We start from the raw sequence: 57,671 nt of genomic DNA on the forward strand, positions 1-57,671 counted from the left end.
CAATTCAATGGTGGGTTGGCACCAGCTCGCGCCGAAGAAAAACTTAAAGTCGTGTCCGGGATTAGTTGACCACTACAACATGCAGCGGCATGCCGTATTCATAGGAAGCAGCCTTGGAGGTGTCATTGGCCTGGGCCAGCCCGGCAAACGCGGTACAGGCGAGGGCGGTGGTGAGCAGGAACGGACGAATGTTCATGATGGACTCCGGTGCGACGGAAATGGAGTTCGGCATGTTGCAAGCCAAACCTGCCGCACTGGGCGTCAGCCAGGGGCTGAGGGCGTGCGGTTCAGTAGAGTTTTTGACCGCGGCGTTAAGCGATGGTTAACCGGGCTGAATGCCGGCTGTCTGGGCGGGGATTGTTTCGTGGGGGAGTCTCGGCGGATTCCTACAAGGGTGGATGCCTTGTCTGCTTTCGAGGGCTGGAGTGGGGCGGTTATGGTTTGGCGTCGCTGCAAAATCAGCGGCTTAGGTTTGGTCACCTAACGTAATCACCTGTGCATGTGTGCCATTATTCGCCCCGACGGACATTCGTGTCCGTGGAGTGCATTGCTGTGGCGGCTGTGTGCAGGGTCGCCTTCGGGCGAGCCGAGTCAGGTGGTTCTCGGTTGACCAAGCCTGTACACAGTCCGCCTCCCCATCGTTTGGTCACGGTGCTGGCGGTTACTTTCAAGCTGCCTTGAGTAATTCCAATGCCAATCCTGAAATTAAGCTCCGCCCGCTACCTCCCGCTCAACAGCGGCGTCACCGACAGCGCACCGCTGGTCATCGACACCCAAGCCAACCCGAAAGACCTCTTCGAAGCCGCCGTGCAACGCATCCGCGCCGCCAGCGACCTGCTCGAAACCCTGCACTGCCTGTGCTTCAAACACGCTGACGTCCAGGACATTCCCCACATCACCCATGCGCTGTACCTGCTGACGCAGGATGGCAGTGATTTGCTGCAGGTCGCGCAGCAGAAAATGTTGAACTGGCAGGCGCCGGTTTGATGATTTGAAAAACAGCGTGGTTTTCACGGGCAGAAGCATTATCTGCCCGTGATGCTGCTGGAGGTTTTCGGTGATTTAAAGGCGAGGCGCTTCCTCCGGGACTGGATCATTTATCAAATCAAAGATATCCGAACTACCTCGTATCAAGGGTCGTGGTAGACCACATGAGTTCGATCTTGTTTCCGGGGAGAAAATAGACATGCAATGTATCTTCTCCGGGCTTACGTTTTGGCAGGGACAACAGTGCTCGATGTTTCTCTATTTTCATGCCCTGGTCCTCCTGAGCTTTTGACATGCTCAAGATCCAAACCAATTTGGCATTTTCTCCAGAGATGTCCCAGCAGCAGGTGACGCCTCCGTTTCCACCCCAGTTATCATTTACCCAGTAGCTACCGACAGGCCTGTCCATGTAATTATGAGACGTCAACGCTGCGCCCGGCACTCGGGTTTTGCTATAAATGAAAAATATTAAAAATGGGACAGCAATGATAAAGATGCCGATTGCTAAGGCTCGGTTCTTCCATCTGCGTTGATTCAAACTATTCAGGCTTAACGACATTGAAAATTTCCAAGACTCTTTTTCACGAATCGGCTTTTAGGCATATTTGCTGATTCATTCAGACAGCGCCCTCATCACAACCCCAAGCGGCAACTTTTCCTCGACATACCGCTCTTTCGCGTTGTCCACATCGACCAATTCGCCGGGAGCACGAGATCCATCAATTGCAGGCTGGCAAACAGGCTGAAGTCTGCCGGGCCGACTAGCCTTCTGCGCTCACTGCGTCCAAAAACCTAATTTTTCTGGAAAGAAGGAAAGAGGTGGGTGTGTAGCTTTCCATTCAGTGGCGTATTTTATTGCTTCTTCAATTTGGGTGGGAGTCATCTTTTCTGCAATTGCAGGAAGCTTTCCTTCAACATAGGATTGGATATTTCCTCCCCCCATCAAGTTCTTGAAGTTGCGATATCAACGCATAACCTTTTATTAGGTCAATTGGATATCCAACTTTGTCAGGAGTGTGAGCAACGTACGCCCCATAACTACTGATCCCATTTACATATCCGGTTTTCGCTGCAGCCTCCAACCAGTACCGAACGCCTTCAAGATCATTTCGCTCAGAAAGAATAGTGCTGTACTCCATCATCGCCTTGGGGAATCCACCCTCGGAGGCACTTTTCAATAATTCCTCTTCTGCGTCTTTACGCTTCCATGGCAATAAAAATGTGTCTTCGCCATCAGCGTAACGAGTGGCGAGTAGCCATTGTCCAGGAGCATAACCTGCTTTGGCTGCCTTCTTCAGCCACTCTAAGTTGGCTGTCGCATCATACAAGACCACCATTGCTTCGCCGCTACCGTTCAACGCCAGTGGCTCTACTGTTTTTATCAGCAGTTCATGCCAGTCAGTGGGTTTTTTAATACCTGCAGGACACTGACTTATAACGGAGCATAGATCTCCAGTGGTGGTAGCAAGTTTGAACATCGCATAATAGTTACCTTGGGATGCTGAGGCTTCGTACCATTTTTGCGACTCCGTTGCCATTCGCTGCTTTTGTAGATGTAGCTCTTCGCCTAAATAAAATTGAGCTTCCGCATCTCCAGCTTCTGCTGCAATACGTAATTCGGGTTCGGCTGTTTTATATTGATTGAATAGTGTAATTCCGCGCTTTTTCGCGGCTTCTTGTTCAGGAGTGAGCTGAGCGAAAGCGTAGCTTGAAAATATTAATGCAAACAACGCCATGGCTTTTATTGGTGTGCGGAACATCTTGCTTCGTCCTTCTGCGTATTGCATCCTATTAACTGTTTTTTCACATATGACAAAAGTCTTTCTTGAAATTTAGCGCGATGACGTGAGTGGTTCAATTTTGTGTAGTTCCCCACGCCAGTAAATATAGTAGTTCCAAGCGCTGTCTTTAAACGTAATTAAGGGGGTGCGACCGTATTAGTCACCTAACTTGTCAGGAAAAAAAGAGAGCGGCGGGTGTGTGGCTTTCCACTTTTGTGCGAATACTTTTGCTTCCGCTATTTGCGTTTGTGTCATTTTTGCAGCGATTTTAGGAAGCTTATCATTGACGTTGGCATCCATGCCGCCTCCGCCATCAAGTTCTTTCAATAAATAAATCAAGGCGTACCCTTTGATGATGTCATAAGGGAAGCCATACGTATCAGGCTCATGGGCCAGGTCTGATCCATACCCGTACACCGTAGTGGCGAAGCCAATTGAGGCAGCCTGTTCGTTCCAATATCGAAAACTTTCCATGTCACCCTTCTCGAAAAGAATGGCAGCGTACTCCATCATTCCCTTGGGATTGCCTCCAAGAGCAGACGCCTTTGCCCAGTTCTCGACAGCTTCCGACCGTTTCCAAGGCAACAAAAAGGATCCATTACCTTCCTTATATCGAATAGCAAGCAGCCATTGACCTTGAGCAAAACCAGACTCTGCGGATTTTTTTAACCACTCCAACTGGCCAGTCGCCAAATACATGACATAAGCGGATTCGGCGTCACCCTTTTCAGCTTTAGATGTAGCCAACTCTTTAACTATATTCATCCACTCTGCCGAAGTTTTTTGCCCGGGAGGGCAGTTTTTCATCGTCGTACAGAGATCATTATCCGAGCGGGCGAGCCTAAGCATGGCGTACAGATCACCCTGTGCACTTGCTGCTTCCAACCATTTTTTTGCCTCAGGCGTAATGTATTGGCTTCTTTGTCGGATTTCTTCAGCTAGGTAGAACTGTGCTTCAGCGTCACCTGCTTCTGCAGCAATCCGAAGTTCCGCTTCAGCAGATTTATATTGATTAAAAAGCGTAATTCCTTTTTCTTTAGCAATCGCCTGATCGCTTGTAAGCGCCATCGCGGAATGAGATGCAAAGGCTAGGAACACAAAAAAAACTTGGGCTATTGATTTGTAGTGCTTATTTTTAATCATTTTACGCTATCGTCCGGTCCGGTATAGGTTGCTTTTCCACCTGGCAAATATGTTCTTCCGTAGTGTGTAATCCGAGAGCAATAGCCGTCTAGCCGCTCGCCAAGAGTTTTTACGTGCGCTTTGTATCGGGCTCGGGTGTCGTCACTTGTTCGATCTTGAAGTCGCATAACTGCTTCTGACATGAAGTTATCCATGTGAAGGCGGTTCTCGCAGTACTTCTGGTTTTGGTTCTGCTCTTTTGCCCCAAACCTGTTCATGCACATACAGGCTTCTTCAAATTGGCTTTTCGCCTTTGAAATAGTTCCATCTTTTTCGGCGCGCTTTAATATCCAACCAAGAATGCGCTCAATTGCTTTTTGCTGAAGAAGGTGAGCTTGGTCATGACTATATTCGGAAGCCTGGCTGCTGTCGGATAGCTTTATTGGAATTTTGAATGCTTCCGCTGCACTGGTAAGTGTCATTAGCATTGGGCCCAGCGCTCCCGGCGTAGCTGCTATGAACCACTCTTCCAGCTCTGCTTGGTTTCGATATGTCATGATGGTATGAGCAACGGTACCACCTCGACCGCCCCCCGTTAACGCCTCATACAACGACATCACCATATCAACACCCTGCATATAAGACATCGCCACTTCCATGCCGGCAGCACCTAGGAAGTTGAGCTTGTCGATGTAATCAGCCGCATCATCCGTCACAAAAATCAGCGATTTGTCCTGATTTTTGTGCATCTCACGGCGCAGCAGGTTAATCAAGTCAGTAACGCCGTCATACCCGACTTCAAACTGGAATTCGCCGCCGGCACCTGTGCCGACAATGAGAGAGGCCTTGAACCGCATGATGAAGCGGCCTTCGTGCAAGGAAATGCCAATGTCTGCGTTTGCACCGAGGCCGTAAGCGGCAGTAAATCCAGCTGTCAGTCTCGCTAGACTCGACCATTGGCTGGCTTTCGTGCTGTTGACGCTGTTACTCATTCCCGGTGTTGGCGCTGCGCGCAGGGCTGCTATGTCTTTTGGTGGTGCCCAGTTCAAGGCACCGGTCAGCAGAATCCCGGCTTGCACCCCAGCAAAAAGATTGAATTGGGCTTTAGCGCCGTCTTCCACCCGAACCTTGGCAGCGTCGCCCTCAAGTACAGGTTCACTTCGCGCGGTTGCGGCAGTCGCATTGGTGGTATCCGCGCGTTTTGCATCGGTGATTTCCGGAAGGTTGAGCCCGCCTTGCACGTTCGCGCGGCCCAACTGAACGCTGGAAGAAAGGAGGAGGGTTGCACCCGTATACCCCCAGGCTCTAGCGCCCAAGTGAATCGAGAACCGACCCAGGTTCAGATTTTTGCGGTTTTTCTCATAATCCAGGTAAGGCACCAGGATGTCTTTCGCTTGATCTCTCCCCGGAAGATCCATTTTCATCAATTCAACCTCACCGCGAGCGAGGTCGATTCCCAGACTTGCTTCGGCTTTGGCGGAGGCTTTGAAATTATCCGCAACGCTGAAGCTTGGGCCGCTGACTTTGGTAGCGGTGTGAATTGATGACTGCGGTGGGGTGAGGCAGCGAACCAGTTGAGCTTGAGGGCTGTTGTCGAACAGACGCAACGAGCTTCTGACTTCTTCCTTAAAAAGCAACTGACGAAGACGGAGCCCCCAATCTTTGCGCGCCCCCGCATCCTCAAACGTTTCGACCTTGTAGTTCTTTGACTTCAAGTAAGAGTGGAACATCTCAACGTCAAACCAGCCTTTTTCATCAAACCAGTCGCTCTGTTGGTCCTTGATGGCCAAAGCGCCTTGTTCACGAAGCCATTCATGGAAGGGGTTGTCGTCAGAGTCCGACTCTGCCTTTCCGTTGCTGTTACCTGGAAGTTTCTGCAAGTCCTTGCTTGCAGCGGCACCGATTTCGCTTGCGTCTTTCTTCAGCACCTTTGTGATGCCTTCAAGATTGAGCAGGCTCAGGTGTTTGACTGGACTGTTGGGGCTATTGAAAAGCGCGACTTCGCGCAAAGGAAATCCTGCCTTGACCAAGCGCTCTTCCGGTTTTGGTTGAAACTGCTCGGGCTCCCATAACAGGTGACGTAATGGCAAGGCAGCAGCCACTGCTGCCTCGGCGTCGTCACGAAGCTTCAGACGAGCTTGCTGGATACGCTGCCATTCTGCTTGCTCCGCTTCAACGATACCTGTCGGTGCCGCGACGTTCTGCCCGCTAGCGTCAATCCAGGCTTTATATTTCGAACGGATCTGCTCGGTGAGCTTGATCTGTTGCTGTTCCATCTCAAGGTAAGCCTTGAATTTCTCGATGCCTGCGCTGATATCGCCAGTGTCGGGAATGAGTGCAAACTCCGGCAGGGCCAAACCGTAGTCAGCAACTTTCAAGATCGAATCAATATACGCGGCGAAGTCTTTTTCGACTTTCTTGCGCTCGTTGGCGACTTCCTTCAAATAGCCACACATCCGGGCTTTGCCATCAATTACGCAGTTAGTCGCGTCCAGATAGGCTTTTTTGTTTTTTTGAAAGTCTTCTTCTTTCAGAGTCGTCAGCTTGCCACTGGAGGTGAGTGCCGAGCGCGCCTTCAGATAGGTCTGTACACGACTTCTCGCTTCGAGTGCTCCCGGAGAAAACAGGTTGCCGCTTTCGTAGGTGTAGCCTGCTACTTTGGCTTGCGCGACAGCGATGTTTTTCAGCTTCTTCCATTCGCTGTAGAGCCGCTGCAGTTTCTGCCCATCAGCGTTGGCTTCAAGCAGACTCGCTTGTTGTTGATTGGCAAGTTCCCGATTGCGAGCGTATTCGCTCTGGTCCGGTTGCTTGTCCAGCGCCGCACTGTTGCGGGCTTCTCGGCTGACAGCCTTCAAGCGCATAGCCATCGTGGGTTGCGCGATATCCGGCTCCTGAGCTTCGATTTCCAGCATTCGGCTTTTTTGCTCGCCTTGCAGGAAATTAGTCAGCTTTGGCTCAAGGAAGTATTCCAGCAGCCCTGCGGTGTTCATCCCCTTGAGCCGTTCTTCTGGAGACTTGCTTACGCTGATATGTTGTTCAAGTTCATTCATCGCTTCTTTGATCGAGCTGGCAGCACGTTCTGGCAATAGATAGAACATTTTTTCCTTGGTGGCGTAAATCACCTCACCATAGGACGTCGAGCAAGGTGTCTTTACCTTGTCGAACGCGTTGGAACAACTGTCAGGCGCTTTGGGCTGCGGATCAAGTTCCAGCGCTGGCTTGCTTTCAACCGGTGCTGTTTGGGTCGATGCATTTGCAGTTGGACCGTTGAGATTTTCCTTGGGGGCTTTCGAAATACCAGTTTCCATTTCGCTTCCATTCATTCTTTACGCGGACGGGGTCATCAGGCAGCGCTGGTGGAGAGTTGCTGCAGCTGCTGAACCTTGATGAACGACTCTTCCCTGGATTGCAGGATAGTCATTGCCTGAGGCTGCGTTTCGAGCAGAGGACCGTTGGTGATCTGGCCCAGCTGCAGTAAATGACGACCTTCATAAATGTTGTGGGCAACCAGTACATTGAGGTTTTCGACGAGGTTGGGCAGTTCCTCGTCAGTGGGTTCGCCATAGATGGCGTAATGCTCATCAACCCAATAGACCCAACCCAGATGTTCCTGAACCTTCGGCGCTGCTGGCGGCAGGTTGAACGCTGAGACGTCGCCCAGCCATTCAAGTTCCGAAACGCTGCGCCAGCTCAACCAGTGGCCCTGATTGCTACCAAAGTGAACCGGGGCAGGGCTGTAGACGTGTTGCCATGGGCCGAATAACTGATGCGAAGTTTCGTCTGCGGTATAGGCCAATGCGGCCCACAGGCTTGGCTTTTGGTAACTCAGAAGGCTTTGACCGCCGGACCCATCGTTGGCACGCAGCAGCCAGCGAGCATGGGCCAGTGCCTTGGCCGGCTCATCAGTGATGAGTGCAATGCCGGCGTAATTTTCTTCGCAGAGTTTTGCTGCTTCGGCAGCCAGACGACTGCCCCAAGGCGCGATCAGCCATAACGGGCCGTCATTGGCCATTTCAGCGAAATCGGTGGCGACAAACAGGCCTTGAGAGTCGATAGGCTCGCCGATGCGATAGAGGCGGCTCATGGTGTCAGGCTGACGGGTACGGTCAATGATGAAACACAGTGTCGAGCCGGCGTTCTCTCGGGGTAGCTGTTCGAATGCGTGGCGCGGAGCCGCCAACAAAGCACTCAGCGCTTTTACATGCATGTGCAATCCTTACGGCTGCAAGCGCCGTTACTCTGTTTTCCGCACAGCGGCGTGATACCGGATTCGTTCAGTCGTTTAGGCAGCGGGATCGGGACTTTCCCAGCCTTATCCGCATCCACCACCTTCATCGGCCCCGGCAACAACGGCGCTGCCGGTGTCCCCACGCCCGGCGCGCCGCCGGTGTTGATCTTCACTTCGGCGCCGCTGATGGTCACGCCGCCGGCATCGGCTTTGACGAAGCTGCCGCCGGCCTTGGCGGTCAGTTCCATTGCGCCTTCGATCACGACTTTCTGGCCGGCGTAGTAGTGGATCTCGGTTCCCGCTTCGACCAGTTGCGCCGTGCCGACCTTGAGGTGCTGGGTCACGGCGACGGTCAGGTGATCGTTGGCGCGCATTTCACTGATGCGATCCAGGTGAGTGATGCGGTGTTCTTCGACCTTGAACTCGCTGTAGGTGTTGGCTTCGACGGTGTCATGCCGCTCGTTGCCAACCCGAATCTTCTGATCGTGCTCGATGTTCTCGTCCCAGTCGCGCTGGGCGTGGAGGTAGATCTGTTCCGCGCCTTTCTTGTCTTCGATGCGGAACTCGTTATAGCCCTTGCCGCCGGGTGAACTCAGGGTCTTGAAGGTGCTGCGGGTCTTGTTCGCCGGCAGGTCGTAGGGGACGACGTTTTCTTTGTGGTACAGGCAGCCGGTCACCAGTGGTTGGTCGGGGTCGCCTTCGAGGAAGGTCACCAGTACTTCCATGCCGATGCGTGGAATGGCGATGCCGCCGTAGGCTGCGCCGGCCCAGCCGCTGGCGACGCGCAGCCAGCAGGTGGTCTTGTCGTCGGCCTGGCCTTCGCGGTCCCAGTGGAATTGCACCTTTACGCGGCCGTACTGGTCGCAATGGATTTCTTCGCCGGCGGGGCCGGTGACGATGGCGGTCTGGCTGCCGAGGACTTTCGGTTTCGGGTGTTCGAGGGCAGGGCGGTAGTGGGCGTCCCACGGGGTGGCCACGAAGCTGTTGCGGTAGCCCTGGTGGAAATCGCTCTTGTTGTCGGTGACGTCGCTGGTGACGTTTTCGCCCAGCACTTGCGGCTGTTTGCCTTCGTGGAAGATTTCCAACAGCAGCCACAAATCGTTCCACTCGGCGCGTGGGTGTTCGGCCAGGGTCATGAAGTGGCCGCTGGTCAGGGTCGGTTCGTCACCTTTGCCTTCGGCGAGTTTGTAGTCGCTGCGATGGCGCTCCAGCGCGCGGGTCGAGAGGAACTTGCCGCGCTCGCGCGTGGTGAAGCGGCCGGGGTAGTCGTAGTCTTCCAGGTCTGGCATGAACGCGGATTTGACCGCGCTTTCGGGCAGGATCTTCGGTTTTTCGAAATCGTAGTCACGGCGGCTGACGCGGCTGGTGCGGGTTTCCAGACGCAGGTTGAAACGCTTGATCACCGGTTTGTCGGCGGTCATGCCGGAGTCTTGCTGATAGTTCACCGGTTTCAGTTTGCGGAACACGGTCTGGTCGTCGCCGAACACCAGTTTGTGGCCGCTGCTACTGTGCTGGAAGTGGAAGTGAATGCCTTCCTCTTCGCACAGGCGCTGAATGAAATGCAGGTCGGATTCGTCGTACTGCACGCAGTAGTCGCGTTCCGGGTATTCGGCGCCGAGCTGGAAGCTGTAGGCGTTGGCCAGGATCCCGCGATCTTCCAGGACGCGGGCGATGATTTTCGGCACCGTCAGTTGCTGGAAGATCTGCTGGTCATGGTTGTGCCGCAGGTAGGCCAGTTGCGGCACCAGGCTCAGGCTGTAACGGGTCAGGGTCTTGCCGGAATCGCCTTGCTCGATGCGATACACCAGGCCGTGAATCTTGCCCTCGCCAGTGGCGCCGAAGGTCAGGCAGCCAGGCTTGTGCAGGAGTTCTTCAAGGTTGAGGTCGGGACGGGCGCTGACCAGTTCGAGGTCGAAACGGAACGGTTCGTTGAGGGCTTCGCGACCGGTAAAGCTGAGGACTTGCAGGTCGGCTGAAGCGCCTTCGAGCGTGAGGGTAATGTGGGTAGCATTGGCGTCCAGCATGCCTTGATTTCCGTCCTTTGGATTAGCGTGGGCGGATGGTGCAGGATTAAACCGCCTCGTTCAAGGCGCAAATGCCGTAGATGCACAGGCCCGAAGCCATAGGGAAAACCCTTAGGCCGGTTGTTTCGCCCCGTGAGACGGGCACTTGCGCACGACGGCTTCCGCACAATCGCCAACGTCAATGTTCAAGAACATGCAGTCAGTTTCAGACTAAAGTCGCCTGTAGCACGTCAAAGCCATCTGCCATCATTGCCGTTCACCCCCGCGTATTCACTTCCTCACGGTGCTTCACTGTTCCGGGACGGGAGCTGTTTTTGGTTGTTTGCGCCCAGCGCAATCGTTGTTCTGTTGGAGTTTTCAATGCGTCCCCCATTTCCCCTCATCACCCCGCGCCATTCGCTTGGCTTCGGAGCCTTTGTGCTGTGCGCCGGTTTTACCGCGCAGGTCCAGGCCAGCGGTTTTTTCGAAGACACCACGGCGAAGATCGAATCGCGCACGGTGTACTTCAACCGCGATTTCCGTGACGGGCACACCTCCAGTGATCAGGGCGCGTCCAAGCGCGAAGAGTCGGCGCAGGGTTTCATTCTCAATCTGCAATCGGGCTACACCGAAGGCACCGTCGGTTTCGGCATTGATGCGCTGGGCATGGCGGGTTTTCAGCTCGATTCCAGCCCGGACCGCAGTAACAGCGGCCTGTTGCCGTCCAGCGGTGACAACCCGCGGGGCTCGAAAGGTCAGTACGCGAAGATGGGCCTGACCGCCAAGGTCAAAGTCTCGGACACCGTGCTGAAATACGGCGCGTTGCTGCCGGATCTGCCGCTGCTCAAGTACAACGACGGCCGTCTGCTGCCGACGATGTTCAACGGTGCGATGCTGACCTCCAAAGAGGTGAAGGATTTGACCTTCATGGCCGCACGCCTGGACAAGTACACCGCCCGGGACTCCACCGATTCGCAAGACATCCGCGTGCACTGCAAGAACAAGCGCTACGCCTGCAACACCACCGCCGATCATTTCGACATGTATGGCTTCGACTACAAGATCAATGATCGCCTGACCGCGCAATATCACTACGCCGAGCTGGAAGACATCTATCGCCAGCACTTCGTGGGTCTGTTGGCCAATCAGCCGCTGGGTGACGGTGTGCTGAAAGCCGATCTGCGTTTACTGAAAAGCGCCGACAGCGGCGATGCGAAAGCCGGCTCAATCGACAACCGGGCGTTGAGCGGCATGCTGTCCTACGGCATCAGCGGCCACACCTTCAGCGCCGGTTGGCAGCGCATGAACGGCGACAACTCGATGCCGTATCTGGATGGCAGCAACCCGTACCTGGTGAACTACGTGCAGGTCAACGACTTCGCCGCCGCCCAGGAACGTTCGTGGCAACTGCGTTACGACTATGACTTCAAGGCGATTGGCATCAACGGCCTGAGCTTCCTGACCCGTTACGTGAACGGCGATCACATCAAGGTCCCGGGCAGCGATCAGGAAGGCAAAGAGTGGGAACGCGACAGCGAACTGAAGTACGTGATCCAGACCGGGACGTTCAAGGACGTGAGCCTGCGTTTGCGTAATGCGACGTATCGGACGAACTACGAGAAGTTTGCCCGGGACGTGGATGAGACCCGGTTGATTGTGAGTTACAACTTTTCGGTGTTGTAAATCCGGGCCGAAAAAAACCATCGCGAGTTAACTCGTGATGGTTTTTTTTCGGCTTGGGATCAGAGCCAATGCCAGAACCGGCTCCAGAACCCGCGATTCAGATCATCCTTGCACGCTGCGTATTGCTGACCGTACATGTCCGAGCGGTTCTGCACCTTGCGCGCCACCGGCATCAGCCATGCCTTGCTGGCGTAGGTCTTCTGGCGAAAACCGCCCCAGCCTTCGTGATAGTTGAGGTACTGGTTGTAGGCGTCGTACTTGTACACGCCGTTGATCGAGGTGGTCTTGTCCATGTACCAGCCGACGAAGTCGATGGCGTCATCGAAGTCTTCGCGGTCGGCGCCATAGCGGCCGGTGCTTTTCTGGTAGTCGGACCAGACCTCATCCTTGGCCTGCGCATAGCCCGAGGCCGTCGAAACCCGACCCCACGGGATCACCCACAACAGGTATTTACGCGGCGTCTTGGCGTCGTAGCGGTAGCCGGACTCCTGATACATGATCGCGAACGGCACCTGGATCGGTACGCCCCAGCGCTTTTGCGTGACTTGCGCTGCGTCGTACCAATCACTCTTTTCGCGGAAAATCTCGCAGAGGTTTTCCGGCGAACGCGGCGGCGATGTTCCGCAACCGGTCAACAGTGCCGCCAATACCAACAGTCCAACCGTGCGCCGCGAATTCAAAAGCCGTCATCCCGTCGTGCAAAAAAGGGCGCCAGTCTACGCGCTCAGGTCAACTGGTGGCGATAAGGCAAATCCGGACCTGTTTTGCTGCATGTAAGGGCGGCGGCCTGTACGGCAAACCTGAGCATGCCGTCGATCTGTTCGCGACTGAGGTGCTGCACGCCTTCCACCGAATCCAGCTCATGCTCGGTCAGCCAGGTGATCAACGCGGCCTGGAAGGTATCGCCGGCGCCGACGGTGTCGGCGATCTTCACTGAAGACGCGGGCACCGACCATGAGCCGTGAGCGCGGCTGAAGACTGTTGCGCCTTCACCGCCACGGGTCAGGAACACCACCTGGCAGCGATGCTGCAGCCAGCCTTCGATGACGCGCGCCGGATCCTGCTCGGGATACAGCAGGCTCAAATCTTCGTCGCTGACTTTGATCAGGTCCGCCAACGGCACCAGCGTGGCGATCCGCTCGCGCCACAGGTCGATGTTCGGCTCGGGGTTGAGGCGCACGTTCGGGTCGAGGCTGATCAGGCGTTTGCCGCTTTCGCGCTGTACCAACGCAAGCAACGTGTCGGCAATCGGTTGCACCACCAGCGAGAAGGAACCGAAGTGCAAGCCACGCACTTCAGGGCCCAACGTTGGCAGGTGCGCCAGGCTCAACTGCCGGTCGGCGCAACCTTCACCGCGGAAGCTGTAATGGGGCGAGCCATTGGCGCCCACCGCGACCATCGCCAGGGTGGTCGGCGCGGCGAAATCCACCAGGTAATCCTGGCGGACGCCTTCATCCTGCAGCACCTGCTGCAAGCGTCGGCCGAGGTAGTCGGTGGACAACCCGCCGAACAGCGCCGAATCAACGCCCAACCGGCGCAAACCCACCGCCACGTTGAACGGCGAGCCACCGGCAATCGCCTTGAAATTGACTTTCGATGCCTGCCCGCCGGCATCGTCTTCGCTGAAGAAATCGAACAGTGCTTCGCCACACACCAGGTACATAGTTGTTTGCTCTTTATAAGGTTGCGACATGCAGTCGATAGCGTTCATAGGCCTGCTGGAAAGCCGCGACATTCGCGGTGATCGGCAGGGTTTCACTGTTCAGGTCGAGCTTCACGCAGCGCTCGCACAGGTCGGCCAGGGTGTCTTCGTGGCCGTTCGACCACGACGTGCACCACGCCGCCTGAATCGCCGCACCGAGGGCGGCGGCTTCGCTCTGCTCGGTGCAGATCACCGGGGTGTTCATGATGTCGGCGACGATCTGCCGCCATACCGCGCTTTTCGAACCGCCGCCGATCAGGCAAATGCTGCGGCTTTGTAAACCATTCTGACGCAACAGATCCAGTCCATAACGCAGGCCGAAGGTGGTGCCCTCGACGGCGGCGCGGCACAGATTGGCCTGGGTCAGGTTATCGATGGTCAGGCCGTGCAGGCTGCCGGTGGCGTGGGGCAGGGGCGGCACGCGTTCGCCATTGAGGAACGGCAACATGCTCACCCCCTCGGCGCCGATCGGAGCCTGGGCCACCAAGGCGTTGAAGGCATCGAGATCGAGGTCGAACAATTCGCGGATCGCGCCGGTGGCGTTGGTCAGGTTCATGGTGCAGATCAACGGCAGCCAACCGCCGCTCGAGGAACAGAAAGTCGCGACCGATGCATCCGGGCTGACCTTCGGCGCCTCGGCGTAGGCGTACACCGTGCCGGAAGAACCGAGGCTCATGGTGATCGCCCCCGGCTGAATATTGCCGGTGCCGATGGCGCCCATCATGTTGTCGCCGCCGCCACTGGACACCACTGCGTTGGGGTTGATACCCAGCTGTTCGGCAATCGCCGGCAGGATCGTGCCGACCGCTTGATGGGCGTCGATCAGTTCCGGCAGCGCGGCTTGCAGATGACCGCTGGCATCGATGTCACGCAGCAGCTGCAAATCCCATTGGCGGGTGCGCACGTTGAAGTACCCGGTACCGGACGCATCGCCGTATTCGCTGCACGAACGGCCGGTGAGCCAGAAGTTCAGGTAGTCGTGGGGCAGCAAGATCCGCGCGATGCGCGAGAACACTTCTGGATGCTGTTCCTTGGTCCACAACAGTTTCGACACCGTGTAACCCGGCGCGATGACCACGCCGAGGCGTTCCAGCGAGCCTTGTTCACCGCCCAGATGAGCCAGCAGTTGATCGTTCTCTGCCGTGGTTTCGGTGTCGCACCAGAGCTTGGCCGGGCGCAGCACCTGGCCTTGATCGTCAAGCAGTACCAGCCCGTGCTGCTGGCCGGAGACGCCGATGCCGAGGATCGATTGACCGTCGACATTCGCCGCCAGCAGGGCGCGGCGAGTGGCGAGGGCGAAGGCCTCCAGCCATTGCGCGGTGTCTTGTTCGCGACGGCCGTTGGCGCCGCTGATCATCGTGTGCGCGGCAGCGCCCTGGCCGAGGACCTGACCGCTGGTGGCGTCGAGGATGATGGCTTTGGTGCCTTGGGTGCCGCAGTCGATGCCGAGGAAGAGTTGTTGGTTATTCATGTGCGCTCCACGAAGATCCAGATCGTTCCCACGCTCTGCGTGGGAATGCAGCCCGGGACGCTCCGCGTCCCCATTCAACAGCGGACGCAGAGCGTCCATTGATGCACTCCCACGCGGACGGTTCGACGCCTCGACGTGGGAACGATCAGGTCAACAGGTGTTCGAGAGTTCGAGTTACGCCTTCTTCGCGCAAGCTGTTCAGGCACCACTCAAAGGCTGCGACAAATTCTGGCGAACGCGGTATCGCTGTACCGAAGATTTCTTCAACCCCCAACAGCCGCTCAGTGATCAAAGCATCCTGCGCCACCAACCCCTGACAGAACGCCGCCCGAGGATCCGGAATCGAGTAAGTGTCGCCATTCTCGTCCACGCCCTTCAAGTAAAGCGCCCAGGCCGCCACCACCAGCGCCGCCCGCTTGGTCTCGCGCCCATCGGTAATCAACCGGTTGATCGTCGGAATGGTGAACTTGGGAAACTTCGACGACCCATCCGAGCAAACACGCTCAAGCTGATCGGCAATCGCCTGATTGGAAAACCGCGCCACCAGCGTGTCCTTGTACTCGGTCAGGTCGATGCCCGGCACCGGCGCCAGTTGCGGGGTCACGTCCAGGTCCATGTAGGCGCGCATGTAGCGCACGAACAGCGGGTCGTTCATGGTTTCGTGAACGAAGCGGTATCCCTTCAAAAAGCCCAGGTACGTCAGCGCCAGATGGCTGCCGTTGAGCAGTTTGATCTTCATCTCTTCGTAGGGGGAAACATCGTCGGTGAACTGCACGCCGACCTTTTCCCAGGCCGGACGACCGTTGACGAATTTGTCTTCCAGCACCCATTGCACGAAGGGCTCGCAAACCACCGGCCAGGCGTCGTCGACGGCGTGTTTGTCCGCCAGTTGCAGGCGATGGGCGGTGCTGGTCATCGGCGTGATGCGATCGACCATGGCGTTGGGGAAGCTGACGTTGGCGTCAATCCAGTCGCGCAGGTCCGGATCGAGCAGCGCGGCGAAGGCCAGAAGCGCCTTGCGGGTCACCGCGCCGTTGTGCGGCAGGTTATCGCAGGACATCACCGTGAAGGCCGCAATGCCCGCCGCACGCCGCCTGGCCAGCGCGGCACAGAGGAAGCCGAACACGGTTTTCGGCTGTTGCGGGTCAGTCAGGTCGTGCTGAATCTGCGGCAGGTGTGCCATGAACTCGCCATTGCTGTCATCGATGCAATAACCGCCCTCGGTGATGGTCAGCGAGACGATGCGGATCTGCGGATCGGCGAGTTTGTCGATCAGCACCTGGGCGCTGTCTTCGGCCAGCAGCATGTCGCGGATCGCACCGATGACGCGGACTTCGGTGTCGTCGCTGTCGCCCAGTTCGAACAGGGTGAACAGGTAGTCCTGCTCCTTGAGGTCATCACGGGCGCGGCGGTCCTCGGCGCGCAGGCCGACGCCGCAGATGGCCCAGTCCAGCGCTTCGCCGGTGTTCATCAGCGCGTCGGTGTAATACGCCTGATGCGCGCGATGGAAACCGCCGACGCCAATGTGGGCGATGCCTTGGCGGGTGTCGCTGAGGCTGTAGGTCGGCAGTTGTACTTCGGCGACCAGGCGGTTGAGGTTTTGTTTGTTCAGTTTCATCGGGTCAGTCTCGAAGTCAGGCGGCCGCGCGCAACGGGCGGGTCAGCGCCACGCCGTCGGCATCGAACAGATGGCAGTGGGCAGCGTCCAGGTGCAGGTTCAGTTGTTCGCCGTAACGGCTCGCCAGATCACCACGCACGCGCATGGTCAGGGCTTCGCCGGCGTTGGTCTTGACGTGGCAGAAGGTGTCGCTGCCCAGCCGCTCGCTGACGTCGGCGGTGACTTGCAGGGTGCAGTCGCCCGCTTGCGCCAGTTCCAGATGTTCCGGGCGAATGCCGAGCGTCACGGCGCTGCCGACGCTCAGGTTCGCCGCGTTGAACGGCAGGGTGATGCGGGTGCCGGCGTCCAGCGAGACTTCGCAGCTCGCGCCGTCGATACGGGCGATCTGGCCTTTGAGGAAGCCCATTTTCGGCGTGCCGAGGAAGCCGGCGACGAACAGGTTGGCGGGGTGGTGATACAGCTCCAGCGGCGAGCCGACCTGCTCGATCTTGCCGGCATTGAGCACCACGACCTTGTCGGCCATGGTCATGGCTTCGACCTGATCGTGGGTCACGTAGATCATCGTCGCTTTCAAATCTTTGTGCAGGCGCAGCAGTTCCAGGCGCATCTGCACCCGCAGCGCGGCGTCGAGGTTGGACAGCGGCTCGTCGAACAGGAAGATTTTCGGGTTGCGCACGATCGCCCGGCCGATAGCTACGCGCTGACGCTGGCCGCCGGACAGCTGTTTCGGCTTGCGCTCGAGCATCGGCCCCAGTTCGAGGATGCGCGCCGCTTCGCCGACTTTTTTCTCGACTTCGGCTTTCGGTACGCCAGCCAGGTCGAGGGCGAACGACATGTTTTTCTTCACGGTCATGTGCGGGTACAGCGCGTAGGTCTGGAACACCATCGCCAGATCGCGCTTGGCCGGGCTGACTTCGGTGATGTCGCGCCCGTCCAGTTCGATGGTGCCGCCGCTGACTTCTTCAAGGCCGGCGATCAGTCGCAGCAGGGTGGATTTGCCGCAGCCCGACGGGCCCACGAACACCACGAATTCCTTGTCGTTCACCTCAAGGTCGATGCCCTTGATGATGGAAAAACCTTCGAAGCCTTTTTGCAGATTCTTGATTTTCAGGTTGGCCATGGTGGCGCTCCTTTTGCGAATTCTTATTTGACGGCGCCGAACGACAGGCCGCGCACCAGTTGTTTCTGGCTGATCCAGCCGAAGATCAGGATCGGTGCGCATGCCAGGGTCGAAACGGCCGACAACTTGGCCCAGAACAACCCTTCGGGGCTTGAGTAGGAGGCGATCAACGCGGTCAGTGGCGCGGCTTTGGACGAAGTCAGGTTCAGCGACCAGAACGCCTCGTTCCAGCACAGGATCAGCGACAGCAGCACGGTCGACGCGAGGCCGCCCTTGGCGATCGGCAGCAGCACGCGGAGCATTTCCTGGGCGAGGGTGGCGCCGTCGAGGCGGGCGGCTTCGAGGATGTCCTTGGGGATGTCCTTGAAGTAGGTGTAAACCATCCAGACCACGATCGGCAGGTTGATCAGCGTGTAGATCACGATCAGCGCGATGCGCGTGTCGAGCAGGCCGAAACTCTTGGCCAGCAGGTAGATCGGCATCAGCACGCCCACCGGTGGCAGCATCTTGGTGGAGAGCATCCACAACAGCGTGCCCTTGGTGCGCTGGGTTTCGTAGAACGCCATCGAGTAGGCCGCCGGCACTGCGATCAGCAGGCAAAGAGCGGTAGCGCTGAAGGAAATCACCACCGAGTTCCAGGCGAAACTGAAGTAGTCGCTGCGCTCGTTGATGTGCAGGTAGTTCTCCAGCGTCGGGGTGAAGATGAACTGCGGTGGCGTGGCGAAGGCGTCGATTTCGGTCTTGAAACTGGTCAGCACCATCCAGAAGATCGGGAAGAAAATGATGATCGCGATGGCCCAGGCCAGCGTGCCGAGCAGCAGGCTTTGCAGCCGGCGGGATTGTTGAAGAGTCATGGCAGGCCTCAGGCTTTGTCAGTCAGGTTTTTGCCGATCATCCGCACCAGAATGATCGCGGCGATGTTGGCGATGACCACGGCGATCAGCCCGCCGGCCGAGGCCATGCCGACGTCGAACTGCACCAGCGCCTGGTTGTAGATCAGGTAGGCAAGGTTGGTCGAGGCGTAGCCGGGGCCGCCGTTGGTGGTGGTGAAGATCTCGGCGAACACCGACAACAGGAAGATGGTTTCGATCATCACGACCACCGCAATCGGCCGCGCCAGGTGCGGCAGGGTCAGGTGCCAGAAGATCGCGATCGGGCCGGCGCCGTCGAGGCGGGCGGCTTCCTTCTGTTCCTGGTCGAGGGACTGCATGGCGGTCATCAGGATCAGGATCGCGAAGGGCAGCCATTGCCACGACACAATGATGATGATCGACAGCAGCGGGTAGTGCGCCAGCCAGTCCACCGGCTGCGCGCCGAACAGCTTCCAGAGGTAGGCGAGGATCCCGGATACCGGGTGGAAGATCAGGTTCTTCCAGATCAGTGCACCGACGGTGGGCATGATGAAGAACGGCGAAATCAGCATCACCCGCACGATGCCGCGGCCGAAGAATTCGCTGGCCTCCAGCAACGCACTGATCAACACGCCGAACACCACGCTGATCAGCAGCACGCTGCCTACCAGCAGCAAGGTATTGGTGGCGCCGGGAATGAAGCCGGAGTCGGTCAGGAAGTAGGTGAAGTTTTCCAGCCCGACGAACTCGTTAACGCCGGGGTCGAGCAGGTTGTAGCGGATCATCGAGAAATAGACGGTCATGCCCAGCGGCACGATCATCCACAGCAGCAACAGGGCCACCGAAGGGCTGACCAGAAACCAGCCGGGATTGGCCACCCGGCTTTTGCGCCGGGGCTGCGACAGGTCGATGTGGGCTTTGGCAGTTGAAGTATTCATGGCGATCACAACCGAGTCATACAGACCTATGGAGATCCCCGGTGGGCGCGCGCCAGCACGCGAAAGCGGACTTTCAGTCGACATCCATGTTGAATGTCAGATTGCTTTCGCGAGCAAGCTCGCTCACACAGGAGGCAGGAGTAGCTTTTCGCAGGATTACTTCGGATAACCCGCGCGCTTCATCTCGCGTTCGGTGGTTTGCTGCGCGGCGGTCAAAGCCTGGTCGACCGTGGTCTGGCCAATCAGCGCTGCCGAGAACAGCTTGCCGACCTGAGTGCCCACGCCCTGGAATTCAGGAATGGTCACCAGTTGGATACCGATGTAAGGCACCGGTTTGAGGGTCGGTTTGCTTGGGTCAGCCGCTTTCAGCGATTCCAGCGTGACCTTGGCAAACGGCGCGGCGCTCATGTAAGCATCGCTGTAGGTCGAGGCGCGGGTGCCCGGCGGAACGTTGGCGATGCCATCGGTCTTGGCGACCAGTTCGCCGTATTCCCTGGAGGTGGCCCAGGCGCTGAATGCTTTGGCGGCATCCTTGGCCTTGGAACTGGTCGGAATCGCCAGTGCCCACGAGTACAGCCACGCCGAGCCCTTGTCGGTGACCTGATGCGGTGCGTAGGTGAAGCCGACGTGATCGGCGACCTTGCTTTGGGTCTTGTCGGTGACGAACGAGCCGGCGACGCTGGCATCGACCCAGATCGCGCACTTGCCGCTGTTGAACAGCGCGAGGTTTTCGTTGAAACCGTTGCTGGAGGCACCCGGCGGGCCGGACTTCTTCATGGTGTCGACGTAGAAGTTCAGCGCGTTTTTCCACTCCGGACCGTTGAATTCCGGTTTCCACTGCTCATCGAACCAGCGCGCGCCATAAGCGTTGGCCACGGTGGTGATCAGTGCCATGTTCTCACCCCAGCCGGCCTTGCCGCGCAGGCAGATGCCGTACTGTTCCTTGTCCTTGTGGGTGAGTTTTTCAGCGAAGCCGGCGATCTGTTCCCAGGTCGGACGCTCGGGCATGGTCAGGCCGGCTTCCTTGAACAGGTCGGTGCGGTAGTAGGTGATGGAGCTTTCGGCGTAGAACGGCAGGGCGTACAGCGAACCCTTGACTGACAGGCCTTCGCGCACTGACGGGAACACATCGTCGAGGGTGTAGCTGGCCGGCAGATCCTTCATCGGTTCGAGCCAGCCCTTGGCGCCCCAGAGTGCGGCTTCGTACATGCCGATGGTCAATACGTCGAACTGCCCGCCCTGGGTGGCGATGTCGGTAGTCAGGCGCTGACGCAGGACGTTTTCTTCCAGCACCACCCAATTGAGCTTGATATCCGGATGCTCGGTCTCGAAGGTTTTCGAGAGCTTTTGCATGCGGATCATGTCGCTGTTGTTGACGGTGGCGATGGTCAGGGTCTGGGCGCCAAGGCTGACGCTGCTGAGGGTCATGCAGGTGAGGGCCAGCAGAGCTTTTGCAGTGGGTTGCATCGTGCACTCCTTTTCTGCACCCGGTGGGGGCAGAAGGACAGTTATTGTTTTTGTGTTCTTCCAGCGGGGGAAGACTGTGCACTGATTACAGCCTTCTAAAGCAGGGCTGACAAATCATCCCTAGCACTTGAATCGATACTTTTTTGCACTCGGGATTGGCGTGATAAACGCAGGGAAGGGCATTTCAGCAGGGCGGCGGGCATGAATGCGTACAGGTTTTACGCGCTCAGCCGTGGTTTTGTTCGGTCAGGCGCTGCGCCACCAGCCGCCGGTAATGCGAAGGCGTCATGCCTTTGAGCTGCTGAAAACGCCGGTTGAAATTGGAAATATTGTTGAAGCCCGACTCGAAACACACCTCAGTCACCGGCTTGTCGCCATCGGCTAACAGTTCGCAGGATTTGCTGATGCGCAGTCGGTTGACGAATTCGATGAAATTACGCCCGGTGGCCTGCTTGAACACGCGGCTGAAATAGGTCGGCTTCATCCCCAGGTGCTCGGCGACTTCCTCCAGCGGCAACTCGCGGGCGTAGTGGGCGAAAATGTAATCCACCGCGCGGTTGGTGCGGTCGATGTTGTGCTCGTCGGCCAGTTGCGGCGTGGTTGCGCCGGACAGCAGCTGGTAGTCGTCGCAGGCCGCCAGCAATTCCATCAGGATGAAAAAGTGCCCGAGACGGGTGATGCCGTTTGAATCGGCGATGCGTTGCATCAGGGTCATGGCCTGACGGATTGTCTGCGGGGAGCGGAATTCGATGCCGTATTGCGCACGCTCGAGCAGCGGCGCCAGGGTCTTGAGTTCGGCGAATACCTGATGGCCGCTTTCGAACAGCTCATCGGTGAAGTTGACCAGCATGTCGCGTTTCTCGACCACTTCATCTTCGGCCACTTGGCTGATCCAGTTGTGCGGCAGATTCGGGCCAGTGAGGAACAGCGTCTGCGGGTAGAAGTTGCCGATGTAGTCGCCAATGAACACCTTGCCCGAACTGGCGACGATCAGGTGCAGCTCGTATTCCTTGTGAAAGTGCCAGCGCACCAGCGGGCAGGGAAAGCCGTGCTGGCGATAGATGATGGACAACCCGTTGTGGTCATCCATCAATTCATACGAGGGGTCGGTGACGCGGACGGTTCGGGTCATGATCTTGTGCTTTTTTTGTTATCGCCCGGCGATCATGCCTCTTTGCGCGCGCGTTGCGCCAGTTTCCGTTGCGGGTCAGGCAGCGCGTTGGCGGGCTTTGAACACGTTGGCGACGCGGCAAAATTCCACCAGATCCGACTCTTCGAGAAAGTCGACGTTAATGATGTTGCATTTCAATGCCCAGTCACTGTTATCCAGGTCGAACCACTTGTTCAGCTCGTCATGTATGTCGACGGGACCACCAAGGACGGTATAGCTGGTGGCGGATAACGACCAGACATTCCATGTGCCTGGCGGGTTTTCCATCACTTTCTCAATGAATTGCCGCAATTCATCAGGGTTGGTAACGCCGTTTCCGGACCATTTATGACTGATTTGATCGTGGAATACTCTGTAGTCGAATTTCCAGTGCGATCTTGCAGCGGCGAAAACACGCTGTTTCGGACTGATGCCTTTTAGTTCCCGAAGTGTGAGGGACTGGTTGGCGCGGGGTACAAGACGGTCTCCCAGCAAGTTGAGAATCGTGTTGTTGAAGTATTCGAAATCGAAGTCATCGCCCTCCAGGTTATGGAAGTCCAGGACAATGAATTCATCCGGATTTTTTGCAAGAAAGTTGTTTATGTCGGTGGCCAGGTCTCTCAGCGTTCGGGAGTTGGTATGGCCGTTGTGGTGCATGACGAACTTCCGAGGTCCTTCACCACTGGGTTCATATTTCAAACGAATGTCAAGCGCACGGGCGCCGTGGTTCAGTTGTGCATGAAAAGTATCGTGCTGACACGCCAGCCAGTGACGTGGAGGGCCAAAAAACGGATAGGTGGCGCGCCAGTCACTGCCCGCGTTGTGAGTGCCGGGCAGTGTCAGTTCGCAGATGTTCAGAGCGTCGATGTCGGGGGTCGTACTCATCCAGTTGGAAGTTGCCATTAGTGCATCCTGCATAAGTGATCAAAAAAAGTGGCGGTATGTTAGTTGCTTGAAGAGCCACTTGCAGGATGTTTATAGGGTTTAAATCATTGGCTGGCTACTTGAGTGTTGATGCAATTTGTTGATGATTGTTTGGATAGTTTTCTGACGCTGCTATTTATTAAGGTTTTTAGCCTCGATCCACTGAGACATGTATTGTGTGCTCTTGTGTAAATGATGGCGCAACATGCTGCCGGTGAAATTATTGAGTCTTCGTTGTTGAATGTTTTTGCGGCACTCAAGCAACTTGTCGATAAGTGCCGGCCCATGGGCGGCTCGCTGATAAATATCTTCGAGCAGTGTTTGTCCATGGGATTGGGTTGCTTGCCAGAGTATTTCGTCACGATAAAGCTGGACCGCGGCATTGGCGAAGTCCTGCGCGGTACGGCAGATTGCCCCCGGCCAGGGTTGATGGGTATGCATGCCTTCAGCCCCTGTCGGCGTCGTGACACTCGGCGTTCCGCACAGCATTGCATCGATCAGCTTGCCCTTGATCCCCGCGCCGAAACGCAGGGGGGCCAGGCAAACACGCGCATCAGACATGACCTGCAAGGCATCTTCCGCCCAGTTCATGATATGGAACCCCTGTGTGGGATTGTGCAAGGCTGCTGCCTTGGGGGGCGTGTAGGCCCCGTAGATACGCAGTTGCGCCTTGGGCAGTTGCTCGCGGATCAGCGGCCAGATTGTCGATTTCAGCCACAAAACGGCATCCCAGTTCGGCGCGTGACGGAAATTGCCGATACTGAGAAAGTCCACGCGCTCATCGAAGGTTTTTGGCGGAGCGCTGGGCGGATCAACCATCAACGGGCACCAGTGCAAGAGTTCTGCTGGCAACTTGAACTGCTGCACCAATAGTTCGATTTCCACCGGCGAGATCATCAGATTCAGATCACAGCGATACAGCGCGGCAATCTCGCGCCTGGCCAGGTCGGTGTCAGCCATCAGCCTGAACTCTTCGTGCAGTGCAGGCGCAAACAACCCATGGAAGTCGTTCGCGTCATCGCAGGCCTTCAACCGATCCTTCAAACGCTGATGCCTGGCATGGCGCAAGCTCTGCAAGTCCGAAGTTTCCAGAACACGCAACGCGTCGGGGCAGTGTTTTTCCACCCGCCAGCCGAACTGTTCTTCCATCATGAATTGGTCGAAGAGCACGATATCCGGCGCCAGCTCGCTGATGAACGTGTCGAAACTGCTGTTGTTCAGCTCGATCGGGACCTCGCGAATGCCCAGCCCGGTGAGATCCAACTTGTGCTCGCCGGGGCCGGCCGGGCTGCTGAAGGTAATGTCCCAGCCTTGCTGCAAGAATGTTTCGAGAATTTGCATCACATGCCCACTGGCTGCCGAAGAGCGGGGCTCGGGCCAGACGTAACCGATGACCAGGACTTTGGTGATGGGAAGGAGAGTCATGAAGGGTGTTCCTTTGCTGCAAACGGGAGGCGCTAAAAGGCGCGGAAAGGGCGCAATTAAACCACAGCGCTGGATGATCTTGATCCGCTGGCGGTACTGGGCACTCGGTTGCGTGGCCGCTGAGTTTATTGTTCTGGATAAAATGGTAGATGCAAGAATGCCAGTCCCGAACTGGACTGGCATTTTTTGTGTTTAATCACTCAGATCGTCTTTGCACTGGGAGCAAAATGTCAGATCTTTGATTTGACAAGATTTATTTCTAATGTACCGATGAACTGATCGATCTCAGTGTTGCGTAGCGCAGTTTCTATGGTTGCCATATTTATGTAAAACCCGACAGGGTCGGATTTTGTTTGGTCAAGGAGAGCGACTGCTACTTCATAAGAGTCTGCGTTGTATAAGGCTGGGTATTTCTGAACAAGAGTTGGAAGGCTGGGGCGAATGGATTCGAAGTTATTTAAATGAGTGAATTTTTCGGTGTTCGCTGTCCTGTAAGGGTTCGGAAATGACGGATCAATCATGCGGGGGTTGCGTGCAAGATCAATTAATGAAGCTGCGTCGAATTCAACACGATTCAGAGATTTTCCATAATACAGATCAAGGGTGCCAGGCGCGCCATGTGACATCTCATGGATCAAGACGTCGGCAATTCTGGCTTCGTCGTATTTTGCAGCGCGAAAAAAATCATCCAGGTGCTCCGGAAAAATCTTGATAAATCTCTTGATCGATTCTTTATGTACAACGCCGTTGATTACCGCCTTCTTCCAATTTTTGTAATCAGGCACATTCAATGCTGCCAGTGCATTGACATCGGCCTTTTTGAACGACAAATTGGAGAGCGTGAAAGCATCAAGATCTTTGCGTATTGCTCGCAGTTTCAGCCCCAAATGTTGGGCAGCCTCGCTGGATCCTGTCCCAAACATATACTCGAGAACCTTACGAACATCAGTATTCGACTCTACATCGGCCAATAAGCTGATGGCATTGTCCAGTTTGGTTTTGGCGATCGGAATAGCCTTCTTGATGTAATGCTTGGTGTAGCTTTTGGGCAGGATCCTGTGCCATGGCAGGGTAGGTAGTTTGAATTTGTAATTGAAATTCTCCAGTTTGGCTCCCCAAGGCTGGCCCAATCGGTTCAGAGCGTACCATTCGTCATTGTGGCGTATACCCCATACCTGGAAGACATCCTGGGAAGTTTGCGCGGGCCTCCAGGTCCCAAGACGAATAGTGTCTGGGTCAACAGTTTCGGGCAGTTTGCGGTACGGCGCTCCAGCCGACCATTTGCGCGCATCGGCAATCGCGTTATCGATTGCGGCCACACTGCTGCGCCACCCTTTGCGCAAAAGCTTTGCGCCGTGCAACAGCAAGTCGGAAGCTCCGTCCAATGGATTAAACAGGTTGCTCACCAAACCAAGTCCCGCTGAACCGATCGCGCTCGCCTTGGTAGCAAGGCTCATGCTTTTGGCGGCAAGACTGGCAATCTTGGCCACCGCTCCAACGACTAACAGGACAGTCATCGCGGCTTCTAAAGTACACGCCGACACCCCCTGGAACTGCCGATCCAGATCGTTTGAATTCAGATCCTCGATACAGGATTTGAAGGGCACGACAAAATTGAGAAACGTATCCAGATCCTTTTCACGTTTTGCTCGTAGCGCCTCCAGACTGGTCTGTCCCCAGCACTCTTTTACCAATTCATCGTAGGTCGCGATGGGCCGGTGCTTGAGCACGAAGTTCACCAATGGGTCGAACTCTGTCGAATAGAAGCTCTGGTAATAACCATTGATTTCTGGAACCAGTGGAGAACCTGATAACTCACCGATTTTATCGATTACACCGGAACTGACGTTGACGAGGCCTGGCGTTACCCCATGTGTATAACACTCGATGTCTGTGGGCAACTGATGCACCTTCGCAGGTGGGAAGTAGTTCTTATCGCTGCTGCGAACAGTTGTGCTTAAAAGCTTTTCCCTTTGGATAAGCGCTGCCAGGTCGTTATTTTCGCGGCAGACACCGTGTAAGGTGAATAATTCGTAGCAAGTCACTCGGCCTTCAAAGTGTGAACAGATGACCACACCGTAGCGCCCCGTTGCCTCTTCTATATCCTTATGACTTTCTGTCGGTTCACGCTCTGTTACTTTCAGGAATGCCTCAAGGGTTGAGGCGATGGGATTCGAGGGAAGGCTAGTGATCGACTGAATTTTCGCGACTGACGGTCTTATGGTGAATATCGTCACCTTGCCTCTTAACAGGCGCGTCCGATCAGGTAGTGGCAACGATGAAAATGCCGATTTCAAATGCATGTTCATTGCTCGCACATGAGCCACATAGTCGCGATGGAACTGACGGAAGAATTCACCATCAGGAGCAATCAGGTTGGGGAGCATTCGGGGAAACGCGTTGTAGATACTTTCGCCATTTTTCAGATCCCAGTCGCCAGTCACCAGATCATTGGACATATGCAGTTCTACAGGCGATACGGGAAACGGGTCGGCGTATGCGTCCTCCAGCGGTCGATTTTTCGTTTGATGAAGGACTTTCTTTTCGAGATAGGTACATCCTGGAGCGAGCTGCTTGAGGATATCCAATGCCACGCTCTTGCGAGTCGGCAGAGGACGAGACAACGTGTCGGCCGTTTCGGCAAGCGTCTTGGCGTGTCGGGCGTACGCATCCAATGCTACTTGCAGCGATTGCGTGGCCGATGCCTTTACGTCATCCGGCGTGACGATTTTGTTGAGTAACGCCCAATCAACCACCGGATCCACGGCAGCCAGAGCGACGAGCGTCTTTTGCGACTCGGTGACCGCTTCAAACTCCAGCAGCTGTTGTAGCTGTACATAAGTCATCGAGCGCGTCGATCCTGGCGCGATGATTTCCTGCACCGCCACGACTCGACAAAATTCAACCCACTGCGGCGTGCCCAATGACAGGGTAGGAGGCAGATCTCTGACCAGAAATTCCGGTGCGGCCTCTGCCAGCAACAGATGAGCGGCCAATGCCACATTCTTTTCAGTAATCCGGTGGTTCTCGATCAGGTGCCTTTCGAATTTCGCTTGTACATCGGCGAAGGACTTCTCCATGTACTCGACAGCGTATAAGTTAAAACCTGCTACATGATTGCGAGGTTCTTGCTCCCCAACTTCAGGATGAAGGTCGAGCAAGAGCGAAGTCAGCAGCATCAGCTTGAGCGACTCATTTGTCTGGGGTTGATTGTTTCGCGCTCCATACCAGTCTAGATCTCGCACATAAGCGTTAGCCCACACCAAAGCGATGGGGCTGGAAATAAGTTCTTCAACAGCGTCTGCAGCTTCCGAGCGTTTGAAGGGAATAGACCGCCCGCCCCAAATGCTATTACTCAGATTTTCAAGCAGCGACTGACCTTTGGTATAGCTTGTGGTGAGTTGTCGGAGCGCACTGCGTTGAACAGCAGTGAGAGTGACTGAGTTGCTTCCTTCTGCTTTGATCATTTCCCAATAGTTGCCAAGTTGCGGACTTGCAGGAAGTTTCAACTCCATGGATTTTGTCAAGCTGACGCTTTCGGCAGCGGTTCGGGGAACGATGTAGCGATGAAATTTCAGCCACTGCATCAACTCAATCTCATCAGCGAGGGTGATTACACCTCCGGTCAACTTGGCCATGTCAATCAACGTCGCGAGCGTTTCTGTAAGTTCCGGTGCAATTTTAGAGGCGTTCGTAAAACGCAGAGTTTTACCGGAGTATCGTACGATGAATTCGGCTTCGGAAGTTACTTCAAATAATGAGTGGTCAGGCACTTTGAGAGTGATCAGGAGTTTTTTGAAGGCGTCATTTTCGGACATTTTTCGCAGCATTTCTCTGCCCGGCTGAAGCGCTTCCTCAAGCGTCGAACCGGACTTCAGAGAAAGAGTTGCACCTTCCAGCGTGAAAGCTTGCGAAGGGGCGAGGTATTCCCCGCGCTGCGTTAGTTTGTATATGACTTCATCTCGCTCGCTATTGTCACTTGTAACATGATGGTTTTCAGTTACGGTGATGGGGATAGTTCTGGACAGGTATTTTTTGTTCGAGAAGTCGGAATGTATTACGGTCATGACAAATCCTTTTGTTTTTCGGTTTTATGTTTTGCGTATCCTCTTTTATTATCTTGCATCTATCAACGATTGGCGTGTAAGTGCAAGTTGCTGAAGGGAGAGTGCCTCTTAGAGGGCGCCACCCCTTCACTATCACTAGAAGGGGTGGCTTTTATTATGTTTATTTAATAACTGCTTTTACCTTGTCGCGTAATTGATCGATCGAAAACGGCTTGCCGATCACATGCATATCCGCCGGTACTTCTATTGTTTCTGCATAACCGCTGGCAAACAAAATCGGCAACGCGGGACGGATAACGCGGGCTTCGGTGGCCAACTGACGCCCATCCATGATCGGCAGGCCGACGTCGGTCATCATCAGGTCGATGGGCTGATTCATGTCCTTGAGGATGTCCAGCGCCTGCTCGCTGCCATCTGCCTCCAGAACCTTGAACTCCAGTTCTTCCAGCACATCGACGATCAGCATGCGCACGATGGCATCGTCTTCGACTACAAGAATGGTGGACACGGGACTGGACATAATGGCTGCTCTCAAGAATGGGGATGGTTGCGCCGGTCGATCAAAATTGCCGGGCTCTTGCATGAGTAAGTGGCGCATAGCCACAAGTTCCCGAATGGATACAAAAAAGGATAGGCGCAAACGGGCCGGCAAGGATAACCGTTGGGTTGCGATTCGGTGCAGGCAAATGTCGGGAAACAGTGCTAACACTGTGAGAAAAATGGATCCATGCCACCCTTTTGGGGCAAACTCTCTGGTTTTGAACAGTTCGACAAGGTTGCCCCATGTCCTCTCCGTCTTCGGTTGATGAGCAACGGTTCCGCAAACTCCTGAGCCGCAACGTCAGTTTGCCGTTGGGCGTCGGCGTCATCAGCGCCGTTTTCTTTATTTCGTTGATCACTTATTTGTTGTCAGTCATCCAGTGGGTGGAGCACACCGACCGGGTGATCAATAACGCCAACGAAGCAGTGAAACTCACCGTGGACCTGGAAACGGGCATGCGCGGGTATCTGCTCAGCGGCGACGAGCATTTCCTCGACCCGTACGAGACGGCCAAGCCACGCATCGCCGTGGCACTCAGTACCTTGCTCGAATTGACCGCGGACAATCCGGCTCAGACCGATCGCCTGCGTCGTCTTCAAGCGCTGCAAATCGAGTGGGCGACTTATGCGCAATCGATGATCGATCTGCAGCGCACCAGCGGTGATTACAAGTCCGCGGTCAAAGCGGGGAAGGGCAAGCGCCTGACCGACGAAATACGTAAACAGTTCGAAGATGTGATTGAAACCGAACAGTTGCTGCGTGCCTCCCGCAACGAGGATGTGCGCCGTACAACGATCTGGAGCATCAGCCTTTATCTGCTGTTCGTGGCAGGCATCAGCGGGCTGCTGGCTTATGTGGGGCGGCGCGATCTGCTCAACCTGTCGCAAAGCTACGGTGCGACCCTCGCGGCGCAAGAAGCCAGTGCAAAACGTCTGGAACAGCAAGCCTGGCTGCGCAACGGCCAGACCCAGCTCGCCGAGCAAGTGCTGGGGCAACTGACGGTCAATCTGCTGGGGCGCAATATCCTGCAATTCTGCGCCCAGTACCTCGGCACCGCCGTGGCCGCGTTGTATGTGCGCGAGGAACATGGCGGCCTCAAACGCGTGGCGACTTACGGTTTCTCCCGCGAGCAGGAACAACAGGATCAATTGATCTACAGCGATGAAGGCATTGTCGGGCAGGTCGCCCAGCAAGCGCGGCTGATTCGACTTGATTCGGTGCCCTCCGATTATTTCAAGGTCAGTTCCGGCCTGGGCGAAGGCCTGCCGCACAGCGTGCTGGTGGTACCGACCAGCGATGACGACCGGGTCAATGGCGTGATCGAACTGGGTTTCCTGCGTCCGCTCACCGACCGTGACGTGGCGCTGCTGGAACTGATCGCCGGCAATATCGGCACGTCCATTGAAGCGGCGCGTTATCGCCAGCGCTTGCAGGAAGTGCTGGCCGAAACCCAGCAGCTCAACGAAGAGTTGCAGGTGCAGCAGGAAGAGCTGAAAACCGCCAACGAAGAGCTGGAAGAGCAGTCGCGGATTCTCAAGGAGTCCCAGGCACATCTGGAAACCCAGCAGGTCGAGCTGGAGCAGACCAACGAGCAACTGGCCGAACAGGCTCAGATTCTGGCCGAGCAGCGCGACGCCATGGATCAGAAGAACAACGAGCTCAATCAGGCCCAGGTGCAGCTCGAAGAGCGCGCCGAAGAGCTGCAGCGTTCGAGCAAGTACAAGTCCGAGTTCCTGGCCAACATGTCTCACGAGCTGCGCACGCCACTGAACAGCTCGCTGATCCTGGCCAAGCTGCTGGCGGAAAACCCGCAGGAAAACCTCAGCGCCGAGCAGGTCAAGTTTGCCGAGTCGATCTATTCGGCCGGCAACGATCTGCTCAACCTGATCAACGACATTCTCGACATTTCCAAGGTGGAAGCCGGCAAACTCGAAGTGGTGCCGGAAAACACCAGCGTGGCACGTCTGGCCGATGGCTTGCGCAGCGTGTTCGAACCACTGGCGGCGGACAAGCAACTGACGTTCAGTGTCGAGTTGCAGCCTGATGCCCCGATCACCTTGTTCACCGACCGCCAGCGTCTGGAGCAGGTGATCAAGAACCTGCTGTCCAACGCGGTGAAGTTCACCGAACACGGTGCTGTCAGTCTGACCATTGCCGGCCAGCCGGACGACCGCATTGCCTTTATCGTGCGCGACTCCGGGATCGGCATTGCGGCGGATCAGCAGGAAAGCATCTTCGAGGCCTTCCGCCAGGCCGACGGCACCACCAATCGCAAATACGGCGGCACCGGGCTGGGCCTGTCGATTTCCCGGGATCTGGCGACCTTGCTCGGCGGTTCGATCAGCGTCAGCAGCGCGCCAGGACAGGGCAGCACTTTCACTCTGGTGCTGCCGCAGCAATACCGCGAGCCTGGCGACGCGCCTGTAGCACCGCTGACATTCAGTCCGCCAGCCGCTGCGGTCGTTGCGCCTGCGGTGGCGATTTCGCCGCTGGCTACTGTCGACATTCCGCGTTTCAACGATGACCGCAACAAGGCGCCGTTCAATACCCGCTGCATTCTGGTGGTGGAAGACGAGCCGAATTTCGCCCACATCCTCTACGACCTGGCCCATGAGCTGGGCTATCAGTGCCTGGTCGCCCACGGTGCCGATGAAGGGTATGACCTGGCGAAAGAGTTCGTACCGGACGCGATCCTGCTGGACATGCGTCTGCCGGACCACTCGGGCCTGACTGTTCTGCAGCGGCTGAAAGAACACGCCGGCACCCGACACATTCCGGTGCACGTGATTTCCGTGGAGGACCGCGTCGAAGCGGCGATGCACATGGGGGCCATCGGTTACGCCGTCAAGCCGACCACCCGCGAAGAACTCAAGGACGTGTTTGCGCGCCTTGAAGCCAAGCTGACGCAGAAGGTCAAACGCGTGCTGCTGGTCGAGGACGATGATCTGCAACGCGAAAGCATCGCCCGCCTGATCGGCGACGACGACATCGAAATCACCGCTGTAGGCCTGGCGCAGGACGCGCTGGAACTGCTGCGCACAACGGTTTTCGATTGCATGGTCATCGACCTGAAACTGCCGGACATGCTCGGCAACGACCTGCTCAAGCGCATGTCCACCGAGGACATCTGCTCGTTCCCGCCGGTCATTGTCTACACCGGACGCAACCTGACCCGCGACGAAGAAGCCGAACTGCGCAAGTATTCGCGCTCGATCATCATCAAGGGCGCCCGCTCGCCGGAGCGTCTGCTGGACGAGGTCACACTCTTTCTGCACAAAGTCGAATCGCAGTTGTCCCATGAACGGCAGAAGATGCTCAAGACCGCCCGCAGCCGCGACAAGGTCTTCGAGGGGCGCAAAGTGCTGCTGGTGGACGACGATGTACGCAACATCTTTGCCCTGACCAGTGCGCTGGAAACCAAGGGTGCCGTCGTGGTGATTGGCCGAAACGGTCGCGAAGCGATTGAAAAACTGAATGAAGTCGAGGACATCGACCTGGTGCTGATGGACGTGATGATGCCGGAAATGGATGGTTTTGAAGCCACCATGGAAATCCGCAAGGATCCGCGCTGGCGCAAGCTGCCGATCATCGCCGTGACGGCCAAGGCCATGAAGGACGATCAGGAGCGCTGCCTGCAGGCGGGCGCCAATGATTATCTGGCCAAGCCTATCGATCTGGATCGCCTGTTCTCGCTGATTCGCGTGTGGTTACCCAAGATGGAACGCATTTAGTGGAACGTAGTAATCCCGTTGAACGGAACAGTGAAATCGAACTGCGGCTGCTGATCGAGGCGATTTATCTCAAGTACAGCTACGACTTTCGCGATTACTCCGGCTCCTCGATCAAGCGTCGCGTGCAACACGCATTGAGCCAGTTCGAATGCGCGACCATCTCGGCCTTGCAGGAGAAAGTGCTGCACGACCCGACGGCGTTCATGCAGTTGCTGCAATTGCTGACGATCCCGGTCAGCGAGATGTTCCGCGATCCGTCGCACTTCCTGGCGATCCGCCAGGAGGTGGTGCCGCTGCTCAAGACCTATCCGTCGATCAAGATCTGGATCGCCGGCTGCAGCACGGGCGAGGAGGTCTACTCGATGGCAATTTTGCTGCGCGAGGAGGGGCTGCTCGATCGCACTATCATCTACGCCACCGACATCAACCCGCGCTCGCTGGAAAAGGCCAAGCAGGGGATATTTTCGATGGAGAACGTGCGCGCCTACACCGCCAACTATCAGCAGGCCGGGGGGCAGCGCTCGTTCGCCGACTACTACACTGCAGCCTATGGCTATGCGATTTTCGACAAGAGCCTGTGCGAGAACGTGACGTTCGCCGATCACAGCCTGGCGACCGACAGTGTGTTCTCCGAAACTCAATTAATTTCATGTCGTAATGTATTGATTTACTTCAATAAAAAACTTCAGGATCGAGCGTTCGGATTGTTCCATGAATCGTTGTGTCATCGTGGGTTCCTGGTATTGGGCAGCAAGGAAACTTTGGATTTTTCCGGCTACTCCAACCAGTTCGAACCGCTGGTGAAACAAGAACGGATCTACCGCAAATCATGAACAGCGCAGCGGATTTGCCTCGGATCGAGGCGATTGTGATCGGAGCTTCCGCCGGTGGCGTCGAGGCCTTGCTGACCCTGCTGGGCTCGCTGCGGGCCGGGTTTGGGCTACCGATCATCATCGTGCTGCACTTGCCGGAAGAACGTCGCAGCCAGCTCGCCGAGGTATTTTCCCGGCGAGTGGCGTTGCCAGTGACTGAAGCCATCGATAAACAGAACATCACGCCCGGCACCGTGTACTTCGCGACGCCGGGTTATCACTTGTCGGTAGAGCAGGACCTGAGCCTGTCGCTGAGCCTTGAAGACCGTCTGCATCATTCGCGGCCTTCGATCGATTTCCTCTTCGAATCCGCCGCCGATGCCTACGGGCCGGCGCTGGCCGGCGTGTTACTGACCGGCGCCAACCACGATGGCGCGCGGGGCCTGGCGCAAATCAAAAAACTGGGCGGGCTGACCATCGTGCAGGACCCGGACGAGGCGCAGGTCGCTACCATGCCTCGCGCGGCACTGAAAACGCATCAACCGGACTACATACTTCCCATACACGGCATCGGCCGTCTGCTTGTCGAGCTGGAACGAATCGCATGCTGAGTAATATCCAGGCAAAACTGCTGATCGTCGACGATCTGCCCGAGAACCTGCTGGCCCTCGAAGCGCTGATCAAACGCGAAGACCGCACCGTCTACAAGGCATTGTCGGCGGACGAAGCGCTGTCGCTGCTGCTGCAACACGAATTCGCCATGGCCATCCTCGATGTGCAGATGCCCGGCATGAACGGCTTCGAGCTGGCCGAGCTGATGCGTGGCACCGAGAAAACCAAGAACATCCCGATCATCTTCGTCAGCGCCGCCGGCCGTGAACTCAATTACGCGTTCAAGGGCTATGAAAGCGGTGCGGTGGACTTCCTGCACAAGCCGCTGGACATCCATGCGGTGAAGAGCAAGGTCAATGTATTCGTTGACCTGTACCGCCAGAGCAAGGCGATGAAGCAACAGGTCGAAGCGCTGGAGCAGAGTCGTCGCGAACAGGAAGCGCTGTTGCAGCAACTGCAAAGCACCCAGGGCGAGCTGGAGCAGGCGGTACGCATGCGGGACGATTTCATGTCGATCGTCGCCCATGAAGTGCGCACGCCGCTCAACGGCCTTATCCTCGAGACCCAACTGCGCAAGATGCACCTGGCCCGGGATAACGCCGCTGCGTTCACCCTCGACAAGATGCACGCGATGGTCGATCGCGACGAACGCCAGATCAAAAGCCTGATCCGCCTGATCGAGGACATGCTCGACGTGTCGCGGATCCGCACCGGCAAGCTGTCGATCCGTCCGAATCGCTTCGATCTCGCGCAGTTGGTGGGCACTTTGCTGCAAAACTTTGCCCCGCAGATCGAGGCGGCGGAAACGACCGTTTCCTTCGAGGCCGACAGTCCTGTGGAGGGGTGTTGGGACGAGTTCCGTATCGAGCAGGTGATTTCCAACCTGCTGACCAATGCCTTGCGCTACGGCGGTAGAAGCCCGATCCAGGTACGCGTCTACCGCCAGGGCAATCAGGCGCGGGTCGAGGTTCAGGATCGCGGCATCGGTATCAGCGAGGAGAATCAGAAACGCATTTTTCAACAGTTCGAACGGGTCTCCGCCAAGACGGTGGTGGCCGGCCTGGGACTGGGTCTGTTCATTTCCGAGCAGATCGTCGCCGCCCATGGCGGCTCCATCGTCGTCGAAAGCAAGATCAACGAGGGCGCCCTGTTTCGCGTTTGTCTACCGCTCCAGGAAAACGGCAAAACAAACGCAACCTCTGAGTGACCGCACGGTCGTATCAGCAGCTATTGACCGAACAAAGGCTTCCCATGAGCGTAGATGCACAAGATGTAGTACTCGTCGTCGAGGACGAACCGGTGATCCTGATGGTGCTGACAGACTACCTGTCAGGACAGGGTTATCGCGTATTGCAGGCCGAAAACGGCGAGCAGGCGTTCGAGATTCTGGCGAGCAAGCCGCATCTGGACATGTTGATTACCGATTTCCGCTTGCCTGGCGGTATCTCCGGCGTGCAGATCGCCGAGCCCGCCGTCAAACTGCGCCCTGATCTGAAGGTGATCTTCATCAGCGGCTATCCGCAGGAAATCCGCGAGACCGGCAGCCCGATCACTCGTCGGGCACCGATCCTGGAAAAACCGTTCGATCTGGATGTGTTGCAGGAGAAGATTCAGGAACTGCTGGCCTGAGGCGTGAACCGCCTCAGCTCTTGATCATTTCCCGCACCTTCGCCGTCAACAGATCGAAGGTGAACGGCTTGGTGATCATCTGCATGCCCGGGTCGAGGAATCCGCCGCGGACGGCGGCGTGTTCAGAGTAACCGGTGATGAACAGAACCTTCAGCCCGGGTCGGTATTGCCGGCCGATTTCTGCCAGCTGCCGACCGTTCATGCCCGGCAGGCCGACGTCACTGATCAGCAGATCAATGCGCTGGGTAGAATTCAGGATAGGCACGGCACCGTCAGCGTCACTGGCCTCGACAAATCCATAACCCAGTTCACTCAATACCGCGCTGACCAGCACGCGCACGGCCGGGTCGTCTTCGACGATCAATACGGTTTCGCCTTCCACGGCGTCGGGGGCCTGCTCTGTGTGCGCCGGCGCGTGAGGCAATGATTGGCCCTGGAAGCGTGGCAGATAGAGTTTGACCGTGGTGCCTTCATCGATCTTGCTGTCGATCGAGACGTGACCACCGGATTGCTTGCTGAAACCGTAGATCATCGACAGGCCCAGGCCGGTGCCCTGACCGATCGGCTTGGTGGTAAAAAACGGGTCGAACGCGCGATTGATCACGCTTTCGGGCATGCCGCAACCGTTGTCCATCACGCTCAATACGACGTAATCGCCGGGCTCCAGGTTGCTGTAAGCGGCGGTGAAGTCGCTTCCCAGCACCTGATTCCCTGTCTCGACCACCAGATTGCCGCCGTCGGGCATCGCGTCGCGTGCGTTGATCACCAGGTTGAGCAGGGCGCTTTCCAGCTGATTGGGGTCGGCCTCGGCGACCCACAATTGGTCGTGCAGGCGCATGTCCAGTTGAATGCTTTCGTTGAGGCTGCGCCGCAGCAGCTCGCTCATCGATTGCACCAGATCGTTCATTTTTACCGCTTTGGAATCCAGCGACTGCCGTCGGGAGAACGCCAGCAGGCGATGGGTCAGGCCAGCGGCGCGGTTGGCCGAGGTCACACCGAGGTCGATCAGGCTGTCGAGATCGTCCAGCCGGCCACGGGCCAGCCGCCTGCGCAGCAGCTCGAGGCTGCCGATGATACCGGTCAGCATGTTGTTGAAGTCGTGGGCGATACCGCCGGTGAGCTGACCGACCGCTTCCATCTTCTGTGACTGACGCAGGGCTTCTTCGTTGTGCCGCAGTTGCGCCGTGCGCTCCTCGACTTGCTGCTCAAGGGTTTCGAGGGTTGATTGCAGGCGCCGTTCGCTTTCGCTCAGATCGATCAGTCGATCGCGGGCCTCGTATTGTCGTCGTCGCCCGCGCAGGGCAGTGGAGATCAGGCTGACCAAGGTCACCGGATGGAAAGGGCGCTCAAGAAACGTCACGTTACCCAACAATTTGCTGAGCTGTGAGGAGGGGCCCTGTCCTGATCCGCCGTGATGCGTCAGCAACACAATTGGAAGGTCTGACCATGCGGGTTGTTGATCCAGATATACCAGCAGGGATTCCAGCTCCGGGCCCCGCAGGGCCTCGGCGGCAATCACCAGCAGCCCGGCACCGTGTTCCAGTTCGGTACAAAGGGTTGCGAGGTCGGGGGTGATCAGACCGCCATATCCGGCCTCGTTGAGTATCATCAGCGCAACCTGGCTGTCGCGACCTAAGGGGGCGAGGATCAGTGCCCGCTCCGATAGCGGTACGGTGACAGTCACTAGTTGTCATCCTTAAGCAGCGGGTTGCTCGCGCCGAGGTAGGTGGGCACGCCGCGCAGCACGCCCTGGAAGGCATCCAGCGGTTCCCCGATGGTCATGCCGCTCTTGGAAATACGGTATTCGCGAATGGTTGATTCGTGGCTGCCAGTACGTTTCTTGATGATCGAAATTGCCCGGCGAACCTTGCCGAGCGCTTCGAAATAACGCAGCAGAATCACCGTGTCGGCGAGATAGGTAATGTCGACCGGGGCCTGCATGTCGCCAACCAGTCCATGCTGGGCGACGGTCATGAACGTGGCGGCGCCCTTGCGATTCAGGTACAGCAACAGTTCGTGCATATGCAGTACCAGCGCGTTTTCTTCCGGCATGGCCGCCTGATAGCCGTTGATACTGTCGATCACCACGGTCTTGATGTCACCTTCATCGACACAGCGTCGTACCCGGTGGGAGAACTCGCCGGGGGACAACTCGGCAGCGTCCACCTGTTCGATCAGCAGATTGCCGGTGGCCTGCAGGGCCTTGAGGTCGATGCCGATGTTGTTCATGCGTTCGAACAGCAAGCCCAGTTCTTCGTCGAAAATGAACAGGGCGGCCTTTTCACCACGGGCCACGGCCGCTGCCGCGAAAATCATGGTGATCAAGGATTTGCCTGTGCCCGCCGGCCCCAGAATCAGCGTGCTGGAACCGGCCTCGATACCGCCACCGAGCAGGGCGTCCATTTCCTTGATGCCGCTGGACAGTTGCAACCGTGGGTAATCGCCGCGGTGCTCCGCTGCCACCAGGCGAGGAAAGACGTGCACGCCATCGCCCATGATGGTGAAGTCATGGAAGCCGCCACGGTATTTCTGCCCTCGGTACTTGATCACTCGCACCCTACGGCGCTCGGCGCCATAGTTAGGGGTCAGTTCTTCAAGGCGAATCACGCCGTGAGCGACACTGTGCACGGTTTTATCGAGGGATTCGGTAGTCAAGTCATCCAGCAGCAACACCGTGGCGTCGTAACGCACAAAGTAATGCTTGATCGCCAGAATCTGCCGACGGTAGCGCAGGGAACTCTGTGCCAGCAGGCGGATTTCCGAGAGGCTGTCGAGCACGACCCGCGTGGGTTTGAAGCGCTCGACCACTTCAAAAATCTGTTTGGTCGCCTCGCCCAGTTCAAGGTCGGAGGAGTAGAGCAGGCTCTGATGATGCTCGGCGTTGAGCAGGCTTTCCGGGGGTGTCAGCTCGAAAATCTCGATGTTTTCGTTAAGTTCCCAGCCGTGGGACGCCGCGCCCTGACGCAATTCGCGCTCGGTTTCGGAGAGCGTGATGTACAACGAACGTTCGCCGGCACGGGCACCGGCCAGCAGAAAATGCAACGCGACGGTGGTTTTACCGGTTCCAGGCTCGCCCTCCAGCAAGAAAACGTGACTGCGGGACAGGCCACCGGCCAGGATATCGTCCAGCCCTTCGATGCCGGTGGCGGCTTTTGCACTGATCAACGCGTTCGATGTAGACAAAAAATGCCCTCTCATGACTAGGGAAAACGAGGCAGCGGGCGCCGGGCGCCGTTTCGCACTGCCTGAATACTTGACCCTTTGCCGAGACGACGGTTCCGAGTTTCTTGAGGGGCGTGTCGGGAAGACCGCTAGAGGCCTTGCTGCAACGAGGGATCGTCGGGGTTCATCTGTTCGAGCTGGGCCAACAGAATCTGTACGTTCTGCAACTGGCCGCTTTCTTTCCAGTAATTGATCAGCAGCACCCTGGCCTTGCGATCGGCAGGGTGACGCTGAACGATTTCCTGCAACTGTTTTTGCGCCGCTTCCAGTTCTTCGGCGCTGTGCAGGGTGGTAGCGAGGTCGTAACGGTAATCCTTGTTGTCAGGCTCCAGTTCCACGGCTTTGGACAAGCCGAGCAGGGCGTACTCGCGTTGATCGTGGTGCAGCAGCCAGAGCCCCAGGGCATGTTGCAGATAAGCCGAATCGGGCTGGGCCTTCAATTGTCTGGCGAGCAATTGTCGGGCGTCGTCGCTCTGGCCCTGACGGTCAAGCACTTCGATCTGCATCACCAGCGCCGGCAGGTTGCCGGGGTCGAGGCGCAGGGTGTGCTCCAGTGCATGCTGTGCCTGTTTCAGGTCGGCGTTATGCAGATACAGGCGCGCCAGTTGCAGGTAATTGGCGGCGCTTTGCGGCTGGCTCTTGAGCGCCTGTTCCCACACGTCGATCCCTTGCTGCAACGGCGCGAAATACAGGCCCAGTTGATCCGGTGACAAACCGAGCAGAGCGTTGATCGCAGCAAAGCGTACAGTCTGATCCTCATCGTCGAGCAATGGGCCCAGCAGCAGACTGCGCTGGCCGCCCGGCACCAGGCCGGTCACACTTTTGATTGCCGCCAGCCGCACTTCCGGTGCTTCGTTTTGCAGATCGGCGTCCGCCAGCTTCAGGGCCTGCGGGCTCGGATAGTTGGGCAGCTCCGCATGCAGCCAGACGCGCCGCTTGACCGACAGATCCGGACGCCCCAGTTGCTGGTACAGAACCCGCGCAGCACCCGGTTGGCCGGCACGGGCGGCGGCCAGCGCTTCGCTGTACCCATGCCTGATCGCTTCCGGCACCACGGGCGCGGTACTGCGCAATGACAGCCAGGCCACGAAAAGGATCAGCACAAGGCCGAGGCTGATGAGCAAATAGCGGCGAGACTGAGGCATGCGAATTTCCGAAACTTTCGTTTTGTAGCGGAGGTCGCAAGCTTCTGTCAGCTCGCGCCGTGAGTCAAACCCTCTGCCCGATATGACCTGCTACGGGCGTTGAATCGACCTACAGCATGTGTCGACCTTATTAGCCGTCATGCCTTCCATGCAGTGTCTACGCTTGCAGAAGTTGTTTTTACGAGGCTATCCATGCAATCCCTGCTCATTTATTTCAAGGCGGTGATCCACCCCAGCCAGGCGGTGCTGTTGTTTGGTTTGCGCACCATTGCCGCCGGATTGCTGACGTTGTATCTGGCGTTCCTGTTCGATCTGGATCAGCCCAAGTGGTCGATCATGGCCGTGGTGATCATCAGTCAGCCGCTGGCCGGGATGGCGCTCGCACGCAGCTTCGGGCAAATCATCGGGACGACCCTTGGCGCGGTGGTGGCAGTGGTGTTGATGGCGATTTTCCCTCAGGCGCCGTTGCCGTTCATCACGACCCTGGCGTTGTGGCTGGCCCTGTGCACGGCCGGCGGCACGTTGCTGCGCTACACCAGTTCCCAGGCGTTCGTGCTCAGCGGGTATACCGCCGTCGTGGTGGCGCTGCTGGCGATTCCGGATCAGGACGGCACTTTTCTGCTGGCGGTGACCCGGGTCACCGAGACCTTGCTGGCGGTGGCGTGCGTGTGCGTGGTCAGCCTGTTGACGGCGCGGCCCGAGGCGGTGTCGCGCAACTATTTCGCGAAAGTCGATCAGGTGATCAGACTGGTCGCCACCCATTCGGCCGCCGTGTTGCGCACCGAAGAAAGCGAAGCGGACTTTCAGCGCCGGCAAATGCAGTTGTTGGGGGAAATCAGCGCCCTTGAGGGCCTGCGCCGGCATTTGTATTTCGACGCCCCACGCCTGCGCAGTGCTAACAATCTGGTGCTCTTGTTGGGTAATCAATTGATGCTGCTGACCTCGCGCCTGACCGCGTTGCGTCACCAGCGGGAACTGCTCACCGAGCGTTGGGAGGGCGATCTGCCGCTGGAGATCCAGCAATTGCGCGCAGAAGAACTGGCCCTGCTGGACCAGCTCGCGCAGCAAGGGCGCTCATTGCCGGCCGAGGTGCGGCACCGGTTCGTCGCGCTGCAACAGCAGTTCGAAGGGCTCGCCTACAAGGCCGAACAACTGACGGAAGACATGAGTGCAACCCTGCGTTCGCTGGCGTGGGCATTGCGCTGGGAACAGGCGCGGCTGTTACAGCAGCTGGAGCAGATTCTCGAACTGAGCGATGCAATACAGGAAGGGCGCGAGGCCAGTTGCATGTTCCGCGGCCAGTCCAGCCCCTTGCACCTGGATTTCACCCTCGCGACGATGAACGCCATTCGCGCCTTCAGCGCACTGCTGGTGGCCGGGCTGATCTGGATCGAAACCGCTTGGGACGGTGCGCGCGGTGGAATGATTCTGGTGGGCATCCTGTGTTCGCTGATGGCGACGTTTCCACGCCCGCTGATTGCCGCGCAGAGTTACGCCCGAGGATTGGGACTGGCCTTGGTCGTCTCGGCGTTCTATCAGTTCATGCTGGTTCCGGCGATCAGTGATTTCGAAATGCTGGCCTTGCTGCTTGCGCCTTTGCTGTATGTGATCGCAGTCGGGCTGGCCAGCCCGGCCACCGCTGGTATCGGTATGGGCCTGGGGTTGTCGAGTTTCCTGATGCTCGGTCCGCAGAACGTCGGCACCGGGCAGAACACCGCCATTCAATGGTTCGAGTTTGCCGGGGCCTACGTCAGCGCGGCAATGCTGGCTCTGATCGTCTATGCCTGGATCTTTCCGTTCCGCCCCGTGCTGAGAATTCGGCGCTTCTACAATGAGGCACGGGAGCAGGTCTACCAACTGACCAAGAGCCCGGCCACCGACGAACAGCAATTTGCCTTCGAAAGTCGCATGGTTGATCGCCTGACCTCGATGCTGGGCGTGTTGCCGGCCGCCAACGATCGGGACATGCAGCGCCTGTATGAAATCAGTCTCGCCTGTGTAGCGCTGGGTGTGGCCATGCACCAGCTCAGGCAACAGGCACAGAACAACGCCTTGCTCACGGACGCTTTCGGTCGGCAGCTGTCGACGGCATTGCATCAGACCGGTCGTTTCGTCGCCGGCCGACCGGACGTGCGCCTGACACCGTTGCTGACGACGCTGCATGCGCTTGGCGATGAGTTGGATGCCTTGCATGTCGCCACCCATGAACACTTGTGGTCAGTGTTTCGCATGCGTGTGGCCTTGTTGATCGTGGTGTCGTTTCTGGAACGACATGGCGAGCATTTGCAGCCCGACCGTCCTGAAGGAGAGCCCGTCCTTGCCCATTGATTTCGAGATCGGCGGCGTTTACCTGCCTCCCATCGCTCAGGCCCTGTTGCTGGCCATACCGGTTTTTCTGCTGCTCGACTGGGGATTGCGCCGACTCGGCGTCCTGCGTTTTGTCTGGCACGAGGCACTGTTCGAAGGCGCCTTGTATGCCTGTGTGTGCGCTGCACTGATTCTGCTGATGGGAGCCTGAAACCTTGAAGACGTTGCTCACTCGATTGACGACATTGGCGGTGGTGCTGCTGGCAGTCGTGCTTGGCTGGTTTGCCTGGGAACATTACACCCGGGCCCCGTGGACGCGAGATGCGCGGGTGAGGGCGGATGTGGTGACGCTCTCGGCGGATGTCTCGGGCCGCATCGTTTCGCTGGCGGTGCAGGATAATCAGCATGTCGACAAGGGCCAGTTGTTGCTGGAAATCGACCCCGCTCGCTACAGCCTGGCTGTCGAGCATGCAAAACGCTCGGTGGAGGTCGCGAGGGCCACGCTCGGTCAGTCGCAAGCGGCCATTGTCGCCAGCGAAGCGTTGCTCAAACAGCGCCAGAGCGAAGAGCGTCGGCGACGTACGCTCAAACAAGGTTTCGCGATTTCCGGGGAAGAGTGGGAGAAGTCCAGCACCGATGTGGCGGTGGCCCAGGCCGATCTGTTACGCAATCAGGCCAATCTCGGTCTCGCCGAAGCGAACGTGCAACTGGCGATTGCCGCATTGACCCAGGCGGAACTGGATCTGCAACGTACCCGCGTCGAAGCACCGGTCAGTGGTTATGTCACCAATCTGCTGACCCGTCAGGGGGACTACGCGGTAGCGGGTGGCCCCCTGCTGGCGTTGGTGGACAGCGGCTCCTTTTATGTCAGCGGCTATTTCGAGGAAACCAAGTTGCCACGGATCGAGGAGGGTGACCGGGTGCGGATCGAATTGATGAGCGGGGAAAAATTTGGCGGCACCGTACAAAGCATCGCCTTCGCCATTGCTGACCGGGAAAATGCGCCGGGCAGTCGATTGCTGGCCAACATCAACCCCAGTTACACCTGGGTGAAACTGGCGCAACGGGTACCGGTGCGGATCGGCATCGATCCCGATTATGCAGGCAAGGATCGGCTGAGAGCCGGCACCACCGCGACAGTTACGGTGCTGGAAAACCAGGAACGTCAGGAACAAAAAAGCCCCGCGACCGAATGATACGCGGGGCAAAGAATTTGGTTGGTTGCGGCCAACCAAAGGAGCTCTTTAAAAAACTGTTACTTGCTGGCGACCGTCTCTGGCTGCCAGCCACCGCCGAGGGCCTTGTAGATCGCGACGATGCCGCGATACAGATCCACTTCGGCCTGGGCCTGGCTGTCTTCAGCGTTCAAACGTTCACGCTGGGCGTCGAGCAACACCAGGAAGTCGGTAGTGCCTTCGCGGTAGCGGATTTCAGCCAGATCGGCAGCCTTGCGGCTTGATTCGCTCTGACGGATCAGCGAAATCAGGCGTTGCTGACGTTTGCCGTAATCACTGAAGGCGTTTTCCGACTCTTCCAGCGCCAGCAATACTTGCTGCTCATAGTTCGCCAGTGCCCCTTCGGCATCGGCATCGGCGCCACGCAGGCGGGCCCGCACGCTGCCAAGGTCAAACGCCGCCCAGGTGATGCTCGGGCCCAGCGCCCAGGCGTTGGCCGCCGAGGAACCGATCTGCGAACCACGCCCGGCTGTCCAGCCGAGGAAGCCGCTGAGGCTGACTCGGGGAAACAGGTCGGCCTTGGCCACACCGATACGCGCCGTGGCCGAAGCCAGTTTGCGTTCGGCGCTGAGGATGTCCGGACGCCGTTGCAGCAGTTCGCCCGGATCCCCGATCGGCAAGGCCTTGGCAATCGCCGGCAAGTCTTTCGGGCTCAGGTCGACAGTCAGTTTGTCCGGGCGCTCACCCAGCAGGGTGGCGATGCGGTTTTTCTGCCGTGCCTGCTCTGCCTGTAACTGCGGCACGCTGGCTTCGACCGACGCCAGACGAGCATCGGCCCGCTCCACATCGAGTTGATCGCCCACGCCGGCGTCACGCAGACTGATGGTGATCTTGCGCGATTCCTGCTGGTTGTTCAGGTTGGCCAGCGCGATCTTTTCCCGCAGCTGAGCACCGCGCAGTTGACCGTAAGCGTCCACCAGTTCGGCAATCATGGTGACTTGCAGTTGGTACAGATCGGCTTCAGCGGCTTGCTGGTCGGCGTCGCTGGCTTCCAGATTGCGCTGGATGCGTCCGAACAGGTCCAGCTCCCAGGCCATGTCCAGACCCAGGTCATAGCGCTCGCTGTTGACCCGGTTAGTGGTCTGGCCGGGGATCTGTCCCTTGGCCAGGTCACTGCTGGCGCGGCTGGTGATGGTCGGCATCGCATCATTGCTGGCGTCGTCACGGATCGCCCGGGCGGCTTTCCAGCGGGCGAACGCCACGCGCAGTTCACGGTTGCCTTGCAGCGATTGAGTCACCAACTGGTTGAGGGTCGGATCGTCGAACTGCTGCCACCAGATGCCTTCGAATTTCGAACGGTCGAAGTTCTTCTGGCCGGCGGCGCCGTCGGTGGCGGACGTGATGTTCGCCGCCTCCGTCGTCGGGGTCTTGTAGTCAGGGCCGACGGCGCAGGCACTCAGGGCCAGCACCAGCAGGCTCGGCAGGAAGACTTTCAGACTCATTGATGCGCCTCCAGTGGCTTTTGAAGAGTGTGCGCCTTGGCCGCTTTGCGCGCTTCACCGCGCTCCACGAAGTTGCGGATCAGCACATAGAACACGGGGGTCAACAGCAGCCCGAAGAAGGTTACGCCGAGCATCCCGGAGAACACCGCCACACCCATGGCATGACGCATCTCGGCACCGGCACCGCTGGAGAACACCAGTGGCACCACCCCCATGATGAACGCGAACGAGGTCATCAGGATCGGCCGCAGACGCAGACGACAGGCTTCCAGTACAGCGGCCAGCGGATCGAGGCCTTCTTCCTGCTTATCCTTGGCGAACTCGACAATCAGAATCGCGTTCTTGCACGCCAGGCCCACCAGTACGATCAGACCGATCTGGGTGAAGATGTTGTTGTCGCCGCCGGAGATGATCACACCGGTGATGGCCGACAGCAGGGTCATCGGTACGATCAGGATCACCGCCAGTGGCAGGCTCCAGCTTTCGTATTGAGCCGCAAGCACCAGGAACGCCAGCAATACGCAGAGCGGGAACACGAACAGCGCAGTGTTGCCGGACAGAATCTGCTGGTAGGTCAGGTCGGTCCACTCGTAGGTCATGCCGTTCGGAAGTTCATCCTTGAGCAGTTTCTCGATGGCTTTTTCGGCCTGTCCGGAGCTGTAGCCCGGGGCTGCCGCACCGTTGATTTCAGCAGTGATGAAGCCGTTGTAGTGCATCACGCGATCCGGGCCCGAGGTGTCGCTGACCTTGATGAAGGTCGCCAGCGGGATCATTTCGCCTTTGTTGTTGCGTACCTTCAGCTGGCCGATCTGGTCGGATTCGAGGCGGAACTGTTGCTCGGCCTGAACGTTGACCTGGTAGGTGCGCCCGAAGCGGTTGAAGTCGTTGGCATACAGCGAACCCAGGTAGATCTGCAGGGTGTCGAAGATGTCGCTGATGGCCACGCCGTGGGTCTTGGCTTTTTCCCGGTCGATGGCGGCATCGACCTGCGGCACGTTCACGGTGTAGCTGGTGAACAGGTTGGCCAGTTCCGGAACGTTATGGCTCTTGGCAATAATGTTCATGGTTTCTTTGTACAGCTCTTCGTAGCCCAGGTTGCCCCGGTCTTCGATCTGCAGGCGGAAACCTCCGATGGTACCCAGCCCCTGTACCGGCGGCGGCGGGAAGATTGCCATGTAGGCTTCCTGAATCCCGGCGTACTGGCCGTTCAAGGCACCGGCAATCGCACCGGCGGACATGCTCGGGTCCTTACGCTCGTCGAACGGTTTCAGAGTCACGAACACGATGCCGGCGTTCGGGCTGTTGGTGAAGCCGTTGATCGACAGGCCCGGGAACGCTACTGCACTTTCCACGCCCGGCTGTTTCAGTGCCAGGTCGGACATGCGCTTGATCACGTCTTCGGTACGATCCAGGCTCGCGGCGTCCGGCAGTTGTGCGAAGGCCACCAGGTATTGCTTGTCCTGGCCGGGTACGAAACCGGTCGGCGTGCTGGAGAAACCGAAGAAGGTCAGCACCATCAGGCCTGCGTACAGGAAGAGGGCGATGCCGCTGCCACGGATGACCCGGCGCACGGTACCGACGTAGCCATGACTGGCGCGGTCGAAGAAACGGTTGAACGGACGGAACAGCCAGCCGCCGAAGATCTTGTCCAGCACTCGCGAGAAACGGTCTTTCGGCGCGTCGTGGCCTTTGAGCAATACGGCGGCCAGCGCTGGCGACAGGGTCAGTGAGTTGAAGGCCGAGATCACGGTCGAGATCGCGATGGTCAGTGCGAACTGCTTGTAGAACTGACCGGTCAGGCCCGAGATGAACGCCGCCGGTACGAACACCGCACACAGCACCAGCGCCGTGGCAATGATCGGGCCCGTCACTTCGCCCATGGCCTTCTTGGTCGCATCGAAGGGGTTGAGCCCCAGTTCAATGTTCCGCTCGACGTTCTCCACCACCACGATGGCGTCGTCCACCACGATACCGATCGCCAGTACCAGGCCGAACAACGACAGGGCGTTGAGCGAGAAACCGAACAGGTGCATTACCGCAAACGTACCGATCAACGATACCGGCACCGCCACCAATGGAATGATCGAGGCGCGCCAGGTCTGCAGGAACAGGATCACCACCAGAACCACGAGAATCAGTGCTTCGAAGAGGGTGTGAACCACCGCCTCGATAGAGCCGCGCACAAAGATTGTCGGGTCATAGACGATGCTGTAGTCCATGCCTTGCGGGAAGCTTTTCTTCAGTTCTTCCATCTTGCCGCGAACTTCGTTCGAGATTTCGATGGCGTTGGAGCCAGGACGCTGGAAGATCGGGATCGCTACGGCTGGCTGGTTGTTCAGCAACGAACGCAGGGCGTATTGGCTGGATCCCAGTTCGACGCGGGCGATGTCCTTAAGACGAGTGATTTCACCATTGTCGCCGGCGCGAATGACGATGTTCTCGAACTCTTCCTCGGAGACCAGGCGGCCCTGAGTGTTGATCGACAGCTGGAAGCTTTGCGCCGTCGGAGCAGGCGGAGCACCCAGTTGACCGGCGGCCACCTGACGGTTCTGTTCGCGAATGGCGGTCACTACATCCGTCGCGGTCAGATTGCGCGAAGCGGTCTTGTTCGGGTCGAGCCATACCCGCAGCGAGTAGTCGCCCATGCCGAACAGTTGCACGTCACCGACACCACCGAGGCGAGCGAGCTCATCCTTGATGTTGAGGATCGCGTAGTTGGACAGGTACAGCATGTCGTAGCGTTTGTCCGGCGAGGTCAAGTGCACAACCATGGTCAGGTCGGGCGAGGCCTTGTCGACGGTGATACCGATGCGCGTCACTTCCTCGGGAAGTTTCGGCTCGGTTCGGGTCACACGGTTCTGTACCTGCACCTGCGCGTTGTCCAGGTCGGTGCCCAGGGCGAAGGTGATGGTCAGGGTGATCTTGCCGTCAGCGGTGGACTGCGAGGACATGTACAGCATGTTCTCGACGCCGGTGATGGCCTGCTCCAGCGGAGCCGCCACGGTTTCACCGATGACTTTTGGGTTGGCGCCCGGGAAGTTGGCACGCACCACCACGGTCGGTGGCACGACTTCCGGGTATTCGCTGATCGGCAACTGGAACAGCGAAATCGCACCGGCGATCAGGATCAACAGCGAAAGCACCGCTGCGAAGATCGGCCGTGAAATGAAGAATTGGGAAAAATTCATCGGAGTTGTCGTCCCTTAACCGCGTGGGGTCGCAGCAGCCAGTTTCACAACCGAACCCGGCGCGCCTTTGGCAGGTGCGACTTTAGGCAGGTTGCTGGCTTCCAGCGCTTGTCGTTGTTGAGCGAGAGCGGCAAGGGTTTGCTCGCTGGCCATCGGGATCACTTCAGGCGAAACCGGGGAGCCAGGACGAACCCGTTGCAGACCCTTGACGATGATCGTGTCGTCCTTGTTCAGGCCGCTGCGCACGATGCGCAGGCCTTCGATCTTCGGACCGAGTTCGACGGCGCGGTAGGCGGTCTTGTTGTCGCCGTCCATCACCAGTACGAACTTCTTGCCGAGGTCGGTACCGACCGCTTCGTCATTGATCAACATGGCGTTGTAGGTGCCGCTGCCGACCAGCTTCAGGCGTGCATACAGACCCGGGGTGTAGGTGCCGTCGCTGTTGTCGAACACGGCGCGACCACGGATGGTGCCGGTCTTCGGGTTGGCCTGGTTGTCGACGAAGTTCATCTGGCCCAGGTGCGGGTTGCCGTCTTCATTGGACAGGCCCATGTACACCGGAGTGGTGGCGCCGCGCTGACCCTGACGGGCGAGCTGGGTGTATTTGAGGAACACACGTTCATCCGCGTCGAAGTAGGCGTAGACCTTGTCGGTGGATACAACGCTGGTCAGCGGGGTGGTGTCGGCAGTCACCAGGTTACCGGCGGTGATCTCGGCGCGGCTGACGCGGCCGCTGATGGGCGCTGTGACGCGGGTGAAACTCAGGTTGAGTTTGGCCAGATCCAGTTGCGCTTGCAGCGCGCCGACAGCGGCGCGTGCTTCCTGTGCAGCGCTGGTGCGCGAATCAGCCAGCTCAGCGGAAATGGCGTTGCTGGCACGCAGACGTTCGCCACGGCCGGCTTCGTTTTCACTGCGGGTGGCGTTGGCACGGGCCTGGGCAACCAGAGCTTCGAGGCGGCGGACCTCAGCCTGGAACGGACGCGGGTCGATCTGGAACAGCAGGTCGCCTTTCTTGACCAGTGCACCTTCGGTGAAGGCGACGTCGTCGATCTGGCCGGAGACCCGCGGACGGATTTCAACGGTTTCCGGCGCCTCCAGGCGCCCGGTGAATTCGTCCCACTCGTTGACCGGTTGTTCCAGCACCTTGGCCACGCTGACTTTGGCAGCAGGCATGGCCGCAGCGGTTTCCGGAGTCTTGCCACAGGCGCTCATCACCAGTACGGCCAACATAGCCAACGGGAAGCGCAAATGTTTGAGTGATTGTTCCATGGATGCATCCGCCAATGTATTGAAGATGGGCGGATGATGCTCGGCGGGTTAGTAGCAAACGAATCGAATGACACGAAGGTAACTATCATTCGGAATGATATAAGCCCGAGTGAAGCCCTCTAGCATGCGCCTTTCGTTAGGGGGCTATCAATTGGGGTTGTGGTAAAGCTGTGTTGCACAGTGAGCAACGATGCAACTCAGCGTACCCAACATACAGGGCTCTGAAACAGAGGCGGTTTCTAAGGAATGCGAATACCCAAGGAGTTCAGCGTTGGCGTATCCATCCTGCCATTTACGGTTAACGCATTGTCCATTTGAAATGCCATCAGTGCACCACGGGTTGAATTGCCCAATACACCATCAATAGCGCCTTGGTAATACTTGCGCACCATCAACGCTGTCTGCACACGGATGACAAGATTACTTCTCTGTTCATTTGCCTGACGGGTTTTAGACGTTGCCGTATTGGTGCTTGTAGCAGCTCCAGAGGGTTGATAGAAAGAGTTGCCCGTCGAGGAACCGGAAGTATTGCCAGACTCATAGGCCGACGTTCTTGGCGCACCGTAGCTGCGGGTGCTTGTAGCGGGTGGGCTGTAATAGCGAGGTGCGCTATAGCCACCAGAGCCGCTGTAGTGGGAGCTATGAGAGCTGTGCGAACGGTGTGAGCTGTGCGAGCGATGGGCCGCGTAGATGTTCACTGCACCGGGTGCGTTAAGCGTGTCAGTGAAGACTGGCGGTTGGGTTTTGTCATTGGGTTGCCAATTCGAATCAGCAAGCGGCATCTGGCTAGCCTGTGTCAAAGTGGTACCGGTAAACGGCAACAGGGTTATCCCTCCAATCAGGACTTTCCAGTGCTCAAGCAGTTTCACTATGCGCTCCTTGCGTAGGCACTGAAGGCCTCCGTTGATAATTGATGCACTCCGCGGCTTTGCCACCTTGTGGTATGAGATTTGAAGAAACCTGAGCAATGTTTGACGGCTGCACATTGATGGCAGGCGTCGACGAACAGATTTTTCCAGTCAGAAATGCTCTGGCGGGTGAAACGCGAAAGATGCGCAGGAACCAAGCACAGAGGAAGGTTGTAGATCGAGACAGGCATGCCGCGATTGAACAGAAAATAGACGGCCTGACTCAATGAGTCCTGATAGTCCAGCGGATCTATCCAAAGTTCTTGATAGTGTTTTCTGGCCAACCCGGTACTTTCGATACCCATCATTGCGATGTGCCGAACAAACGGAAGATTTCTGAAGATGTAGTGCGCCAATTCCGGCAGTCGTGGAGTGGTCAGGCGATTGAGTACAACACGGATCTCAATGATCTGGTTGGCTCGAGCCAAGTTGTAGAGGCCTTGAAGGGTTTCGCTGAAAGCCCCCGGGGCCTGAACCACATGATCATGATCTTTGGCGTTGTCAGCATACAAGGGAATTCCCCAGCTCAATTGAGGATGCTCAATGACGGACAGCGACTCAATCCAGCTGGGATCCTTGAAAAGTCGCCCATTGCTCAATACGTGGATGGATTTTAGCGGGATCACAACTTTGCACTTGGCGAGAATCTCCAGCAGTCCTTCACGATAGAGGGTTGGTTCCCCTCCACTGATACCGAGGTTTTCTGCACCGGGATCCATCAGCTCGATCAGACGAAGGTTTTCTTCTATGTGCCAACGATCATCAATGTCCTTGGGGGGCTGAGAGCACATCAGACACAGACTGTTGCAACGATCCGTCATGAACAGCAGGTTACTGTCCGAGCCGCGACGATACAGCACACGAACCAAAGTGCTGCCGAAAGTAATGCCAACGACGTCACCCGGGCGAACTACTTCCGGGTCTTTCGGCGAGTGGAGTTGTAACTGATGGCTATCAATCTCTGTGGCAACATCTTCGGGAGTCAGAAAACCACCGACTGGCAGCGAAAGTAGATGAGGGGCACGATCAAGTTCTGCGCTGGGTAGCCAGAGCAACAGATCACTGAAGTCCGCCTCCCCAGCGCATACTGCCAAGCCCTGCTCGATAAGCTCGACAACCGTAATGACTTTGAGCAGGCGTGATTCAGTCAGATTTCGGATCTCGAAATGGGTATCTTTGCGCAACATTGTTCTCAGCCCCCATAACCAGGGAAACGAACGTCGGCAAAAGAGCGCCGGTTTAGCCAGGAGAGTAAAACTCGCTGGACGTCGGCGTCGCCATCTCGCAAGAGACCAAAAAGGTGCTTTAGCAATCCCATGTTCTTCTTGCAGAAGCTACTGAAAGCCCGATGACCAATCGGATCTCCTTGTCGAGCAAAGTGCTCCACAGGATCTGCGCCACAGTAGGGTACAAGTGCACAATCTGAACAGCCGGGGAGAGCCTCAGCCACGCCGCTTGCAAGCAGTACTTGCATGACTGGCGATGCAAGGAGCTCGGGCAACGGCTGGTGAACAGATCCTAATCGTAGGCCCGCCTCTCCCATTTCCAACAGCATTCGAGACTCATCGGAGGGGTAGACATAGCCATCGTAGTTGTAGACCAGTGCTGCCGTGCCTGCGCCTAGTGGTGAGCGTAAATCGACATAACCGGAAGAGAAGGGTGTCAGGATGTTTTTCAGCAACAGGCTCGCGTAGCTTTCCGACAGGTAGATACCTTGCCGATTAATCTCCAGAAGGTAAGCCAGCGCCTCTTTGTAGAACGCCAGATAACGCACAATTGGGTAATCAAGTCGCCGCGCACTTTTCGAGGCAAAACCGTAGGGGCTCAAAGGGCGGAGTGAAATGCTTGAAAAACCGTGCTTCACATACTCATCAATGATCTGTTTGGGCTGGTCGAGACTCCTCGACGTTAATGTGGTCAGCGCAGAGACCGCATCGTGCCCAAGGCGCTCACGAACCCAATCAATACCTTTGACGGTTCGTTCATAAGAATCACGAGAAGGCGTGGGGCGATTGGCATTGTGTAATGGGGCAGGGCCATCGAGCGAGGTTGAAAACTGGATGCGATGTTGTTTGGCGAAATCGAGGATTTCGTCCGTTAGGTGATGCAGCGTTGTGGTGATGACAAACTGGATTTCCCGTTGCTCACTAATGTTTCGCATAGACACCCGCTCAACAATCTGGCGAATGCGGTCGAAGGCGAGTAGTGGCTCACCACCCTGGAATTCTACAGTTAGCGTATTGGCGTTCGATTCGAACAGCCGCTCAACAGCCGCTTTTGCGTCGGTTTCCGACAGGTCATGTCCAGAACCGCTCAAAGGAGCGCGTGAAACCTGACAGTACTGACAGGTGTGATTGCAACGGAGTGTCACGACAAAAATATGTAGCGCCGGTCCATGGAATAGAAAGTCTTTACGACTACGATACTGGGCCGCTATTTCGGGGACAGGATCATGTCCCCCTTGGTCGTAGATGAAGTGACGGGCGATCAAGTCTTTGTAAAACGGTGTATCTGGCTGGATCTCGAATCGGCAGAGAGCCTGAAGCTGCGAATCAGTAATGTACATGTACTCACCCGTTTCAGCGGTGAGCAGGATGTCTCGATCATGCCCGGAGTTCATACGCATGAAGCGCAACGGAAGCAGCCGATAAACGCGGGCGTCAGTCGCAAGAAGCGTCACTGAGCTATCCCGCAGCCGGTAAGTGCCGCGCGTGCCAGCACCTCGCGCAATCCAGCGGTTTCACGGCTGATGTGATCACGTAGCGCAAAATCATTGAGATACTGGAGGGTCAGTGCGCGAGCGCGGTCTGCCGAGAAGGTCAAGTCGCTTTCGGAGGGGAAGATTGTCAGGACGATCCGATTGGGCTCGATGTGGATCTGAATAGCCAAGGTTTCTGCCAGGCTGTAAACGGATCTCTGCACCACACTGAGAGAGTACACAGCATCGCTGAGACTCAAAGTGACTGGCCATGTCATCGGATTGATCCTTGAAAACCCTAAAGTTGTTGGGGATTTTGTCAGGGTTTGAGGCTAATTGCCATCATCCTTATGCCAAACTATCCGGATCGCCAAAAAACATCTGAATCCGCGATCTTAACCACCGTTCCCCCGGATCATTATCCTGCGACCCACGCCAGGCCATGTGCAGTTCGAAGGTGCGGGTCGGCAACGGTGGGTCTTCGGCGCGCAAGCCGCCAGCCGCTGTCAGGGCATCCGCCGTGTAATCGGGGACGGTCGCTACGATGTCGGTGCCTGCCAGCAGCGTCCCCAAGCCGTTGAACTGCGGCACGGCCAGGACCACATGCCGCTTGCGTCCGAGTTTTTCCAATTCTTCATCGACGAAACCACTGAGGTCGCCGGCAAACGACACCAGCGCGTGCGGTCGGGCGCAGTAATCGTCCAGGCTCAGCGGCCCCGGTACAGTATCGGCGCGCAGCAACTTGGGGGCGCTGCGGCGCAGCACCTTGCGCTTGGCGTTGGCCGGCAAATCGGTGGTGTAGCTGACACCGATGGAAATTTCGCCGGAGGCGAGCAGGCCGGGCATCAATATGTAGTTGACGCGACGCACCACCAGCACGATGCCGGGCGCTTCGGCGCGCAGGCGCTTGAGCAACATTGGCAACAGCGCGAATTCGACGTCGTCCGACAGGCCGATGCGGAATACGGAAGTGCTGGTGGCCGGATCGAATTCGGCAGCGCGGCTGACGGCGGTGGAAATCGAGTCCAGGGCCGGGGAGAGCAGGGCGAAGATTTCCACCGCGCGGGCGGAAGGCTCCATGCTGCGTCCGGTGCGCACGAACAAAGGATCGTCGAACAGGCCGCGCAGGCGTGAAAGCGCCGCGCTGATCGCCGGTTGTCCGAGGAACAGCTTTTCCGCCGCACGGGTCACGCTGCGCTCATGCATCAGCGTTTCGAACACGATCAACAGGTTGAGGTCGACACGACGCAGGTCATTACGATTCATCTGGAGTCCTGGCAGAGTCATCAAGCTTGACGAGAGCGACCATATGAGAACAATGGCCGGCATGAATCTTACGGGGAAAGGCTGGTACTCTGCACCGGGTAATTCAGCTTTACTGAGAAGGCGGCAGCAGATTTTTCATGGATTTTTTCAATGCTGGCCATGCTGCGGAATCAATGACAGGCATGTCGACTATTAATAGCCACTGATAGTCTTGGCTGGAAAGCCCAGATAGAGTTCAGGGCATTAGAGGTTACTTTGACGAGGTTTGCGATGTCCCGCACGATCCGTTTTCACAAGTTTGGTCCGGCCGAGGTGCTCAAATGCGAAGAGCATGCGGCTGCTCAGCCAGGTCCTGGCGAAGTGCAGGTGCGTGTCGAGGCGATCGGCATCAGCTGGTATGACACGCTCTGGCGTCAGAATCTGGCGTCGTCCCAGGCGCGCCTGCCTTCCGGTCTGGGCCATGAAATGGCCGGCGTGGTCACCGCGGTCGGCGAGGGCGTCGAAGATCTGGCGGTGGGCGACAAGGTGGCCAGTTTCCCGGCCGAGAGCCCCAATGATTATCCGGTCTACGGCGAGCTGATCGTTCTGCCGCGCACCGCGCTGACCCGGTACCCGGACGTGCTCAGCCCGATTGAAGCCAGCGTGCATTACACGCCGCTGTTGATCGCCTATTTCGGATACGTTGATCTGGCACGGGTCAAACCCGGGCAGTTCGCCCTGGTGACCGACGCCAGTCACTGTGCCGGGCCGTCCTTTGTCCAGTTGGGCAAGGCGCTGGGTGTGCGGGTAATTGCTGCCACCAAAACGGCGGAAGAGCGTGAATACCTGCTGTCTCTCGGTGCCGAGAAAGTGATCGTCACCGAAGAAGAAGACCTGTTGATGCGGATCAACAAGATCACCGACAACCGCGGCGTCGACGTGGTGTTCGACGGTCTCGGTGGGCCACAGATGTCGTTGCTTGGCGATGTGCTCGCGCCACGTGGCAGCCTGGTGCTGTACGGCTTGCAGGGTGGCAACCAGACGCCGTTCCCGGCCTGCGCAGCGTTCCAGAAAAATATTCAGTTCTTCGTGCATTGCATCGGCAACTTCACCGGCAAGCCGGAGCTGGGCATCATCCAGGACCACGTCGCCTTGCAACGTGCCTTGCGTGATATCAATCAACTCACGTCTGACCGAGTATTGCTGCCGCTCAAGACCCGGGTGTTCCCGTTCAACGAGTTTGTCGAAGCTCACCGCTACATGGACGAGTGTCCGTGCCGCGAGCGGGTTGCCCTGCAAATCGAACCTGCCTGACCTTTCCTGTCAGAGTCCGTGGCCCCACGGACTCTTGTGCGTTTTATCCTTCAGACATCGAGAAACCCTGGGCCTGATACCTGGGGAAGTTCAGCAACTGAACTGGTTTTTGCTCGTGATCTGTATCTTCTAATTGCCCTCCAGACCCTGATAATTGAATGACTACTTTCATCTCAAGGAATGAGCCATGTCTGTGCATTCTATTTGTTCCGTACAGTCTCGATCGGCTGTTTATTGTCGCGATTCAAACTTCTGTTTAAAGTTTGTAGGGGTGTCATGTAATCCCTTCTTTTTTTCTTGTGCTCATTATGTGCAGGGACTTGTAAGAAGTTTCCTAGGAAACCTGAAACTTGCTGAAAGCCCCGCAGTGTATGGGCTTGCGCTCATGTCGGCCGCGATGACGAAATGCCATGCGCTTAACTGTTTCAAATAACTACAAAACTTAAGTGTTAGCATTTCAGCGTCTATTAATTAATGAAGACTGATTGCGCGCTCGCCCCGCGTGGGTGCGTGATTAAAAACTTTGATACCGGGTGAAGTACTGATGAGCACGATCCATGATCAGGCAATGAATTATGTCTACCAGCAAGTATTGCAGCGACTGCTGAGTTTCTTTTCCCGTGCTGAGCGCACGGCCTTGCAGCTGTTGATCCAGCGCATTGCGGTTGCCGCCGGGGGCATGGAGCGCATCGGTGAATTCAAGGTATTGGTGACCCAATCCGGCACACGCGACTGTTGCTACAGTCTGGCCTTGTTACGCGCAGCGCAACTGAGCATCGCCGGGCGAGCCCCCGCCACCTTCCACTTGCGGGTCGCCACACTGCGTTGCAATGGCGTACCGGCTTCGGCATTGCACAACATGCATCGCAGCTTCAGTGCACTGTTCCTGCACGACGATCCAAGGGTCGAGCTTTTGATGGTGGATCATCGCGAGATCCTGCCGTTCAACCATCTGGCGCCTGTTTGCGATGAGGGGCGCGAGGCCGGCAGACTCAACCTGCTGATGATAGGGCACCGTCGTGGATGGAATGAGGACCTCACGCTCTGGGACGACCTGTATCTGACCACTGCCGAGTTCTACGGTCAGGTCGCCCGATGGAATAACGGTGTCGACGCTTTGATCAGTAGCGACAACGCACGTCGTCAGGAGCAATTTATCGACGGCCTTGATCGGGCGGTACGCAAGGCCGGCCTTGGCGGACTGGCGCGAAAGGGGGGAGGATTTGATGAATTGTTCGGATTGCTCGACAGCATCGGTGGCGATTGTTATCGCGAACTCTATTCCCAGGACGACCGGGTACCTTGGCGACCGCTCGGCGAATTCGAGGCCTGCCGTCGAACCGGCTATATCGGCATCGACGATATGGTCGTCGGCAAAATGGAGGAGCGCTGGCCCTTGCTCAGCGATTTCCTCGGGTTCCAGGCCGATGACCTGATGCTTGAAGCCTGCACTGGGGAATGCACCGACCCTTTGGTCGGTGCCTACCTCAAGGGGTTGCAAGCCAGTTATATCGAAGGGCGCAACTATGAAGCCGGTGTATCGGACTATCTGCAGCAATACCTGGCGACGATGCGCCGCAGGAACACACCCGAACAGATCTGCGAACGTTTCATCGCCACATTCTGCAATCTGTCCGATCTCGCCGGACAGCGGTCGCAGGCAGCGGCCTCGCTGCAAAAGAATGTCGGCCTCAACGAGTCGCAGCTGGTTTGCCTGCTGTTCGCGCCTTTCATCAATGCCGGCGCCGGCCTTGAACGCTTCCTGCGCACCTGCCATCCGGGCATGCTGGTCGCCATGCCGGATCTGCACCGTGCCATGCAAGGCCTGCACGCGCC

43 protein-coding genes and 1 pseudogene (1 of these 44 running past the window's edge) are annotated in these 57,671 nt (G+C 57.4%); 13 read left to right on the forward strand and 31 right to left on the reverse strand.

All coding sequences use genetic code 11. The features are described from left to right. Positions 1–67: 67 nt before the first annotated feature. Positions 68–196: pseudogene (locus ACKJSM_RS17170) on the reverse strand (DUF2790 domain-containing protein); the annotation flags it as partial. Here ACKJSM_RS17170 and ACKJSM_RS17175 point away from each other — a divergent pair. Both ACKJSM_RS17175 and ACKJSM_RS17180 read left to right on the forward strand, forming a co-directional pair. Then, entirely contained in the window at positions 189–326 is a 138-nt protein-coding gene (locus tag ACKJSM_RS17175) for a hypothetical protein (protein WP_170929350.1), read from the forward strand. The pseudogene ACKJSM_RS17170 and the gene ACKJSM_RS17175 overlap by 8 nt on opposite strands. 364 nt (positions 327–690) lie before the next feature. Then, positions 691–987, forward strand: coding sequence for a hypothetical protein (locus ACKJSM_RS17180; RefSeq protein ID WP_074690670.1), 297 nt, complete (start codon positions 691–693; stop codon positions 985–987). 133 nt (positions 988–1,120) lie between these two features. Here the strand turns inward: ACKJSM_RS17180 and ACKJSM_RS17185 are convergent, their stop codons facing one another. The 6 genes from ACKJSM_RS17185 to ACKJSM_RS17210 form a co-directional block, all read right to left on the reverse strand. Further along, on the reverse strand, positions 1,121–1,546 hold the full coding sequence (locus ACKJSM_RS17185) for a hypothetical protein (protein WP_410238360.1): 426 nt from the start codon (positions 1,544–1,546) through the stop codon (positions 1,121–1,123). Between the two features lie 352 nt (positions 1,547–1,898). Next, entirely contained in the window at positions 1,899–2,747 is an 849-nt protein-coding gene (locus tag ACKJSM_RS17190; RefSeq protein ID WP_410238361.1) for a tetratricopeptide repeat protein, read from the reverse strand. Between the two features lie 177 nt (positions 2,748–2,924). Next, the gene (locus tag ACKJSM_RS17195; protein WP_011334043.1) at positions 2,925–3,911 is read right to left on the reverse strand and encodes a tetratricopeptide repeat protein; all 987 of its coding nucleotides are present in this window, start codon (positions 3,909–3,911) and stop codon (positions 2,925–2,927) included. Continuing rightward, positions 3,908–7,198: a hypothetical protein gene (locus ACKJSM_RS17200; protein WP_410238362.1), complete on the reverse strand. Its 3,291-nt coding sequence runs from the start codon at positions 7,196–7,198 to the stop codon at positions 3,908–3,910. The genes ACKJSM_RS17195 and ACKJSM_RS17200 overlap by 4 nt, the downstream gene beginning before the upstream one ends. A 35-nt stretch (positions 7,199–7,233) precedes the next feature. Next, positions 7,234–8,097: a hypothetical protein gene (locus tag ACKJSM_RS17205; RefSeq protein WP_410238363.1), complete on the reverse strand. Its 864-nt coding sequence runs from the start codon at positions 8,095–8,097 to the stop codon at positions 7,234–7,236. Then, the gene (locus ACKJSM_RS17210) at positions 8,088–10,142 is read right to left on the reverse strand and encodes a type VI secretion system tip protein VgrG (RefSeq protein ID WP_410238364.1); all 2,055 of its coding nucleotides are present in this window, start codon (positions 10,140–10,142) and stop codon (positions 8,088–8,090) included. The genes ACKJSM_RS17205 and ACKJSM_RS17210 overlap by 10 nt, the downstream gene beginning before the upstream one ends. Before the next feature lie 360 nt (positions 10,143–10,502). Between ACKJSM_RS17210 and ACKJSM_RS17215 the strand changes: the two genes are divergently transcribed. Beyond that, positions 10,503–11,804 carry an OprD family porin gene (locus ACKJSM_RS17215; RefSeq protein WP_410238365.1) on the forward strand — a complete coding sequence of 434 codons (1,302 nt, stop codon included), beginning with the start codon at positions 10,503–10,505 and terminating at the stop codon, positions 11,802–11,804. A 59-nt stretch (positions 11,805–11,863) separates the two neighbouring features. On the opposite strand, the gene ACKJSM_RS17220 is transcribed toward ACKJSM_RS17215, so the two are convergent. The 13 genes from ACKJSM_RS17220 to ACKJSM_RS17280 form a co-directional block, all read right to left on the reverse strand. Continuing rightward, the gene (locus ACKJSM_RS17220; RefSeq protein ID WP_085610228.1) at positions 11,864–12,484 is read right to left on the reverse strand and encodes a hypothetical protein; all 621 of its coding nucleotides are present in this window, start codon (positions 12,482–12,484) and stop codon (positions 11,864–11,866) included. 44 nt (positions 12,485–12,528) lie between these two features. Then, positions 12,529–13,467 (reverse strand): carbohydrate kinase family protein, encoded by a 939-nt coding sequence (locus ACKJSM_RS17225; protein ID WP_410238366.1) that lies wholly within the window; start codon positions 13,465–13,467, stop codon positions 12,529–12,531. Between the two features lie 13 nt (positions 13,468–13,480). Continuing rightward, complete coding sequence (gene xylB / locus ACKJSM_RS17230) at positions 13,481–14,977, reverse strand: xylulokinase (RefSeq protein WP_410238367.1); 1,497 nt, start codon at positions 14,975–14,977, stop codon at positions 13,481–13,483. 145 nt (positions 14,978–15,122) lie between these two features. Continuing rightward, on the reverse strand, positions 15,123–16,595 hold the full coding sequence (locus ACKJSM_RS17235) for a mannitol dehydrogenase family protein (RefSeq protein ID WP_410238368.1): 1,473 nt from the start codon (positions 16,593–16,595) through the stop codon (positions 15,123–15,125). Between the two features lie 16 nt (positions 16,596–16,611). Further along, the gene (locus ACKJSM_RS17240) at positions 16,612–17,715 is read right to left on the reverse strand and encodes an ABC transporter ATP-binding protein (protein ID WP_236178540.1); all 1,104 of its coding nucleotides are present in this window, start codon (positions 17,713–17,715) and stop codon (positions 16,612–16,614) included. Positions 17,716–17,738: 23 nt separating this feature from the next. Next, complete coding sequence (locus tag ACKJSM_RS17245) at positions 17,739–18,569, reverse strand: carbohydrate ABC transporter permease (RefSeq protein ID WP_007957423.1); 831 nt, start codon at positions 18,567–18,569, stop codon at positions 17,739–17,741. An 8-nt stretch (positions 18,570–18,577) separates the two neighbouring features. Continuing rightward, positions 18,578–19,504, reverse strand: a complete 927-nt coding sequence (locus ACKJSM_RS17250; protein ID WP_236178541.1) for a carbohydrate ABC transporter permease — start codon at positions 19,502–19,504, stop codon at positions 18,578–18,580. Positions 19,505–19,660: 156 nt separating this feature from the next. After that, positions 19,661–20,971: an ABC transporter substrate-binding protein gene (locus tag ACKJSM_RS17255; RefSeq protein WP_410238369.1), complete on the reverse strand. Its 1,311-nt coding sequence runs from the start codon at positions 20,969–20,971 to the stop codon at positions 19,661–19,663. 226 nt (positions 20,972–21,197) lie between these two features. Next, a complete protein-coding gene (locus tag ACKJSM_RS17260; protein WP_236178543.1) occupies positions 21,198–22,103 on the reverse strand; it encodes an AraC family transcriptional regulator in 906 nt (301 codons plus the stop codon). 75 nt (positions 22,104–22,178) lie between these two features. Then, the gene (locus tag ACKJSM_RS17265; protein ID WP_410238370.1) at positions 22,179–23,024 is read right to left on the reverse strand and encodes a phosphatidylinositol-specific phospholipase C domain-containing protein; all 846 of its coding nucleotides are present in this window, start codon (positions 23,022–23,024) and stop codon (positions 22,179–22,181) included. Positions 23,025–23,177: 153 nt separating this feature from the next. Continuing rightward, positions 23,178–24,470, reverse strand: a complete 1,293-nt coding sequence (locus ACKJSM_RS17270) for a glycosyltransferase (RefSeq protein ID WP_410238371.1) — start codon at positions 24,468–24,470, stop codon at positions 23,178–23,180. A gap of 230 nt (positions 24,471–24,700) precedes the next feature. Further along, a complete protein-coding gene (locus tag ACKJSM_RS17275; protein ID WP_410238372.1) occupies positions 24,701–28,537 on the reverse strand; it encodes a hypothetical protein in 3,837 nt (1,278 codons plus the stop codon). Positions 28,538–28,697: 160 nt separating this feature from the next. Beyond that, positions 28,698–29,057 carry a response regulator gene (locus tag ACKJSM_RS17280; protein WP_410238434.1) on the reverse strand — a complete coding sequence of 120 codons (360 nt, stop codon included), beginning with the start codon at positions 29,055–29,057 and terminating at the stop codon, positions 28,698–28,700. A 263-nt stretch (positions 29,058–29,320) separates the two neighbouring features. On the opposite strand from ACKJSM_RS17280, the gene ACKJSM_RS17285 reads away from it, so the two are divergent. Genes ACKJSM_RS17285 through ACKJSM_RS17305 form a run of 5 tightly spaced genes read left to right on the forward strand, consistent with a single transcriptional unit; the run spans position 29,321 to position 35,862 of the window. Next, entirely contained in the window at positions 29,321–32,809 is a 3,489-nt protein-coding gene (locus tag ACKJSM_RS17285) for a response regulator (protein ID WP_339488761.1), read from the forward strand. Further along, positions 32,809–33,642 (forward strand): CheR family methyltransferase, encoded by an 834-nt coding sequence (locus ACKJSM_RS17290; RefSeq protein WP_410238373.1) that lies wholly within the window; start codon positions 32,809–32,811, stop codon positions 33,640–33,642. The genes ACKJSM_RS17285 and ACKJSM_RS17290 overlap by 1 nt, the downstream gene beginning before the upstream one ends. Then, positions 33,639–34,232: a chemotaxis protein CheB gene (locus ACKJSM_RS17295; protein WP_410238374.1), complete on the forward strand. Its 594-nt coding sequence runs from the start codon at positions 33,639–33,641 to the stop codon at positions 34,230–34,232. Before ACKJSM_RS17290 ends, ACKJSM_RS17295 begins: the two co-directional genes overlap by 4 nt. Then, a complete protein-coding gene (locus ACKJSM_RS17300) occupies positions 34,226–35,440 on the forward strand; it encodes an ATP-binding protein (protein WP_410238375.1) in 1,215 nt (404 codons plus the stop codon). The genes ACKJSM_RS17295 and ACKJSM_RS17300 overlap by 7 nt, the downstream gene beginning before the upstream one ends. Before the next feature lie 44 nt (positions 35,441–35,484). After that, positions 35,485–35,862 carry a response regulator gene (locus ACKJSM_RS17305; protein WP_007954537.1) on the forward strand — a complete coding sequence of 126 codons (378 nt, stop codon included), beginning with the start codon at positions 35,485–35,487 and terminating at the stop codon, positions 35,860–35,862. Positions 35,863–35,875: 13 nt separating this feature from the next. On the opposite strand, the gene ACKJSM_RS17310 is transcribed toward ACKJSM_RS17305, so the two are convergent. The 3 genes from ACKJSM_RS17310 to ACKJSM_RS17320 form a co-directional block, all read right to left on the reverse strand. Next, entirely contained in the window at positions 35,876–37,546 is a 1,671-nt protein-coding gene (locus tag ACKJSM_RS17310; protein ID WP_410238376.1) for an ATP-binding protein, read from the reverse strand. After that, positions 37,546–39,045 (reverse strand): ATPase domain-containing protein, encoded by a 1,500-nt coding sequence (locus ACKJSM_RS17315; protein ID WP_236178551.1) that lies wholly within the window; start codon positions 39,043–39,045, stop codon positions 37,546–37,548. Before ACKJSM_RS17315 ends, ACKJSM_RS17310 begins: the two co-directional genes overlap by 1 nt. A gap of 128 nt (positions 39,046–39,173) precedes the next feature. Further along, positions 39,174–40,229 carry a tetratricopeptide repeat protein gene (locus ACKJSM_RS17320; protein ID WP_236178552.1) on the reverse strand — a complete coding sequence of 352 codons (1,056 nt, stop codon included), beginning with the start codon at positions 40,227–40,229 and terminating at the stop codon, positions 39,174–39,176. Positions 40,230–40,421: 192 nt separating this feature from the next. Here ACKJSM_RS17320 and ACKJSM_RS17325 point away from each other — a divergent pair, with 192 nt between their 5' ends. Genes ACKJSM_RS17325 through ACKJSM_RS17335 form a run of 3 tightly spaced genes read left to right on the forward strand, consistent with a single transcriptional unit; the run spans position 40,422 to position 43,732 of the window. Continuing rightward, positions 40,422–42,557 (forward strand): FUSC family protein, encoded by a 2,136-nt coding sequence (locus ACKJSM_RS17325; protein ID WP_410238377.1) that lies wholly within the window; start codon positions 40,422–40,424, stop codon positions 42,555–42,557. Further along, a complete protein-coding gene (locus tag ACKJSM_RS17330; protein WP_039768281.1) occupies positions 42,547–42,747 on the forward strand; it encodes a DUF1656 domain-containing protein in 201 nt (66 codons plus the stop codon). The genes ACKJSM_RS17325 and ACKJSM_RS17330 overlap by 11 nt, the downstream gene beginning before the upstream one ends. Positions 42,748–42,751: 4 nt before the next feature. Next, positions 42,752–43,732 (forward strand): HlyD family secretion protein, encoded by a 981-nt coding sequence (locus tag ACKJSM_RS17335; RefSeq protein WP_236178554.1) that lies wholly within the window; start codon positions 42,752–42,754, stop codon positions 43,730–43,732. A gap of 59 nt (positions 43,733–43,791) precedes the next feature. Here ACKJSM_RS17335 and ACKJSM_RS17340 read toward each other — a convergent pair whose 3' ends face one another. The 8 genes from ACKJSM_RS17340 to ACKJSM_RS17375 form a co-directional block, all read right to left on the reverse strand. Next, complete coding sequence (locus tag ACKJSM_RS17340) at positions 43,792–45,213, reverse strand: TolC family protein (protein ID WP_339488777.1); 1,422 nt, start codon at positions 45,211–45,213, stop codon at positions 43,792–43,794. Then, positions 45,210–48,401: an efflux RND transporter permease subunit gene (locus ACKJSM_RS17345; RefSeq protein ID WP_339488779.1), complete on the reverse strand. Its 3,192-nt coding sequence runs from the start codon at positions 48,399–48,401 to the stop codon at positions 45,210–45,212. Before ACKJSM_RS17345 ends, ACKJSM_RS17340 begins: the two co-directional genes overlap by 4 nt. Positions 48,402–48,416: 15 nt before the next feature. Further along, positions 48,417–49,670 (reverse strand): multidrug efflux RND transporter periplasmic adaptor subunit MexE, encoded by a 1,254-nt coding sequence (gene mexE / locus ACKJSM_RS17350; RefSeq protein WP_410238378.1) that lies wholly within the window; start codon positions 49,668–49,670, stop codon positions 48,417–48,419. A 239-nt stretch (positions 49,671–49,909) separates the two neighbouring features. Then, positions 49,910–50,539 (reverse strand): His-Xaa-Ser repeat protein HxsA, encoded by a 630-nt coding sequence (gene hxsA, locus ACKJSM_RS17355; RefSeq protein WP_410238379.1) that lies wholly within the window; start codon positions 50,537–50,539, stop codon positions 49,910–49,912. Continuing rightward, on the reverse strand, positions 50,539–51,765 hold the full coding sequence (gene hxsC, locus ACKJSM_RS17360) for a His-Xaa-Ser system radical SAM maturase HxsC (protein ID WP_410238380.1): 1,227 nt from the start codon (positions 51,763–51,765) through the stop codon (positions 50,539–50,541). The genes hxsA and hxsC overlap by 1 nt, the downstream gene beginning before the upstream one ends. Positions 51,766–51,770: 5 nt before the next feature. After that, complete coding sequence (gene hxsB / locus ACKJSM_RS17365) at positions 51,771–53,258, reverse strand: His-Xaa-Ser system radical SAM maturase HxsB (protein ID WP_410238381.1); 1,488 nt, start codon at positions 53,256–53,258, stop codon at positions 51,771–51,773. Beyond that, the gene (hxsD, locus tag ACKJSM_RS17370; protein WP_410238382.1) at positions 53,255–53,554 is read right to left on the reverse strand and encodes a His-Xaa-Ser system protein HxsD; all 300 of its coding nucleotides are present in this window, start codon (positions 53,552–53,554) and stop codon (positions 53,255–53,257) included. Before hxsD ends, hxsB begins: the two co-directional genes overlap by 4 nt. 70 nt (positions 53,555–53,624) lie before the next feature. Continuing rightward, complete coding sequence (locus ACKJSM_RS17375; protein ID WP_410238383.1) at positions 53,625–54,542, reverse strand: LysR family transcriptional regulator; 918 nt, start codon at positions 54,540–54,542, stop codon at positions 53,625–53,627. Between the two features lie 270 nt (positions 54,543–54,812). Between ACKJSM_RS17375 and ACKJSM_RS17380 the strand changes: the two genes are divergently transcribed. Both ACKJSM_RS17380 and ACKJSM_RS17385 read left to right on the forward strand, forming a co-directional pair. Then, the gene (locus tag ACKJSM_RS17380; protein WP_236178724.1) at positions 54,813–55,835 is read left to right on the forward strand and encodes a zinc-dependent alcohol dehydrogenase family protein; all 1,023 of its coding nucleotides are present in this window, start codon (positions 54,813–54,815) and stop codon (positions 55,833–55,835) included. A 544-nt stretch (positions 55,836–56,379) separates the two neighbouring features. Continuing rightward, on the forward strand, positions 56,380–57,671 hold the 5' portion of the coding sequence (locus ACKJSM_RS17385; RefSeq protein ID WP_410238384.1) for a hypothetical protein. The gene runs 163 nt beyond the window's last position; the window shows 1,292 of its 1,455 coding nt (coding positions 1–1,292); the start codon lies at positions 56,380–56,382; its stop codon lies off the right edge, out of view.

The sequence above is a fragment of the Pseudomonas sp. PHC1 genome (assembly GCF_046487845.1).
Taxonomy (GTDB): Bacteria; Pseudomonadota; Gammaproteobacteria; order Pseudomonadales; family Pseudomonadaceae; genus Aquipseudomonas; species Aquipseudomonas sputi.

Excerpts from the sequence above, each read along its gene's own strand:
- ACKJSM_RS17325 (WP_410238377.1), top strand. The coding sequence starts at position 40,422 with ATGCAATCCCTGCTCATTTATTTCAAGGCGGTGATCCACCCCAGCCAG.
- ACKJSM_RS17250 (WP_236178541.1), bottom strand. The coding sequence starts at position 19,504 with ATGAATACTTCAACTGCCAAAGCCCACATCGACCTGTCGCAGCCCCGG.
- mexE (WP_410238378.1), bottom strand. The coding sequence starts at position 49,670 with ATGGAACAATCACTCAAACATTTGCGCTTCCCGTTGGCTATGTTGGCC.
- ACKJSM_RS17255 (WP_410238369.1), bottom strand. The coding sequence starts at position 20,971 with ATGCAACCCACTGCAAAAGCTCTGCTGGCCCTCACCTGCATGACCCTC.
- ACKJSM_RS17285 (WP_339488761.1), top strand. The coding sequence starts at position 29,321 with ATGTCCTCTCCGTCTTCGGTTGATGAGCAACGGTTCCGCAAACTCCTG.
- ACKJSM_RS17185 (WP_410238360.1), bottom strand. The coding sequence starts at position 1,546 with ATGTCGTTAAGCCTGAATAGTTTGAATCAACGCAGATGGAAGAACCGA.
- hxsD (WP_410238382.1), bottom strand. The coding sequence starts at position 53,554 with ATGACATGGCCAGTCACTTTGAGTCTCAGCGATGCTGTGTACTCTCTC.
- ACKJSM_RS17175 (WP_170929350.1), top strand. The coding sequence starts at position 189 with ATGTTCATGATGGACTCCGGTGCGACGGAAATGGAGTTCGGCATGTTG.
- ACKJSM_RS17295 (WP_410238374.1), top strand. The coding sequence starts at position 33,639 with ATGAACAGCGCAGCGGATTTGCCTCGGATCGAGGCGATTGTGATCGGA.
- ACKJSM_RS17225 (WP_410238366.1), bottom strand. The coding sequence starts at position 13,467 with ATGTACCTGGTGTGTGGCGAAGCACTGTTCGATTTCTTCAGCGAAGAC.
- ACKJSM_RS17280 (WP_410238434.1), bottom strand. The coding sequence starts at position 29,057 with ATGTCCAGTCCCGTGTCCACCATTCTTGTAGTCGAAGACGATGCCATC.
- ACKJSM_RS17245 (WP_007957423.1), bottom strand. The coding sequence starts at position 18,569 with ATGACTCTTCAACAATCCCGCCGGCTGCAAAGCCTGCTGCTCGGCACG.
- ACKJSM_RS17270 (WP_410238371.1), bottom strand. The coding sequence starts at position 24,470 with ATGACTCTCCTTCCCATCACCAAAGTCCTGGTCATCGGTTACGTCTGG.
- ACKJSM_RS17210 (WP_410238364.1), bottom strand. The coding sequence starts at position 10,142 with ATGCTGGACGCCAATGCTACCCACATTACCCTCACGCTCGAAGGCGCT.
- hxsC (WP_410238380.1), bottom strand. The coding sequence starts at position 51,765 with ATGTTGCGCAAAGATACCCATTTCGAGATCCGAAATCTGACTGAATCA.
- ACKJSM_RS17205 (WP_410238363.1), bottom strand. The coding sequence starts at position 8,097 with ATGCATGTAAAAGCGCTGAGTGCTTTGTTGGCGGCTCCGCGCCACGCA.
- ACKJSM_RS17265 (WP_410238370.1), bottom strand. The coding sequence starts at position 23,024 with ATGGCAACTTCCAACTGGATGAGTACGACCCCCGACATCGACGCTCTG.
- ACKJSM_RS17340 (WP_339488777.1), bottom strand. The coding sequence starts at position 45,213 with ATGAGTCTGAAAGTCTTCCTGCCGAGCCTGCTGGTGCTGGCCCTGAGT.
- ACKJSM_RS17345 (WP_339488779.1), bottom strand. The coding sequence starts at position 48,401 with ATGAATTTTTCCCAATTCTTCATTTCACGGCCGATCTTCGCAGCGGTG.
- ACKJSM_RS17260 (WP_236178543.1), bottom strand. The coding sequence starts at position 22,103 with ATGACCCGAACCGTCCGCGTCACCGACCCCTCGTATGAATTGATGGAT.
- ACKJSM_RS17305 (WP_007954537.1), top strand. The coding sequence starts at position 35,485 with ATGAGCGTAGATGCACAAGATGTAGTACTCGTCGTCGAGGACGAACCG.
- ACKJSM_RS17240 (WP_236178540.1), bottom strand. The coding sequence starts at position 17,715 with ATGGCCAACCTGAAAATCAAGAATCTGCAAAAAGGCTTCGAAGGTTTT.
- ACKJSM_RS17380 (WP_236178724.1), top strand. The coding sequence starts at position 54,813 with ATGTCCCGCACGATCCGTTTTCACAAGTTTGGTCCGGCCGAGGTGCTC.
- ACKJSM_RS17190 (WP_410238361.1), bottom strand. The coding sequence starts at position 2,747 with ATGTTCCGCACACCAATAAAAGCCATGGCGTTGTTTGCATTAATATTT.
- ACKJSM_RS17300 (WP_410238375.1), top strand. The coding sequence starts at position 34,226 with ATGCTGAGTAATATCCAGGCAAAACTGCTGATCGTCGACGATCTGCCC.
- ACKJSM_RS17215 (WP_410238365.1), top strand. The coding sequence starts at position 10,503 with ATGCGTCCCCCATTTCCCCTCATCACCCCGCGCCATTCGCTTGGCTTC.
- ACKJSM_RS17275 (WP_410238372.1), bottom strand. The coding sequence starts at position 28,537 with ATGACCGTAATACATTCCGACTTCTCGAACAAAAAATACCTGTCCAGA.
- ACKJSM_RS17320 (WP_236178552.1), bottom strand. The coding sequence starts at position 40,229 with ATGCCTCAGTCTCGCCGCTATTTGCTCATCAGCCTCGGCCTTGTGCTG.
- xylB (WP_410238367.1), bottom strand. The coding sequence starts at position 14,977 with ATGAATAACCAACAACTCTTCCTCGGCATCGACTGCGGCACCCAAGGC.
- ACKJSM_RS17195 (WP_011334043.1), bottom strand. The coding sequence starts at position 3,911 with ATGATTAAAAATAAGCACTACAAATCAATAGCCCAAGTTTTTTTTGTG.
- ACKJSM_RS17200 (WP_410238362.1), bottom strand. The coding sequence starts at position 7,198 with ATGGAAACTGGTATTTCGAAAGCCCCCAAGGAAAATCTCAACGGTCCA.
- ACKJSM_RS17180 (WP_074690670.1), top strand. The coding sequence starts at position 691 with ATGCCAATCCTGAAATTAAGCTCCGCCCGCTACCTCCCGCTCAACAGC.
- ACKJSM_RS17375 (WP_410238383.1), bottom strand. The coding sequence starts at position 54,542 with ATGAATCGTAATGACCTGCGTCGTGTCGACCTCAACCTGTTGATCGTG.
- ACKJSM_RS17235 (WP_410238368.1), bottom strand. The coding sequence starts at position 16,595 with ATGAAACTGAACAAACAAAACCTCAACCGCCTGGTCGCCGAAGTACAA.